The sequence below is a fragment of the Kitasatospora sp. NPDC051702 genome, assembly GCF_040681575.1.
In the GTDB taxonomy this organism is placed as follows: Bacteria; Actinomycetota; Actinomycetes; order Streptomycetales; family Streptomycetaceae; genus Kitasatospora.
In genome coordinates, this window is the sequence record NZ_JBFAZB010000023.1 from 57672 (window position 1) to 113490 (window position 55819).

A 55819-nucleotide genomic window follows, 5' to 3' on the forward strand; every position below is an offset into this window, starting at 1 on the left:
GTTGAGCGCGACGACAGGGTTGGCGTCGAAGCGCAGCAGCAGGTCGTAGAGGGCGAGGATCTGCGGCCAGTCGGTGGCGTCGGCGCTCGCGGCCTCACTGTGCACGGCGGCGATCGCGGCCTGCACCTGGTACGGCCCGGGCCGGCCGCGCGGCAGCGTCGAGGAGATCAACTCCAGCCCCTCGGAGATGAGTTCGCCGTCCCACCGGTCGCGGTCCTGCTCCGCGAGCGGGACCAGCTCGCCGCACGGCCCGGTACGGGCGCCGCGACGGGCGTCGGTGAGCAGCATCAGGGCCAGCAGTCCGGCCGTCTCGGCGTCGTCGGGCACCAGGCGCAGCAGCAGCCTGGTCAGCCGGATCGCCTCGGCGGCGAGCGGCGGCGCGGTCAGCTCCTCGCCGCCGCTCGCCGTGTAGCCCTCGTTGAAGATCAGGTACAGCACGTGCCGGACCTCGCCCAGCCGCTCGCCGTCCGCCCCCGCCCCCGAACCCGCCCCAATCCCCGTCCCCGCCCCCGGCCCCGACCCGGACGGCAGGTCGCCACCGGCCGCCCTGATCCCCTGCTTCGCCCGGCTGATCCGCTGCGCCATCGTCGCCTCGGGCACCAGGAAGGCGGCGGCGATCTGCGCGGTGGTGAGGCCGCCGACGGCGCGCAGCGTCAGCGCGATCCGGCTCGGTGCGGAGAGCACCGGGTGGCAGCAGAGGAACAGGAGGGCGAGCGAGTCGTCCTGCTGGACGGCGTCGTCGTCCGCCGGGGGCGCGAGGAGCGCCGACTGCGGGGTGGCGAGCGCGAGCGCCTCCTCCCTCCGTCGGCGCGCCGAGTCGCTGCGCACCTGGTCGACCAGCTTGCGGGTGGCCACGGTCAGCAGCCAGCCCCGCGGGTTGTCGGGCACCCCGTCCGCGGGCCACTGCAGCGCGGCGGCGAGCAGCGCCTCCTGGACGGCGTCCTCGCAGGCGTCGAACGCCCCGTGGCGCCGGACGAGCGCGCCGAGGACCTGCGGCGCCAGCTCGCGCAGCAGGTCCTCGGCGTCGCGGCCGTTCGGGCTCACTCGTTCCCCGGGGACTCGTGCAGGATCGGCCACAGCTCCACCGGGTCGGTGTCCGCGAACGGCATGTCGGCGGCGATCTGCTGGGCTCGCTCCAGGCTCTCGCAGTCCAGCAGGTAGAAGCTCGCCATGTACTCCTTGGTCTCCAGGTACGGCCCGTCGGTGACGGCGGGCACGCCCTCGGCCCGCCGGACCAGCTGGGCGGCGGCCGCGTCGGCCAGCCCGTAGGCGCCGAGCAGTTCGCCGGTCTCCCGGTACTTGGCGTTGTACGCCTCCTGCCGGGCGATCGCCTCCGGCCACTCCTCGGCCGGGAAGGACTCCCACTTGGCCTGGTTGCCGTAGATCATCGCGAGGTACTTCATGGCGGTGTCTCCATCCGTGTCCCGCGCGCCCCGTCGGCGCGCCGTCACCCTCCGGTCGGAGCCGCGGGCGGGTCCTCGACATCGGTCGGCGACTCCTCCCGAAGATCTTTCCAGCCGCCGCCCCGACACCCGCCCCCCACCACCACCCCTGCGCGCCGCCCCGCCCACCGCTTCGCCTTCAGGCCAGAGCCGAAAAGGGCGTGGCTGCCGCGCAACTCTGCAGAGGGGTGGCGCGGCCCGTCGAGTACGGTCGACGAGCCGCCCCCGACCGTCGAACGGCGCACCACTCACATCCGTCCGGCATTTCCGGACCTTGAATGCCGCGTTCCGCGCGTAGTGGATGTCCAGCCCCCATGGCCGAGCGATCGCGCCCCGATCTCCTGGGCGCCGCCGCTTCACCGGAGGGCGACGAATGACGGATGGGGGCGCCGGGCGGGCGGGGTCACTCGGGTGAGCGGGGGGTGGGGTTCACGGTGCAGAAGTAGACGCGGCTGCTCCTGCGCTCGAAGTAGAAGCTCCCCGGGTACTGGTCGCGGGTCACCGTTCGGTCGAAGGCCTCGCTGTGCAACCACGTGGAGCCGCTGCCCACTTCGGTGGCCAGGGGCCCCGGCACGGGGCAGGCGATGGCGCCCTCCTGCCACGTCCCGCTCGCGGTGATCGACGCGAGGGCCGCCGGCTCGACCCGGGCCACCCCGCCCAGACCCACGTCGCTCGGCCCCGGCACGTCCAGCCGCGCGTCCGCCCCCGAGCCCGCGCCCAGGACGGTCCCCACCCACTTGGCCGCGGACAGCTCGCCCAGCTCGGGGAAGCGGCGGTGCAGGGGCGCGACGTCCTGCCTGACCTCGGCCGAGGCTGAGGAGGAGGCCGGAGGGGACTCCGCGCCCCGGCCGGGCTGGCCGGAGGTGCAGGCCGGAGCGAGCGCGAGCGCGACTCCGGCGAGCAGCAGACGGGTTCGGAATCCTGAAGTGTGCATCGCCGTCGTCACGTTTCTGCCTCCACGGTCAACTCCTCTTCTGGAAGGGCGAGTCGCCCGAATCACGGATGCGGCGGATCCGCACCCGCCCGGAGGGTTGCGGCGGCCGCGGGACGAGGTGGGTGAGGTCGTCGATCGCGGCCACGGGTCGGGCTCCGCCGCGGCTGCTACGGGGAGTGGAGGCCGAGGAGGGTGGCCTGTACCTGCTGGGCCATGGCCGGGGGCAGCGTGCCGTACGTGAGGCCCTCGCCCGTGGCCTGGGCCGGGCCGCTGACGGCGTAGGAGGCGAAGCTCGCCACGATGCCCGCACCGCCGCCGCGCTCGCAGAAGTCGAGGTAGCCGAAGCCGACCACCGGGTAGCCGTACTTGACGGGCTTCCGGTGGTCGAGCTTGACGGAGAGCCTGGTGCCGTCGCTCTCGATCGTGCCCGCCGCGGCCGCCGCGTTGACGCTCAGGGCGGTGGGGGCCGCCACGAAGTCGCCGCCGTCGCCGCTGCGGACCTGGGCCTTCCGGAGGGTGCCGGCGTCCCGCAGCGGGACGAATCCGATCGACCACTGGGTGCCGGCGACGGCCCCGGGCACGCCGGACGCGCTCGTGCCGGGCGTGGCCGGCAGCTCGGACGCCCAGGTGGTGCCCGGTTCGTACGGCCAGTCGGCGGGTGCCGCCTGGGCGAGGTACTGGGTGAGGACGAAGGTGGCCCACGAGGCCTCGGACGGGGCCCGCACGGCGATGGGCGAGTTCGGCAGCGTCGCACCGGGGTTGAGCGCCCTGATCGCCGGGTCGTTCCAGGTCTGGATCCGGCCCCGGAAGATCTTGGCGAGCGTCGGGGCGTCGAGGACGAGGTCGGCCGCACCGGGCACGTTGTAGACCACTGCGACGGGGAGCACGGTGACGGGGAGCTGGGCGATCCGGCCGCCCTCGCAGTGCCGCCCGTACGCGGCCTTCTGACCGTCGGTCATCGCGACGTCCACGGTGGCGGCGTCGAGGCCTCCGTTGGTGAACCGGTCCGCGGCGGTGCCGCCGGTGGACGTGTCGACGGTCAGCTGGCTGGTGGGGCAGGCCTTGCCGAAGTCGGTGACCCACTGCTGGACGAGCGCGCCCTCCATCCCGTCCGAACCGATCGCGGCCTTGCCGGCCGGGTCGCAGGCGAGGCCACCAGCACCGGCGCCGGGCGAGGCGCTGCTCGGTTTGACGTCACCGGTCTTGACGTCACCGCTCGTGGCACCGCCGGTCGCAGCGGCGCCGTTCCTGCCGTCGTCCGCCCGCTGGGCCTGCCAGGCGAGGACGCCCAGCGTGCCCGCGGTGGCGACGACCACGGCGGCCAGCGCCGAGCCGATCAGCAGGGCCTTGCGCCGGCCGGGGCGCGGCGCGACGACAACCGCCGCCGGAGATGACGACGGGTGGGCAACGCCGCCGGGCACCACCGGGCCGGGGACCACCGTCGCCTGGGCGGTCGGCGTGGGCGGAGCAGGCGGCGGGAGCGGTGGGGCCGGAGCGAGCGCCGAGGCCGATGCCGGGGCCGGGGCCACCGGCCCCGTCCGCAGCTGGACCGTCCGTTCCCGCGCCCCCGCCGCGACGAGTGCCAACAGCCCGTCCACGGTGGGCCTCTGCTCCGGGTCCTTCGCCAGGCAGGCGAGGATCAGCGGTCGCAGCTCCGCCGCAGCCCCGGCGAGGTCCGGCTCCTCGTACACCACCCGGAAGCCCACCGCGTGCGAGGAGTCCGCGCCGAACGGGCCGCGCCCGGTGGCCGCGAACGCCAGCACCGAACCGAGCGCGAACACGTCCGTGGCCGCCGTCGCCGCGCCGCTGCGGAACTGCTCGGGCGCCATGAACGGCGGGGTCCCGACGGCGACGCCGGTGCTGGTCAGTTGGGTCTGATCGGCCGCCCTGGCGATGCCGAAGTCGATGACGCGCGGGCCGTCCTCGGCGAGCAGGACGTTCCCGGGCTTGAGGTCGCGGTGCACCAGCCCGACCCGGTGGATCTCCCGCAGCGCCTCGGCCAGCCCGGCCGCCAGCCGGCGCACCTCGGGCGGGGACATCGGGCCCTCGGCGGAGACCCGCGCACCCAGGGACGGGCCGGGGACGAAGAGCGTGACCAGCCAGGGCGCCGGGGCGTCGGGGTCCGCGTCGAGCACGGGTGCGGTGAACGCGCCGCTGACCTTGCGCGCGGCCGTGACCTCCTGCCGGAACCGGGCCCGGAACTCGGCGTCCGCGGCCAGCTCGGGCCGGATCACCTTCACGGCCACCTGGCGCCCGGACACCGACCGGGCGCGGTAGACCACGCCCATCCCGCCCGCACCGAGCCGGCCCTCCAGGAGGTAGCCGCCGATCTCCCGCGGATCGTTCTCCACCAAGGTCACCTGCCGCACCCTCCCCCAAGGCGTGCACGGCCGACCGGCCGCGCGACCGGCCCAGCCTAGTCGGGCCCCCGTGCGGCCTGCCCGGCACCCGCCCCCGGAAAACAGAGCGGCCGGTCGACTGTTGCGTCGACCGGCCGCTCACTGTGTGCGCGAGGGGGGAGTTGAACCCCCACGCCCTTTCGGGCACTGGAACCTGAATCCAGCGCGTCTGCCTATTCCGCCACCCGCGCATCTGGGTGATGGGTTAACCATAGCCCATCCGGAGGGGTGCTTCCGACCACCCCCGGGCAACGGGCAGGGCCCGGACCTGGCGATCGGCGGGCGGGGACGCCTCCCCCACCGGCGAGGCGGCCGGCGGAAACGGCGTCGGGGGGGGGGCGCCGCCCCGGGGCGCGCCACACCCCCCCGGGGGGGGGGGCGGGCCCATGGGGGGTGGGGGGCAGGGCATCCGCGGATGCCCTGCCCCCGACGGTGTGGTGGGTTCGGTGTCAGCCCTCGATCGGGAGGTGCCCCGCGCGGACCGAGGCGACGAAGGCCTGCCAGGAGGCGGCGGGGAAGGTGAGGACCGGACCGTGCGGGTCCTTGGAGTCACGGACCGGGACGGCGCCGGGGAGGGATCCGGGGGCTACCTCGATGCAGTTGCCGCCGTCGTTGCCGCTGTAGCTGCTCTTGCGCCAAGTCCGAGTCATTCCGGGAAGTCACCCGCCTGCACAGCAGCGACGAAGGAGTTCCACGCAGCCGTCGAGAAGACGAGTGCCGGACCCCGGGGGTCCTTGGAGTCACGCACTGGGACGGCGCCGGGAAGGAATCCGGGGGCCACCTCGATGCAGTTGCCGCCGTTGCCGCCGCTGTAGCTGCTCTTCTGCCAGGCGGTCGCGTCGAGCTCGTTCCTCGTCATCCCTGAACCCTTCCAACGCATCGGCGATCAGCGCCAGCGAGTCGGCCACTGACAGTGCCCCCACGTGGAGCAGATCATAGCTGCGTCGATGCATCGCCACGGTCGCCGGCAGATCGCTTGAATGGCCGCGATCGAGGCTCTCGGAGTAGACCCAGGTCCGCCCATCAGGCAGGTCCAACAAGACCATCGACACGTCGATGATGGTCTGCCGATGTGCGAACGGCGCAATCTGGATGACGATGTTCGGGAGCTGTGCAACGGCCAGCAGGTGCTCCATTTGACGTCGCATCACTGACGGCCCGCCATAGACGGTTCGGATGGCGCTCTCATCCAGGATCGCCATCAGCAACGGTCCACCCGGCTCCAAGAAACGCTTCTGCCTTGCCAATCGAGCAGTGGTCCGCTGCTCGATCACCTCGGGATTGCCCGCGGCGTCACTGACCGAGAACACCGCCTCGGCGTATTCGCGGCATTGCAGCAGGCCGTTCATCACCGCGATTTGGAAGATTCTCGCGGCCACCGCCTCGGACTCCATGTCCACGTGGCTCTGAAACCAGTCCGGGTGCTCGACCCCTGCATTCCAGTCCACTCGATCCCAGAGCCGCTTCAGCAATCCCCCCGTGCCAAGCAGCTCGTCGGCCTTCTCGACCATGTCGGGCGGCATGCGTCGCTGACCAGTCTCATAGCGGGTGATGTTCGTCCGGTTGCAGTGCAGGAGCTTGCCGAGCTCCTGCTGGGTGTACCCAGCCATCTCCCGGTAGAACCGGAGCTCTTCTCCGAACATCACAGCCGAACTCGCCGTCAGCTCCCTCTTGAACCGTCGGTGTGCCACGCCAGTCCCCCTCACGTACCACGTACGCCCGGTACCTGATTTCGGCCATCACCGTACCTCCGCCTACCGGATCATTGAGCTCAGAGCGCGATCATCTGCATGCATAGCGTGATTGCGCGCTCCCCTCTCGCTCCCCTCCGCCCCCGAGGTGCCTCGCCATGCCCACAACGTGCCCCCACCCCGACGCCGGCCCCCGCCACCACCACCGCCCCCGGACCTTCGCCGCCCGACTGGACTCCCGTACCGGCTCGGCGCCGGTGGCCCGGCAGTTGCTGCGCGCCTACCTCTCGGCGCTGCCCGCCGGCGACCGCTACGCCGACGTCGCCGAGCTCCTCCTCGGCGAACTCTTCGCCAACGCCGTCCAGCACTCCGACGCCCCGGCCGACCGGCTGATCGAGGTGCGCTTCGCCCTCGTCAACGGCCTCCTCCGCCTGGAGGTCCACGACGCCGGCGGCGGACGCCCCTCGCTCCACTCCCCGGTCCCCGAGGACGAGCGCGGGCGCGGCCTCTTCCTCGTCGAGCAGCTCGCGGAGCGCTGGGGGTGCTGTCCCCGCGCGGGCGGGGTCGGCAAGTTCGTCTGGGCGCTGATCGCCCCGGCCCTCCCCCTCGCCGTCACCGCTGCCGACACCACCCTCACCGCCCTCGCCGTCTGAAAGCCCCCCACCACCATGCGACTCGCCGCCACCGCCCGCCATCTGCTCGACGCCGGCGCCACGCCCGCCGAGGCCTACGCCGAGCTGGCCCGCCGCACCCGGGAGCCGTTGCGCTCCGCCCGCGCGGTCTGCTCCGCCCTCGACATCCCGGCCGTCGAGGTGAACCACCGCCTCGACGACTGCTTCGACGCCCTGCTCGCCGGCGCCCGCCCGGGTGGCGAGGCGGACACCGGTGAACTGCTCGAAGCCCTGGGCGTGTTCGACGTCCCCCAGCCGCTGGACCCGCGCGGCCGGGCCGTCGTCGACCTCTTCCTCGCCGCGATCGACGCGCTGGGCGGGATCCGCGCGGGCCACCAGCACGGGCTGGCCCGCTGGTTCGTCACCGGGAACCTGGCGGCCGCCTACCTCTCCCTCGCGGCCACCGATCCCCACCCCTCCACCGGCGACCCGGCCCACTACTGGGCCTCCCTCGTCACCGCCGGGGAGCTGCTCCGGGCCGCCGACGCCCCGGACCCGCGGGTCGGGCCCGCGCTGGCCCGCTGTCGGGAACGCGCGCGGACCGCCGCCACCGCCACTCCCGCCGGGTGATGGTCTACTGGGCGAACGTCCGTGCACCACCCGACCGTTGGGGGAATCCGTGTTCCGCAGCGACCGCCCGCACGACCGTCACGACCGCCACGTCCCCGCCGACCGCCAGACGGCCGAGGAGTGGGATGGGCGGATCGCAGTCCTCCGTTACCCGCCGCCCGGGTGGTTCGCCCTCCTGGGGCGCCAGAGCAGCGACGGCCACCTCTGCCACCTCGACCTGAACTACCACCTGGGCCGCGAGCTCGTGGCGATCGTGCAGACCTCCCGGCCCGTCCCGGAGCACCACCGGGTGAAGTCCTCCACGACCCCGGAGAGCCAGCTCTCGAACTTCCTCGGCAACTCCGACCGCCTCGACCCGAGCGTCGGCCCGGCCCCGATCGACGCGCCGCCCACTCCCGGGCTGGTCCGACTCGACGGCGAGGCCGTCCCCGTCGAGGTCCAGCACAGCCTGGGCTGCCTGAGCGCCCTGGTCCCCCGACTCCCCGGCCAGCAGGGCTACGTGATCGTCACCGCGCCGGCCGAGCACTGGGCGGCCGTCACCGACCTCGTCCTCCGACGGCCGGCGGCGGGCTGAGTTCACCCCAAGGTGGGGTTTGGCTCAACGAACCACCACCCGGGTGCCGAGAACCCATCGGGGTGGCGGCGCTGAGGGCCGCCACCCCGCTCCTCTCCGGCGGCAGAAGTTTTTTCTCCGGGACCGATGAGTTCGGGCGGTGGCGGCGGTCAAACCTGAGAAAGCCCACGCCAGCCGACCGGGGAGACCTGAGATGTCCAACACCGCCACCGCGACCACCACCGCCACCACCACTGCCACTGCCACTGCCACCGCCACCCGGCCCGGCAAGGCCGTGGTCCGGACGGTCTGGACGCTGCGGATCCTGCTCGCGCTCTTCTTCGCCCTGGCCAGCGCACTGCCCAAGCTGCTCGCGCTGCCCGCCGCCACGACCGTCTTCGACGCCATCGGCGCGGGCCACTGGTTCATGTACCTGACCGGGCTGGTGGAGCTGGCCGGAGCCGTCGGCCTGCTGCTGCGCCGGCTCGCCGGGCCGGCCGCGAGCGCGCTGATCCTCTTCCTGGCCTGCGCGTTCGTCACCCAGCTCACCGCGATGCACGGCGAGAACGCCGGAACCCCGTTCCTGTTCATGGTGCCGCTGGCCGTGATCGCCTGGAACCGGCGCGCCGAGACCGCCGCGCTGCTCGGCCGCCGGCGCTGACCGGGCGGGGCGGCCCGCACCGGCCCGGGGTGCCCCGGCCGGGGCACCCCGACGTCGAACGGGCCCGGAACGGCCGACGGTCAGTCCTCCCGCCCCTCCTCCCGCCCGCGGAAGGCCCGCCGGTAGTCGCGCGGGGCGACGCCGACCCGGGCCGTGAAGACCGGGCGCAGCGAGACCGCGGAGCCGAAGCCGCAGCGGGTGGCGACGGTGTCCACGGGCAGGTCGGTCTCCTCCAGCAGGCGCTGGGCCGTGAGGACGCGCTGGTCGAGCAGCCAGCGCAGCGGGGTGGTGCCGGTGGCGGCGGTGAAGCGGCGCGCGAAGGTGCGTTCGGACATCAGGGCCGTGGCGGCCATCCGGCGGACCGTCCACGGGGTGTCCAGGGCGGCGAGGACCTCGGCGCGGGCCCGGGCGAGCGGATCGTCGGCGGGCTCGTCGGGGACGGGCGTGGGGATGAACTGCGCCTGGCCGCCGGCCCGGAAGGGCGCGGTGACCATGGTGCGGGCGATCGTGGCGGCGGCCCGCTGGCCGTGCGCGGCGCGGACCAGGTGCAGGCAGAGGTCGATGCCCGCCGCGACGCCCGCGGAGGTCCAGAGGCCGTCGCCGCCCGTGAAGAGCACCTCGGGGCGGACGGTCACCGCCGGGTGACGGCGGGCGAGTTCGGGAGCGTGGGCCCAGTGGGTGGTGGCCTCCCGGCCGTCCAGCAGTCCGGCCTCGGCGAGAACGAAGGCGCCCGCGCACAGCGAGGCGATCGGGATGCCGGCGGCGCGGACGGCCCGCAGGGCGGCGTGCACGGCGGGGTCGCGGGTCGCTGCCGGGTCCTCGATGCCGGGGACGACGACCAGGTCGCAGTCCACCAGCGCCGCCAGGCCGGCGTCCGGGACCCGTTCGAGCCCTCCGCCGAGCCGTACCCGGGCGCCGTCCGGGCCGCAGACGCGCAGGTCGAAGGCCGGGAGGCCGGGCCGGGCGGACCGGTTGGCCCACACCTCCCCGATCACCGCGTAGTCGAAGGCCCGCACCCCGTCGAAGATCAGGCAACCCACCGTTCGCATGGCAGGAATCTATCGATGGATGGCATCCGCTCCCCTCACCGGCCCCCGGCACCGGACCGCACGATGGACGCATGACGAACACCGACGCCTTCGACGCCCCGCTCGCCCTCGACCCCGACGCCGTCCTGCTCCTGATCGACGTCCAGAAGGGCTTCGAGGACGAGGCCTTCTGGGGCCCGCGCGACAACCCGCAGGCCGAGCAGCGGATCGCCGACCTCATCGCCGCCTGGCAGGCCACCGGCCGTCCGATCGTCACGGTGCAGCACGGCTCCTCCTCCGGACCGCTGGCACCGGGGACACCCGGCTACGAGCTGAAGGACTTCGTCGCGGAGGTCACGCCCGCACTGCACGTCACCAAGACCGTGAACAGCGCCTTCTACGGCACCCCCGACCTGCACGCCTGGCTGCAGGAGCGCGGCGCCCGCCAGGTGGTGGTCACCGGGATCATCACCAACGTGTGCTGCGAGACCACCGCCCGGATGGCCGGCAACCTCGGCTACGACGCGGTCTTCCCCACCGACGCCATGCACGCCTTCGACCTGACCGGGCCCGACGGCACGACCGTCCCCGCCGCCGAACTCGCCCGCGCCACGGCGACGGTGCTGCACGCGATGCGCTTCGCCAAGGTGGTGACCACGGAGGCCGTCCTCACCGCGGCCAAGGCCTGACGCCGGGACGCACGGCGCCTCGGGCGCACGGCCCCACGGGCGCAGGGTCCGGGGCGCACGATCCCCGGAGCGACCGGGCGGGCTCAGGACCGGAGCGACCAGGAGGCCTCAGGCCCGGAACAGCGGCGCGTAGGCGGTGCCCTCCTCGGCGTTGAGCAGGACGTACCCGCTCCCCAGGCCGGTCGCCACCTCCCGCAGCCGGGCCAACGCCGCCGCCTCCGAGGGGACTTCGAGACCGAGGGCGGCTGCTGCCGCGTCCCGGTCGGCGAGCAGGCCGGGCTCGTCCTCCAGGTACTCCTCGGCGGCCTCCGCGCTCTCCTCCGCGGTCAGCCGCGGGCAGTCCCGCCACCACGGCACGGCCAGCAGCAGCCGGACCAGCTCCGGCAGGCCGACGGCCAGCAGCGCGGCACCGCCCTCGGAGTCGGCGTACAGCACGGGGCGTTCCTCGCCGCCCTCGCCGCAGAGGAAGAAGGTGCCGCCCGCGCCGTCCTTGCCCACCGGCTCCAGGGCCTCGCCCGAGGCGAGCACGACCTCCTCGACGTGCGGGTAGTGCCGGAGGTCGAAGTCGCCCGGCCAGAGCAGGTAGTCGAGGGCGGCCTGGTCGGCTCGGATGGCGTCGAGCAGCGGGGTGGTGGTCGGCATGGCGGCCACCCTACGGGCCGGCGGCGACACTCAGGCGGCCAGCCGGTCGGCCAGGTACGCCTCCCAGGTGCGGTGGCCGAGTTCGGCCCCGGCCAGGGTGAGGTTGTCCCCGGCGCGGTAGGCGCGGCCGAGCCTGCCCGGCACCCGCAGACGCAGGTGGCGGCGGCTGCGGCCCTGCGCCTCCAGGTAGCCGCGGGTCAGCTCGCCCATCTCGTACACCGTCGGACCGGCCAGGTCGGGGACCATCCCGGCGGGCGCGTGCAGTGCCAGCTCGACCAGCCGGGCCGCGACCTCCCGGACGTCCACGGGCTGCCACCGGACGCCGCCGGGGGCCGGGACGAGCGGCAGCTTCGCCATCTTCTCGACCACGGTGAACGCCAGGTCGTGGAACTGCGCCGCCCGCAGGACGGTGTACGGCAGGCCCGAACCGGCCACCGCCTCCTCGGCCGCGTGCTTGGCCCGGAAGTAGCCGAGCGGGATCCGGTCGGCGGCGATCACCGAGATGTACACCAGGTGCCCCACCCCGGCCCGCCGGGCGGCCTCGACCAGGACGCGGGTGGCGGCGTCGTCGCCCTTGGGGCCGCCGGCCAGGTGCAGCACGGTGTGCACGCCGGCCAGCGCCTCGTCCAGGCCGGCCGCGGCGGCGGCCGGATCACCGAGCAGGTCGCAGCGCACGTACGTCACGCCGTCGGCGGGCTCGCGGTCGTGCCGGCTGAGGACCCGGACCTCCCGACCGGCCGCGCGCAGCAGCGGCACGACCCGGCGGCCGAGGGTGCCGGTGCCACCGGTCACCAGGACGGGGGTGCCGTTCGCCGGGGTGCCGTTCGCGGGGGTGCCGCTCGCGGGGGTGCCTGCGTTGGGGTTCTTCGTCACGATCGTCTCCGATTCGTCCCGGGCGGGGAGTTGATCTCCGCGCCGCAGCCGTTGTTTGGTGGCTCCTGCTGTACTGACCCACGGCGACGAAGGAATGTGACACGGGTGGACGGAAAATCTTCCGCACAGGATCCGGCCGGGCTCTTCGAGGCCCACCGGCCCAGACTGCGGGCCGTGGCGTACCGGATGCTCGGCTCGATCAGCGAGGCCGAGGACGCCGTCCAGGAGACCTGGCTGCGGTACGACCGCACCGACACCGGGGACGTCGCGAACCTCGCCGGCTGGCTGACCACCGTCGTGTCCCGGGTGTGTCTGAACCTGCTGCGCGAGCGGGCGCACCGCCGTGAGGAGCCGCTGGAACCCGGCGGCTCCGACCAGGTGCGGATCCCGGACCCGCTGCTGCGGCGCGAGGGCGTGGTCGACCCTGAGCAGGAGGTGATGCTCGCGGACTCGGTCGGGCTGGCGCTGATGGTGGTGATGGAGTCGCTGTCCCCCGCGGAGCGGGTCGCCTTCGTCCTGCACGACATGTTCTCGGTGCCGTTCGAGGAGATCGCCCCGCTGATCGAGCGGACCTCGGCCGCGACCCGCCAGCTGGCCAGCCGGGCCCGCCGCCGGGTGCAGGGGCAGGCGCCGGCGCCCGATCCCGACCTGGGCCGGCAGCGGGTCGCGGTGGACGCGTTCTACGCCGCCGCCCGCAACGGTGACCTGAACGCGCTGCTGGCCGTGCTCGATCCGGACGTGGTGCTGCGCTCGGACGGCGGTGCGGGCGTGCGGGTCCGGCAGACGGTGGTGCTCTCCGGTGCGGCCGAGGTGGCGGGGCAGGCCGTCCTGTGGGGCACGCTGTCGCCGTTCGCGCGTCCCGCGCTGGTCAACGGCGTCGCGGGCGCGGTGGTGATCGACGACGGCGGCCGGACGATCTCCGTCATGGCGTTCACCGTGGTGGACGGCGCGATCGCCGCGATCGACGTGCTCACCGACCCGGACCGGCTGGCGCTGCTGGACGTCACGGCCTTCCGGGGCTGAGGGGCGCGCTTCCGGAGCCGAGGGGGCGCGACGCGGCCGGCGGCGGGGGCTCTCCCCGGCCGCCGGCCGCCCCGGGCCGCGGTCGGCGGGTGTCCACACCTCGGTCGGACCGGCCGGAGGACTTGATCACGACGGGCGGTCCGGGCCAGGATCTCCCCCGGTTGGATCAGAACGGGGGGAGCCGTGATGTCCGAGGACCGGTCGGTCAGTCGTGGGCTGAGACAGCGTCACATCGCCATGATCGCGCTGGGCGGGGCGATCGGAGCCGGGCTGTTCGTCGGCTCCGGCGTCGGCATCGCCGCAGCGGGGCCCGGGATCGTGGTGTCGTACGTCGTGGCCGGGGCGCTCACCGTCCTGGTCATGCGGATGCTCGGCGAGATGTCCGCCGCCCACCCCGGCTCCGGGTCGTTCTCCGCGCACGCCACCCGCGCCTGGGGGCCCTGGGCCGGGCTGCTGGCCGGCTGGATGTACTGGGCGCTGCTGGTGGTGAGCGTGGCCGCGGAGGCGATCGGGGCGTCCCGGATCGTGGCGGGATGGCTGCCCCAGGTGCCGGCCTGGGTGTGGGTGGCGGCGTTCATGGCGCTGTTCACCGGGACGAACCTGGCGGGCGTGCGGCACTTCGGAGAGCTGGAGTTCTGGTTCGCCGGTGTGAAGGCGGCCTCGATCTGCGCGTTCATCCTGCTCGGCGCCGCCGCCGTGCTCACCGGCCGGGCCCCGGCCGCGGAGCACCTGAGCGCCCACGGCGGCCTGCTGCCGCACGGCTGGCACGGGGTCGCGGTGGGCACGATCGCGGCGGTGTTCGCGTACGGCGGGCTGGAGACGGTGACGATCGCCGCCGCCGAGTGCGCGGATCCGGTGGCCGCGGTGCGCCGGGCGGTGCGCACGGTGCTGTGGCGGGTGGCGCTGTTCTACGTCGGCTCGATGGCGGTGATCGTCGCCGTGGTGCCCTGGGACGACCCGGCGGTCGCGGCCGGTCCGTACGCGGCGGCGATCGGCCGGATCGGGGTGCCGGGCGCGGCGCAGCTGATGAACGCCGTGGTGCTGGTGGCCCTGCTGTCCGCGATGAACGCCAACATCTACGGCTCCTCGCGGATGCTGCACGCCCTCGCCGCCCGCGGCGACGCCCCGCGCCTGCTGACCGGCCGCGGCCGGGCGGCCGCCCCCGGCGGTGCCCCGGGCGGTGCCCCGGACGGTGCCCCGGACGGCGTCACCGGTGGCAGCGGCGCCCCGACCGGCACCGGCCGCGCCGTGCTCGCCTCGGCCGCGTTCGGCTTCGCCTCGGTGGTGCTCAGCCTGCTGTGGCCGCGGACCGTCTTCCCGTTCCTGCTGAACTCGATCGGGACGGCGATCCTGGTGGTCTGGATCCTGATCGCCGCCTCCCACCTGCGGCTGCACGGCCGGCGGCGACGCCCCGGGGGGCCCGAGCAGGAGCGCGGGCCCGAGCGGGGCGGGCCCGGGCCGGCGGCCCCGATGCGGGGCTTCCCGTACCTGGGCTACCTGGCGCTGGCGGCGATGGCCGGGGTGCTGGTGTTCATGCTGGTGGACCCGGGCAGCCGCAGCCAGGTGCTGTGCACGGGCGCGTGGACGGCGGTGCTGCTGCTGGTGGCCGGGCTGCGGCGGCGCCGTCGCGGGCCGGGCGCCGCTGCGGACGCCCTTCCGGAGACTGGGCCGGGCGCCGCTCAGGACGCCCGTCCGGAGGCCGGCACGGCCGCCGCTCCGGACGCCCGGACCTCCGCCGTCGCCGCGGTCACCGCTCCCGCGCGTACCGGGCCAGGAACAGGTCGACCCCGGAGCTGATCATCCGGTGCATCCCGGCCTCGTCCAGGTCGGCCTCCGGGCGGAACGTCCGCACCAGCTGCGGCACGCCCACCGTGCAGGCGACCAGCTGCTGCACGGCCAGCACCGGGTCCTCCACGGCGAGCACGCCGCGGCGGTCCAGTTCGGCGAAGGCCTCGATCAGCGGGCCGTTGTTCATGTCGTAGCTGACCCGGTACCAGAGCTGGCCCAGCTGCGGGAAGCGGTCGATCTCGCCGATCACCAGCCGGCGCAGCGACATGATGTCGGGGCGCAGCAGGATGCGGGTCCAGTCGAGGGTGAGCGTGATCAGCGCGGAACGCAGGTCGTCGGCCTCGGCGATGGTGGAGTTCCACGGCTTGAGGTCCTCGTAGGTGGTCGGCAGTATGCCGCCGATCACCGCGAGGAAGAGCCGCTCCTTGTTGCCGAAGTGCTTGTAGATGGTCGCCTTGGAGACGCCGGAGCGCGCGGTGATGGCGTCCATCGAGGCCGCGGAGTAGCCCTCCTTCAGGAACTCGACCAGGGCCGCGTCGATGATCGCCTGCCGCTTGCGCTGGGCGGCGTCGACCGGGCTCGGGATGATCGGGATGCCGAACTCGTCGATCGGCCCGGGGTTGTCGGCGGCCATCGGGGTTCTCCTCGGGGTGCTCGGGGGGAGACGGTACGGGCCAGTATAGGAAACTGAACCGTTCGGTCGGATCGCGTGGCGGCGCCCGGCAGGGTGCCGACGGAGCGCGTTCCGCCTCGCCGGCGCACCCGCCCGCGGCCGGCGCCGCGACCGGTCAGTGCACCAGTGAGGCGAAGTGCGGGCCCAGCCCGGCGATCCGCTCGCCGAACTCCGCCAGGCGCGGGGCGAGTGCCGCCAGCTGCGGGCCGAGCGCCGCGCCGAGCAGGAACACCAGGTTGAACAGCCCGATCGCCTCCGACCGCCGGGGCGGCGCGACGGCCTCGGCCGCGGCGCCGGTCAGGACGCCCTGGCCGCCCGCGTTGACGCAGGCGCTGGCGCCCGCACCCAGCAGCACCAGCGGCGCCCAGGGGCTGGACGCGGCGAGGGCGAGCGCGGCGAACGAGCCGCCGAGCAGCAGGCCGGCGGTGCGCCGCAGGCCCAGCCGGGGCGCGGCGCGCACCAGCGACCAGGAGAGCAGTGCGCCGGTCAGGGTGGCGAGCGAGCCGACGGCCCCGGTCTGGACGGCGCTCCAGCCGGTCAGCGCGGCGGCCCGGCGCGGGGCGCCGTAGACCAGGCCGAAGTTGACGGTCGCCAGGACGAGCATCACGCCGGCGACGGCCCGGAAGCGCGGCACCGCCAGGGCGTCCAGGCCGAGGAAGCCGCGACCCGCGGGCCCGTCGGCCGCTGTGGCACTGCCCCGCGACCCCGGGGCCGGCGCCGGATCCGCCACCCGGTCCGCCACCGCCCCGGCGCACGCGCGCAGCGCGGCCGGCAGCACCGCCAGGGTCAGCACCGGGAGCACCAGGCAGGCCCGCCAGCCCAGCCCGGCCGCCACCGCCGCACCGATGAACAGCCCGGCGGTGCCGCCCGCCGCGCTGCCGATCGCGACGAGCCCGGAGGCCCGCCCGTCCGGCCGGCGCGCGGCCAGCTGGAAGGCGGCCACGTTGAACCCGGCCGCGCCGACCGCCTGCAGTGCGCGCCCCGCGACCAGCGGGCCGAGCTCCGCCCCGGCGGCCAGCGTGACCAGCACGCCGAGCAGCAGCGCCGCCGCGGAGGCGAGCAGCAGCGCCCGCGGGCCGCGCCGACCGGCGGTGCCGGTGAGCAGCGGGGTGCCGAGCATCATGCCGAGGCCGTAGCCGCTCATCAGCCAGGACGCGGAGTCGAGGCCGGTGTGCAGTTCGCGCGCGACGGCGGGCAGGACGAGGCTCGGACTGGAGAGCCCGGCGGCCCCGGGTGCGGCGACCGCCGCGAGCAGCAGGCCGGTCCGGAGCGACCCCCGTACGCCCCGGCCGGCGCTGCCCGCCGACGGCTCCGCCGGGGGCGCGCCCGCCCCGGCCGCCGTGTCCAGCACTCCCGGGCTCATTCCGGGATCCTCCCGAACTTGCCGTTCGAGAAGTCGAGTTGGGCCTGCCGGAGCTCGGCCGCGGTGTTCATCACGAACGGGCCGCCACGGGCCACCGGCTCGCCGATCGGCTCGCCGGCCAGGACCAGCACCTCGGCCGGGCCGCCCGGGGCGGCGACGGCGATCCGCTCGCCGTCGTGCGCCATCACCGCGAGCTGACCGTCCGCCAGCGGCGCGTCGGGCAGTTCGACGGCGCCGGAGAGCACGTAGACGGCGGCGTTGTGGCCCGCCGGCACGGTGAACTCGACCTGCCCGCCGGCGGGCAGCACGGCGTGCGCGAGCAGGACCGGCAGGTGGGTCTCGAACGGCCCGGCCACGCCGTGGCTGCGGCCCGCGATCACCTTGACCGCGCTGCCGTCCCCGGTGCGCACCACCGGGATGGTGTCGGGCCCCTGGTTCTGGCTGCGGGCCGGGAGGTCCTTCAGCCGGGCGGGCAGGTTCACCCAGATCTGGAGCATGTGCTGGCGGCCGCCGCGGGCGAGCAGGTCGGCGGTCGGCTCGTTGGAGTGCACGATGCCGGCGCCGGCGGTGAGCCACTCGACCTCGCCGGCGACGCTGGTGCCGCGCCGGCCGGTCGAGTCGGCCCAGTCCATCGAGCCCTCGATGAGGTAGGAGACCGCCTCGAAGCCGCGGTGCGGGTGGGCGGGGGCGCCCTTGGCCTCGCCGGGGGCGAGCAGCAGCGGGCCGGTCTGGTCGACCATCAGGAACGGGTCCAGCATCGGGAGCTCGGCCACCGGGAACGGGCGGCGGACGGGGAAGCCGGCGCCCTCGAAGGTGTGCACGGGATCGATGACGGTGGTGGTCGAGCGGACGGGGGCGGCCTGGGCCGCGGCGAGCTGAGTCGTCGTCATGCCCAAGACTGAACTACACGATTCAGTTCAGAGTCAAGACTGAACCGTCTGGTTGACGTGCTGAACTGAACCGTTTAGATTTCTCGGCGTCGGAACGACCGCCGGCCCGACTCCCGCCCCGCACCGGGCGGTCCGGCCGGCCGTCCGTGCCACCACCCACATCCACCCGCAAGGAGCACCGCCATGACCGCGTCCAAGGTCTTCGCCCTCTCCGGCTCGCTGCGCGCCGACTCGCACAACACCGCACTCCTGCGCGCCGCCCAGGCGTTCGACCCGGCCGGCATGGAGATCGAGATCTACGACGGCCTGCGCGAGATACCCCCGTACGACTACGACCTGGACCACCCCGGCCTGCGCCCGGCCGTCGTCGAGGAGCTGCGCCGGGCGGTCTCCGCCGCGGACGGCCTGCTCGTCGCCACCCCGGAGTTCAACTACTCCGTCCCCGGCGTCCTCAAGAACGCCCTGGACTGGCTGAGCACCGACTGGAGCCGGACCGAGGGCGTCCCGCTGCGCCACAAGCCCACCGCGATCATGGGCGCCGCGCCGGGCAGCTTCGGCTCCGTCCGCGCCCAGCTGGCGCTGCGCCAGGTCTTCCTCTGCACCGACAGCGACGTGGTGGCCAAGCCCGAACTCGTCGCCTTCCGCTCCCACGAGCGCTTCGACGGCGAGGGCACCCTCGTCGACGAGGGCACCATCGGCATCCTCAAGGACCTGCTGACCGCCCTGCAGGACAAGATCGACGCCGCCCGCGCCTGACGCCCCTCCCCCGGCCCCTCCGGCACCCCGCCCCGGCTCGCCCCGGCCCGGCCCCGCGCCCGCCCCGGCCTGCCCCGGCTCCGAGGACCCGCCCCGCCCCGGCTCGCCCCGGCCCGGCCCTGCGCCCCGCCGCGGCCTGCCCCGGCCCGGCACCCGCAGCCGCGTCCACGGCCTGCACCCGCACCCCGAAACCCACCGCCCCCACGCGGCACGAAGCCCGCCGAGCAAGCGCTCGGCGGGCTTCGTCACGCCTCCCGCACCGGTCCGGTCGGGCGGCCGGGGCGGCGCGGTGTCACCGGTCACCGCGCCACCGCGGATTCCGCACCGGTGGAACGTCACCGCTGGAACGTCACCGGCTGGAACGTCACCAGCCCTGCGCGGCGACCCAGTCGGCGAGGTGGCGGGCGCAGACGTCGACGGACTCGCGCCAGCTGTGCGCCGCGCCCTCGCCGGCCTCGTCACTGACGTGCTTGACCAGGCGCACCGGCAGCCCGGCACGGTGGGCGACCACCGCGACGGCGTAACCCTCCATGTCGACCAGGTCGGCGTGCTCGGCCAGCCGGGCGCGGGCCGCCGGGTCGGAGACGAAGAGGTCGCCGGTGGCCAGCACCGGCCCCTGGCCCCGGCCCACCACCAGCGGGGCGCCGTAGGTGCGCCCGGTGAGCTCGTACAGGGCGGGGGTGTCGAGGTCGTGCTGGATCACCTGGACCACGTGGTGGGTGCCCTCCCAACCGGGGCGCAGCGCGCCGGCGGTGCCCAGGTTGACCACCTCGGACGGCCGCTCGCCCTGCGCGAGGACGGTGGCCAGCGCCGAGGTGGCGTTGATCTTCCCGATGCCGGTGAGCAGGACGGGCAGCCGGCCGTCCAGGTGGGCGGCCTCCTCGCGGACGGCGACGACGAGCAGCGGGCGGTCGGGCGAGATCGTTCCAAGCAGGCGCATGCGCCCATCGTACGGAGAGCGTCCGGCCCGCAGCGGGAGCGCGCACCCGGGCGGACCCCGGCGCTCCGGACCGCCCGGGGAACCGCACGGGGTGCGTCCGGCGTCGGACGGTACGCCGCCCGCCCCGCGCGGCCGCCGAGGCGCCCGGGGCGGCACCGCGGCGAAGCCTCGAACCGTGCACCGGAAACTCAAGATCGGCGCAAGTCGGGTGTGGCCGGGGGGAGTCACGGCCATACTGCTGGCATCGGCCGCGCCCGGATGACGGGCCGGCCCCAGGGGAGGGTGAGGCGGGTGGCGACACCAGGAGGTACCGGCGCACCGGGCGCCGCGGTCCGGACACGGCCGAACGGTCCACCGGGCGCCACGGCGTCCAGACCCGGCGGTGCGCCCGCGCGCCGCCCCGCCGCGGGCCCACCCGCACCGCGCGGGCTGCGGGGGCGGCTCGCGCGGGCCGCCCGGACGGCCCCGGGCCGGCTGCGACTGGCCGGCGCGGTGCTCGCCGCGCTGACGGTGGCCTTCGGCGCGCTGACGGCCTGGCAGCTGGAGACCCGGGCGCAGGCCGCCCAGCGGGTGGTCTCCTACAGCCAGCCGCTGAGCCAGGCCGCCGCCGACATCCACCGCTCGCTGGCCGACGCCGACACCACCGCGGCCACCGGCTTCCTGCTGGCCGGCGCCGAGCCGAAGGCCGTCCGGGACCGCTACGAGCAGGACCTCGCCACGGCCGCCAAGCTGATCGCCGACGCCGCCGCCCGGACCACCGCGACCTCCCCCGCACAGGGCTCGCTCGCCCGGATCAACCAACAACTCCCGCTCTACTCCGGCCTGGTGGAGAGCGCCCGGACGAACAACCGGCAGGGCTTCCCGCTCGGCGGCGCCTACCTGCGGTACGCCTCCGAGCAGATGCAGACCCAGCTGCTGCCGGCCGCCGCCGAACTGACCACCATCGAGAACGGCGAACTGGCCGCCGACTACGCCGAGGCCAAGGCGGTGCCGTGGGGGGCGTACGTCCTGGCGCTGCTCACCCTCGCCGCCCTGGTCTGGGTGCAGCTGACGCTGTTCCGCCGCACCAACCGGGTCTTCAACCCCGGCCTGCTCGGCGCCACCGCCGCCGTCCTGGCCGGCGCGCTCTGGCTCACCGTCACCGGCCTGACCGCCAGCGCGGCGCTCAAGCAGAGCGACCGCGAGGGCGCGACCCCGCTGCGCGCGCTCAACGCCGCCCGGGTGGACGTGCTGACCGCCCGGCTCGCCGAGAACCTGAACTTCGTCGCCCGCGGCTCCACCACCAGGTACACCGACCAGTGGCTCAAGACCACCCAGCACCTGTCCGCCAGTGCGCCCGCCGACACCCCGGTGGACCAGCTGGTCGGCACGCTGCCGGAGGCCTTCCGGCTGGCGCCGCCGCAGGCCCGGTCGCTGGTCGCCGACGCCCGCGCGCAGTACGCCGTCTGGGACGAGCGGCACACCTCCGCGCGGAAGGCGGAGGTCGACCGGGCCGACTACCAGGGCGCCCTGGACGCGACCGTCTCGGCCGTAGGCGCCACCACCACCGCCGACGCCGCCTTCAACGGCACCGACCAGGCGCTCGCCAAGGCGGCCGACGCCGAGCAGGAGCGGTTCCTGGCGTCCGCGAAGGGCGTCGACGGGGACCTGCGCACCACGGCCGTCGCCGTCGCGGTGCTGGGCCTGGTCGCCGCGGCCGCCGCGCTGCGGGGCCTGGGCCGACGACTGGCCGAGTACCGGTAGAGGGGGGACGACAGATGCGCAAGAGGACCCGAACGGGCCGGCCGGCCGCCGTGCTGGCGCTGCTCGCCGCCGGTGCGGCCGTGCTCGGCGGGGGCGGCCCGTCCGGCGCCGCGCCCGTCGCCGCCGGCGCGCCGCAGACCGTGCGGCAGGACCAGCGGACAACGCAGGACCAGGCCGACTGCGACGTGTACAAGAGCGTGCCGCCGAGCACCGAGGACGGCCCGGCGGTGAAGGCGATCAAGGCCCGGCGCAGCCTGGTCATCGGTGTGGACCAGAACAGCTACCGCTGGGGCGCCCGCAACCCGAACACCGGCCAGATCGAGGGCTTCGACATCGACCTCGCGCGGGCGATCGGCACCGCCGTCATGGGCGACGCCGACAAGGTGGTGCTCAAGCCGGTGGCGACCGCGGACCGGGTCGACGCCGTCCAGAAGGGGCGGGTCGACCTGATCGTCCGCACCATGACGATCAACTGCAAGCGGATGGAGGACGTCGCCTTCTCCAAGCCGTACTTCAGCATCACCCAGCGGGTGCTGGTGCCGAAGGCCTCCCCGGCGAAGAACGTCGACGACGCGGTCAAGGACCGGACGGTCTGCGCCGCCAAGGGCTCGACGGCCTGGAACGTCCTGGACGGCAAGAAGACCGCCAGGCAGGTCGTCACCGTCGAGAACCAGCTGGACTGCCTGGTCCTGATGCAGCTCGGCAAGGTCGACGCCACCATGACCGACGACGGCCTGGCGGCCGGCCAGGCCGCCCAGGACCAGACCGTGCGGATCGTGGACGGCGAGGCGCAGCCCGAGGTGATCGGCGTCGCGATGCTCAAGACCAGCCCCGACCTGACCGCCCGGGTCAACCAGGTGCTGGCCGACTACTACGCGAGCGGCGCCTGGCGCAGCTCGTACGACCGCTGGCTCAAGCCCTACATGGTCAACGACGCCGACCACTACTGGCCGGTGGCACACTGACCGGCCCGCGGGCGGGCGGCGGGCGGGGCGGGGCCGGCACCACCGACGCCCCGCGCCCGCACCCGCCGCGGGGCCACCGGCTAGGGTTCGGGACGATCACCGCGGGGAGACCGCCGGTGGGCACGGGGGCTGTCGTGGGATCGCAGGACGGGATCGCACGCGAGGAAGGAAGGACACCGCGGTGGCGGCATCGGCTGGCCCGGTACTGAGCCGGGAGGAGGTGGACCGCGCGCTGGCGCGCCTCGGCGCGGAGCGCGACGCGGTCGAGTCCGCGCTGCTCGCCCTGCAGGACCACCCGGGCCTGCGGCTGCTCGACGGCGCCGACCTGGCCGGGCGCACCCTGGAGCAGTGGTCCGTCGCCGGCAAGGGCCTGCCGCTGCTCTGGGCGCTGTTCGACCGCTACTCGGAGGCGCTGGCCTCGGCGCGCGCCGTGCGGGCCCGCAAGGCCAAACCCGGTGCGCCCGAACTCGCCGAGCTGAGCGAGCTGTTGACCGGCGACGCGGTGACCGTCCCGGGCGGCGCGCTGCCCGACGGCCCGCAACTGCTCGGCGCGCCCGCCCGCCTGGTCGAGCGGATCAGCCTGGACGCGCTGATGGCCCGGATGAACTCCTGGTACGCCACCGTGCTGGAGGTGGTCAGCGCCGCCGACGCGGTCTGGTCGGCGCTGCCGGCCCGGATCGACCTGCTGCTGGCCGAACTCCACCGGGTGCGCACGCTAGCCGCCTCGCTCGGCGTGCGGGCCGGCGGCCACCCGCTGGGCGACGACCTCGCCGGGCTGGAGGCCGACCTCACCGCGCTGCGCACCGAGGTCCGCGGCGACCCGCTGGCGCTGTGGCGCCCGGCCCGGGTGCCCGCCCAGCGCGGCACCGTCCCGGAGGGCACCGCCTTCGCCACGCCCGCCGGCGTGGTGGACACCGAGCGCTTCGACCGGGCCGGGCGGGCCCTGGACGGCGTGCGGCTGGAGCTGGAGGACCTGCTGCGGCTGCGCGACGACGCCGAGGAGCGCCTGCAGGGCGTCGGGGACCTCCTCCAGCGGGCCGACGCCACCCTGGCCGAGGCCCGCCGGGCGCGCGGCGAGGTGCTGGCGAAGATCGCCGCCAGCGACGTCCCGGCGGTGCCCGGCCCGGCCTCGGCCCTGCGCGAACGGATCGTGACGGCCCTGGAGCTGCGCCAGGCCGGGCAGTGGGGCCGGCTGGCGCCGCTGCTGGACGCGCTGGAGGACGCCGCGGCCAAGGAGCTCGGCCGCGCCCGGCAGGCGCTCACCGAGGTGACCCAGCCGCTGGCCGTCCGCGCCGAACTGCGCGGCCGGCTGGACGCCTACAAGGCGATGGCGGCCCGGCTGCGGGTCTCCGAGGACCCGGAAGTGATCGAGCACTACGAGAAGGCGCGCTGGCTGCTCTGGAGCGCGCCCTGCGACCTGCGGGCGGCGGCCGCCGCGGTGGCCCGCTTCCAGCAGTCGCTGCGGCCGGCACAGGCCGGGGCCGCACCGGAGACGGCCGGCCCGACGCCGGTCGACGGACAGGTACAGGGGGGCTGAGGTTGATGGGCGGGACGTGCGTACGGCCGGAGTGCTCCGGCGACGGCAGGATCGACGAGGACGGCTACTGCGACGAGTGCGGGCTCGCCCCGGCGGGCGGCGGCACCCTGCCCCCGGTGGCGGCCCCGGCCGCCCCGGCCGTGGCGGGCCCCGGCTCGCCCTGCCCGCGGGACTGCCCCGGCGGCATCGACGCCGACGGCTACTGCGACGAGTGCGGCCTGACCCCGCCCGCCGGCGACACCGGCGCCACCCGGCCCCACCTGCCCTCCGCCCGGGTCTCCGCCGACTCGGGGCGCAGCGGCTCGGTCCGCTCGGTCTCCTCCCGCACCGGATCGGCCCGTTCGATGTCCGGCCGCTCCCGCTCGCACCGCTCGACCCGCACCGGCAGCAGCCGCTCGGTCTCGGTGCGCAGCACCCGCGCCAGCGGCAGCGCCGGCACCCGCAACCGGCTGGGCGCCGGCCTGGTCACCGTGCCGACGGTGGAGACGGCCGACCCGTCGCAGGCGGTGCTGGAGAACCCGCAGGTGCCGGAGCGCAAGCGGTTCTGCTCCAAGTGCGAGTCCCCGGTGGGCCGGGAGAAGGGCGGCCGGCCGGGCCGGCCGGACGGCTTCTGCACCAAGTGCGGCACCCCGTACTCGTTCACGCCCAAGCTGCGCCGGGGGGACCTGGTCGGCGGGCAGTACGAGGTGGTGGGCTGCCTGGCGCACGGCGGGCTCGGCTGGATCTACCTGGCGGTGGACCGGCGGGTCAACGACAAGTGGGTGGTGCTGAAGGGCCTGCTGGACACCGGGGACGAGGACGCGCTGGCCGCGGCCGTCGCCGAGCGGCGCTTCCTGGCCGAGGTGGACCACCCGAACATCGTCCGGATCATCAACTTCGCCGAGCACCCGGACCTGCGCACCGGCTCCACCGACGGCTACATCGTGATGGAGTACGTCGGCGGCAAGTCGCTCAAGGACATCGCCAACGACCGCCGCACCGCGGACGACCGGCGCGAGCCGCTGCCCGTCGAGCAGGCGATCGCGTACGCCCTGGAGGCGCTGCCGGCGCTCGGCTACCTGCACGGCCGGGGCCTGGTCTACTGCGACTTCAAGATCGACAACGTGATCCAGAGCGGCGACACGCTGAAGATCATCGACATGGGCGCCGTCCGCCGCTTCGACGACGAGGGCCCGATCTACGGCACCGTCGGCTACCAGGCCCCGGAGATCGCCGCCGACGGCCCCTCCCCCGCCTCCGACCTCTACACCGTCGCCCGCACCCTCGCGGTGCTCACCTTCGACTTCCAGGGCTACACCGGGCGGTTCCGCGACACCCTGCCCGGCCCCGAGGACGTCGAGGTCTTCGCCCGCTACGAGTCCTACTACCGCTTCCTGGTCCGCGCCACCGACCCGGACCCGGCCCGCCGGTTCTCCTCCGCCGAGGAGATGGCCGACCAGCTCACCGGCGTGCTGCGCGAGATCCTGGCCCTCCAGGACGAGCGCCCCCGACCGGCCCAGTCCACCCTCTTCGGGCCCGAACTGCGCGTCGTCGACACCGAACTGGTGATGCCCACCGAGCAGGCCGGGCAACTCCTGGTGACCGCCCTCGACCCGGCCGCCGCCGCCCTCGCCCTGCCCGTCCCCCGGGTCGACCCGGACGACCCCAACGCCGGCTTCCTCGCCACCCTCCTGGCCACCGACCCCGAGGAGGCGCTCACCGCCCTGGCCGGCGCGCCCGCCTTCTCCGTCGAGAGCCGACTGCGCGAACTGCGCGCCCAGCTCGAACTCGGCCGCCACCGCGAGGCCACCGCCGCACTCGGCGCCCTGGAGAACGACCACCCCGACGACTGGCGGGTGGTCTGGTACCGCGGGCTGGTCGCCCTGGTCGCCTCGGTCGACGGGGACGGCGACGGCACGCGCGGGAACCCCGCGGACCTACGGGCCGCCGCGGAGGCCTTCGACGCGGTGTACGACGCCTTCCCCGGCGAGGCCGCACCCAAGCTGGCCCTGGCCGTCTGCGCCGAACTGCTCGGCGACGGTGGCGACGCGGCCGAGTTCTACCGGCTGGTGTGGACCACCGACCAGGCCTACCTGAGCGCCGCGTTCGGGCTCGCCCGGGTCCGCCTGGCCGAGGACGACCGCCCCGGCGCCGTCCGGGCCCTGGAGTCCGTCCCCGCCACCTCCAGCCAGTACACCGCCGCCCGGATCGCCGCCGTCCGCGCCCGCCTGCGCGAACGGCCCGCCACCGACCCGCTGGCCACCGACCTCGGCGCCAGCTCCGCGCAGCTCACCGCGCTGCGGCTGGACGACCGGCGCCGCGAGGAGCTCTCCGTCGAACTGTTCGGGGCGGCCCTCGGCTGGGTCACCGCGGGCTCGACCGGTGCCGCCCAGGCCGGCGCCCCCACGGTGCTCGGACGTCCCGCGGTGGAGCGGGAACTGCGGTTCGCCCTGGAACAGTCATACCGGGTACTCGCCCGGTTGGCCGACCGGACCGAGACCAGGATCGAGATGGTGGAGCGGGCCAACCGCGCCCGCCCCAGGACGTGGGTGTAGCCGATGCCACAGCAGACCGTGTGCCCGAGCTGTTCCGAGCCGATGGAGCCGGAGGACGCCTTCTGCGGCGCCTGCGGGGCCGGCCGGGACGGCCGGCCCGCCCCGGGCGCACTGCCCGCGAGCTGGACCGCCGCCCCGGGCGAGACCGTCCCGCCGCAGCACGGGCCGGGCTGCGCGCACTGCGGCAGGCCGCAGGTCACCCCCGACGGCTACTGCGAGGCCTGCGGCCGGGCCCAGCCGCGCCCGCGCGACCACATGGAGAAGTCGCTGGGCGGCGTCGCCGGGGTCAGCGACCGCGGCGTGCGCCACCACCGCAACGAGGACTCCTTCACCGTCGCCGCGACGTCGCTGCCCGGCGGCGAGCCCGTCGTGGTCGCCGTGGTGTGCGACGGCGTGTCCTCCTCCGACCGCCCCGACGAGGCCTCCGAGACCGCCGTCGACGCCGCCTCCGAATCGCTGCTGACCTCCCTGGAGGCCGGCCGCGAACCCACCGCCGCGATGCGCCAGGCCATCGCCGACGCCGCCCGGGCCGTCGCCGACCTCGCCGCGGACGGCGCCGGGCCCGCCCGGCCCGACCTCAACGCGCCGGCCTGCACCTACGTCAGCGCGATAGCGTCCGGCGGCCGGATCACCATCGGCTGGGTCGGCGACACCCGGGCCTACTGGATCCCGGACGACCGCGCCGCCGCCGAGCCGTTCCGGCTCACCCAGGACGACTCCTGGGCGGCCCGGATGGTCGAGGCCGGGCTGATGGGCGAGGCCGAGGCCTACGCCGACCCGCGCGCCCACGCCATCACCGGCTGGCTCGGCGCGGACGCCGAGGAGGTCGTCCCGCACACCCTCGACTTCACCCCGCACGTCCCCGGGGTGCTGCTGATCTGCACCGACGGCCTGTGGAACTACGCCGAGGCCGCCACCGACCTGGCGTACTACGTCCGACCGGACGCCCGCACCGAACCCCTCGCGGCGGCCCAGACCCTGGTGAAGTTCGCGGTCGCCGCCGGCGGCCACGACAACATCACCGTCGCCGTCCTGCCGATCGACCCGCCGGCCCGCGCGGTCGGCGACGACGAGGACGAGCGGACGGCCACCGCCCTCGACCTGCCCGTGGTCGTCCCGCGGGGCGCCCCGGCCGGCGAGGACGAGGAGGACCACGATCCGACCCTGCCCGACCTCCCGGTGATCGGCTCCCCCGCCGCCCCGCTGCCACCGACCCCGCCCGCACCCCCGGCGGTCCCCCCGGCCGCACCCGCCGCCCCGGCGGCCCCGGTCGTCCCGCCCCAGCCGCCGCACCCGCCGACGGCCTGACGGAACGCCGCGTCGCCGCAGCGGGCCCGCCCCACCGGGGGCGGGCCCGCTGCGGCCGACCGCACGGACCGGTCCGCACCGCCCCGCACTGCACTGCACCGCCCCGCACTGCACCGCCCCGCACCAAGGCGCACCAAGCCGCACGGACCTGCACCGACCTGCACCGACCTGCACCGACCACCTGACGGGAGCCACCGGCCCATGGCAACACTGGCGAAGCCGAACCTGCCCAGGTTCGACGTGGACATCTTCCAGAACGAGTACCTCGCCGACGGCGCCCGCGAGGTCAACGCCATCGTCACCGTCACCGCGACCGGCGGCGGCACCTCCGGCGGCCGCCCGCTCGGCCTCTCGGACGCGGCCCAGCAGGGCGCCGACGCCGCCGCGGCCGTGGTGATCCTGGTCGACTGCTCGGGCTCGATGGACTACCCCAAGACCAAGATCAACGGGGCCCGGGAGGCCACCGCCGCCGCCATCGACGCGCTGCGCGACGGCACCGCCTTCGCGGTGGTCGCCGGCACCCACGAGGCCCGCGACATCTACCCGGGCGACGGCACCCTCGCGACCGCCTCCGCCGACACCCGGGGCCGCGCCAAGGAGGCCCTGCGCCGCCTCACCGCGGCCGGCGGCACCGCCATGGGCAGCTGGCTCGCCAAGGCCGACCAGCTCTTCCTGACCCGCCGCGACATCACCATCCGGCACGCCGTCCTGCTCACCGACGGCAACAACGAGCACGAGTCCGCGGCCGACCTGGAGCGCACCATCGAGCGGGTCGGCGGCCACTTCACCGCCGACTGCCGCGGCGTCGGCACCGACTGGCGGATCGACGAGCTGCGCAAGATCTCCTCCGCGCTGCTGGGCACCGTCGACATCGTCGCCGAACCGTCCGGCCTGGCCGAGGACTTCCGCTCGATGATGGCCGGCGCCATGGGCAAGCAGGTCGCCGACGTCGCGCTGCGGATCTGGACCCCGGCCAACGCCACCGTCAGGTTCGTCAAGCAGGTCGCCCCCAGCGTCGAGGACCTCACCGCCCGGCGCGCCGAGGCCGGCCCCCGGGCCGGCGACTACCCCACCGGCTCCTGGGGCGACGAGAGCCGCGACTACCACGTCTGCGTCGAGGTCCCGGCCGCCTCGGTCGGCAACGAGATGCTCGCCGCGCGGATCAGCCTGGTGCTGCCCCCGCAGGTCGGCGGCGGCACCCCCGAGGTGCTCTCGCAGGGGCTCGTCAAGGCGGTCTGGACGGACGACCTGGCCTCCTCCACCCGGATCAGCCCGCAGGTCGCCCACTACACCGGGCAGGCCGAGCTCGCCTCCTCCATCCAGGAGGGCCTGGAGGCCCACCGGGCCGGGGACGTCGACACCGCGACCGCCAAGCTGGGCGCCGCCGTCCGGATCGCGCACGCGACCGGGAACGACGGCACCTACAAACTGCTGCAGAAGGTGGTCGACGTGGTCGACCCGAAGGAGGGTACCGTTCGGTTCCGTAAGAACGTGAGCGAGGCCGACTCGATGACCCTTGAGACCCGGTCGACCAAGACGGTGCGTGTGAAGAAGTGACCGCTGAAGACGTGACCGGGCCGACGACCCGGTGCGACGCCGCCCCAAGCCGGCTCGATGTGAGGGGGAACTGATGCCGATCTGCCCGAGGGGCCATGAGTCGCAGGCCGAGGACTGGTGCGACTTCTGCGGCTTTCCGATGACTCCGCCCGCCCCGGCGCCCGGGGCCCATCCGGGGGCGCACGGGGCCCACCCCGCGCCCGGAGCACCCGCCGGGCACCCGGAGCACGGCGGGACGCCCTACGGCGCCCCGCTGCCGCCCCCGCCCGCACCGCCGGGGGCCCACCCGCAGCCCGGCGCCTACCCGCCGCCGCCCGCGCAGGGCTTCCCGGACCTCACCGAGGGCCTGGTGGTCTGCCCGATCTGCCGCAGCCCGCAGACCGGGCGGTTCTGCGAGGAGTGCGGGTACGACTACGAGCTCTCCACGCCCTCGCGCCGCCAGCCCCCGGCGGCCGGCGTCCCCGCGCCGGGCCCGGCCCAGCCCCCGCCGCTGAACATCCCGGCGGCGTACGGCGGCGCCCCGCAGCCGGGCGCGCCCCAGCACGCCCAGCCCCAGCACGGCGCACCACAGCACGGCCAGCCCCAGCACGGTGTCCCTCAGCCCGGGGTCCCCCAGCACGCCCAGCCCCAGCACGGCGCACCGCAGCACGGCCAGCCGCAGCCGGCGCCCCTCCCGCAGCAGCTCCAGCCGCAGCAGCCGCAGGCCCCCGTGCCCGCGCACACCTACGGCTACCCGCCGCCCGAGGGCGCGTTCCCCGAGGCCCCGGCCCGCGAGGACTCCGGCCCGGTCTACGCCCAGCCGCCCGGCCAGAACGGGCAGGCCGGCGGGGACTTCCGCACCTCGTTCCACCTCGCCCCGCCGCAGCCCCAGCCGGAGGCCGCCCCGGCGGAGCCGGTCCGAGCCAACTGGATCGCGGTGGTCTCGGCCGACCGCGACTACTTCACCGACATGATGGCCCGCAGCGGTCCCGAGGCGGCCGGCCTGTTCTTCCCCCCGTACTGCCCGGAGCGCCGCGTCCCGCTGACCGGCCGCGGCCAGCTGCGGATCGGCCGGCGCAGCCAGCACCGCGGGACGGTCCCGGAGATCGACCTGTCGGTGCCGCCGGAGGACCCGGGCGCCTCGCACCAGCACGCGCTGCTGGCCGAACAGGCGGACGGCAGCTGGGTGCTGGTGGACCAGGACTCCACCAACGGCACCACCGTCAACGGCGGTGCGGAGCCGATCACCCCGCACACCGCCGTCCCGCTCAACGACGGCGACCGGATCCACGTCGGCGCCTGGACGACCATCACGGTGCACCGCGCCTGACGCCGGGCCCGACCGGGCCGGACGGACCACCGCGTCCGTCCGGCCCGACGCGTTTCCCGGCCTCGGCAAAATGATCTTCAAATCACTTGCGCCACGCCTGCACAGCCCCACCGGATGCCCCTACGCTCTGGGCACATGACTGCAGCTATATCCGCCGACGGAATCCGTCAGCGGTACGGGGATGTGCAGGCCGTCGACGGGGTGTCCCTCACCGTCGAGGCCGGCGAGTTCTACGGGATCCTGGGGCCCAACGGCGCCGGGAAGACCACCACCATGGAGATCCTGGAAGGAGTCCGCGAACCGGACGAGGGCCGGGTCGAGCTGCTGGGGATGGCACCCTGGCCGCGCAACCCGCAACTGCTGCCGCGCATCGGCGTGCAGTTCCAGGCCTCCGCCTTCTTCCGGAAACTGACGGCCCGGGAGACCATCCGCACCTTCGCCTCGTTCTACGGGGTCGGCCCCCGACGGGCCGACGCGATGCTGGAGCGGGTCGGTCTGGCCGACAAGGCGGAGACCCTCACCGAGAAGATGTCGGGCGGCCAGGCCCAGCGCCTGTCGATCGCCTGCGCCCTGGCCCACGACCCGGAGCTCGTCTTCCTGGACGAGCCCACCACCGGCCTCGACCCGCAGGCCCGGCGCAACCTCTGGGACCTCCTGCGGGACATCAACTCCGAGGGCCGCACGGTCGTGCTGACCACCCACTACCTGGACGAGGCCGAGGTCCTCTGCGACCGGGTCTCGATCATGGACCACGGGAAGATCCTGCACACCGGCGCCCCCGCCGCGCTGATCCGCGAGATCGACGACACCGTCCGGATCAGCGTCGCCTCCGGCCAGCTCACCGCCGACCGGGCCCGCGAACTGCTCACCGCGGCCGGCGCCGAGATCGCCGCCCTGGACGACGACACCGTCACGCTGGCCGTCTCCACCCGCCTCCCGGCCCCGGTCCTGAGCGTCCTGGCCGAGCAGAACGCGCTGCGCGGCCTCGAGGTGCGCGGCGCCACCCTGGAGGACGTCTTCCTCCAGCTGACCGGACGGGAGTACCGGGCATGACCGCCAGCACGTCCACCGGCACCAAGGTGCCCGCCCAGCGCGGCGGTCCGACCGGCGAGGCGGGCGCCGGCCGGGAGCGCGTCAGCGCGTTCTGGAGCCTGTCCCGCGCCATGCTGCTCGGCATGAAGCGCGACCGCACCGCGACCTTCTTCATCCTGCTCTTCCCGCTGGTGTTCCTGGTCTTCTTCGGCACCGTCAGCAAGGGCACCGGCAGCCCGCACGCCAAGGTCGCGCAGGTCGGGGCGGTCCAGCTGTTCGACTCGATGCAGGGCGACGCCCGCACCGGGCTGAACGCGGTCCTCACCATCACCCGGACCGACGACGAGGCCGGCACCCTGGAGAAGGTCCGCAAGGGCGACTTCGACGCGATGATCGAGCAGGGGCCCGACGGCAGGGTCGAGCTGCGGTACAGCGCCGCCGACGCCGTCCGGGCCGGCGCCCTCCGGGGCATCCTCGACTCCGTGGTCCAGAGCGCCAACCAGGCCGCCACCGGAAAGCCCCCGGCCTACGTGCTGGACGCCCAGCAGGTCGAGGACAAGTCGCTCAAGCCGATCCAGTTCCTCACCCCCGGCCTGCTCGGCTGGGCCGTCGCCACCGGCGCGGTCTTCGGCGCCGCCCTGACCCTGGTCAACTGGCGCAAGACCAAGGTGCTGCGCCGCCTGCGGCTGGCCCCGATCAGCGCCGGCACCGTCGTCAGCTCCCGGATCGTGGTCTCGCTGCTGACGGCGCTCCTGCAGAGCGCCGTCTTCCTGGTGGTCGCCACGGGCTTCTTCGGGCTCAAGCTCACCGGTGACTGGTGGCTGGTCATCCCGCTGGTGGCCTGCGCGACCCTCGCCTTCATGTCGATCGGGCTGCTGGCCGGTTCGGTCGCCAAGACCGAGGAGGCCGCCAACGGCATCTCCCAGGTCATCGTCCTGCCGATGTCCTTCCTGTCCGGCTCGTTCTTCCCGCTGGACGGCGCGCCGGGCTGGCTGCAGACCATCTCCAAGGTGATGCCGCTGCACTACCTGGTCACCTCCGCCCAGTCGGTGCTCACCCGCGGCGGCGGCGTCATGGACGCCCTGCCCACCATGGGCGGGCTGCTGGCCTTCGCGGCGGTGCTGACCGGCGTCGCCTGGAAGCTGTTCAAGTGGGAGGACGCGTAGCCACCGCGTCCGGATGAGCCCGCCGCACGGGGTCGTACGCCGATGGTCCCGGTGTACGGCCCCGCCGGCGTCTGCGACCATGGTCGGGTGACAGAGATCGGGCGAGGCACGTTGAGCGAGGAGACCTTCTTCGAGCGGGTCGGCGGAGAGCCGACCTTCCGGCGGCTGGTCCACCGGTTCTACCAGGGCGTCGCCGAGGACGAGTTGCTCCGGCCGATGTACCCCGAGGAGGACCTCGGCCCGGCCGAGGAGCGACTGACCCTCTTCCTGATGCAGTACTGGGGCGGCCCCCGCACCTACGGCGAGCAGCGCGGCCACCCGCGGCTGCGGATGCGGCACGTGCCGTTCAAGGTCGACCGCGCCGCGCACGACGCCTGGTTGAAGCACATGCGGGCCGGGGTGGACGAGCTGGCCCTGCCGGCCGAGGACGAGCAGCAGCTCTGGGACTACCTCACCTACGCCGCCGCCTCGATGATCAACACCCCGGGCTGATCCGGCCGGATCCGGCCCTTCCGGCCCGCGCCGCAGCGGCGGCCCCGCGCGGCTGGGGCTTGTCGGACGAGCCCTAGCGGAGCGGGCTCAGCCCCAGGCCCGCGCCGGGCGCGGCCGCCGTCCGCACCGCCACCGAGCCGGCCGGCGCGCTCAACCGCAGCCAGCCGCCCGCCCGGTGCACGGTGAGCGGCGAACCGGGCTTCAGGAAGCCGATCACGTGCGCCGCGTGCACCGCGCGCAGCGGCAGCTCCGGCAGCGCGCCGACCGGGCGCGACCAGATCTCGTCGGCCAGCGCGTCCAGCACCGCACGGCTGCGGTGGTGCTCCGGGACGGCCTCACTGCGCTCGCGGAACTCCCGCACCCCGGCCATCAGTTCGGGGTACACCTCGGCGGCCGGCGGCGACCCGACCGGGCGCCAGCCGGTGCGCGGCGGCAACAGCCCCGCCCAGGCCGGGCCGGTCACCGGCGCCGGCAGCGCGACGGTGCCCGCCCCGTCGTCCACGCCGTCCAGCAGCCGGCCGGCCGAGACGGTCAGGTCGACCGGCTCGCCCAGCCCGGTCAGCCGGGAGGTGCGGATCGCGAGCGCGCCCGAACCGCCCAGCGGCAGCCGCCCGAACACCGCCAGCACCCCGTCCTCCGCGGCCGGGGCCACGGCCTGCAACCGGACGGCGGCCGCCCGGTCGAAGCGCAGCAGCCGCTGCAGGAAGGCGGCGAGGTCGGCGGCCCCGCCGGCATCGGTGAGGGCGAGACGGGCGGTGATGGTCAACGCTGGTCAGCTCGAATCGGTAGGGGTCGGTGCTCAGGCGGCGGCCGCGGCCACGCCCGCCTTCTCGTCCAGAGCGGGTTCGTCCATGAAGCGCGACAGGAACGCCCGCTCCACGGGCGAGATCCGGCGCGGCCGGCCCTCGGCCAGGTCGTAGGGGACGACCACCGTGGAGGCCCGGACGTACACCGTCTCGGTGCCGTCCGCGGCGACGTCCTTGATCTCGTAGGACACCGTCAGCGAGGCGCCGCCGATGTGGGTCACCCTGGTCTCCACGGTGACCGGCTCCGGCCGGTGCACCAGCGGACGCTTGTAGTCGATCTCGTGGCGGGCCACCACCGAGCCGCCCGCGAACTCCCCGGCGCCGGCCTCGGCGGCCTGGGTGAACATGAAGTCGATCCGGGCCTCCTCCAGGTAGCGCAGGAAGACCACGTTGTTGACGTGTCCGAAGGCGTCCATGTCGGACCAGCGCAGCGGGCAGGCGTAGATGTGGCGGGCCACAGGTGTTCTCCTCGACGTCCGGTCGCCCGCCGCCGGGTGGCGGCGGCGGGGCCGCGGTCCGGCGGACCGCCCCTCGCGGGGCAGTCTGCCGGACCGCCGTGACGGCTGGGTGTCAGCCGCGGGTCAGCTTCTTGTACGTGGCCCGGTGCGGGCGGGCGGCGTCGGCGCCGAGCCGCTCGATCTTGTTCTTCTCGTACGACTCGAAGTTGCCCTCGAACCAGAACCACTTGCTCTCGCCCTCGTAGGCGAGGATGTGGGTGGCCACCCGGTCCAGGAACCAGCGGTCGTGGGAGATGACCACGGCGCAGCCGGGGAACTCCAGCAGCGCGTTCTCCAGCGAGGAGAGCGTCTCGACGTCCAGGTCGTTGGTGGGCTCGTCGAGGAGCAGCAGGTTGCCGCCCTGCTTGAGGGTGAGCGCCAGGTTCAGGCGGTTGCGCTCACCACCGGACAGCACGCCGGCCGGCTTCTGCTGGTCCGGGCCCTTGAAGCCGAAGGCCGACACGTAGGCGCGGGACGGCATCTCGACCTGGCCGACGTTGATCCAGTCCAGACCGTCGGAGACGACCTCCCAGAGGGTCTTCTTCGGGTCGATGTTGGCGCGCGACTGGTCGACGTAGCTGATCTTGACCGTCTCGCCGACCTTGACCTTGCCGGAGTCCGGGGTCTCCAGGTCCTGCAGCATCTTGAACAGCGTGGTCTTGCCGGCGCCGTTCGGGCCGATGATGCCGACGATGCCGTTGCGCGGCAGGGTGAAGCTGAGGTCGTCGATCAGGACCTTCTCACCGAAGGCCTTGTTGAGGTTCTCGACCTCGATGACGACGCTGCCCAGACGCGGGCCCGGCGGGATCTGGATCTCCTCGAAGTCCAGCTTCCGCATCTTGTCCGCCTCGGCCGCCATCTCCTCGTAGCGGGCCAGACGGGCCTTGGACTTCGCCTGGCGGCCCTTGGCGTTGGAGCGGACCCACTCCAGCTCCTCCTTGAGGCGCTTGGCGCGCTTGGCGTCCTTCTGCCCCTCGACCTTGAGACGCGACTGCTTCGTCTCCAGGTAGGTGGAGTAGTTGCCCTCGTACGGGTAGGCGCGGCCGCGGTCGAGCTCGAGGATCCACTCGGCGACGTTGTCCAGGAAGTACCGGTCGTGGGTGACGGCGACGACGGTGCCCTTGTACTTCTCCAGGTGCTGCTCCAGCCAGTTCACCGACTCGGCGTCCAGGTGGTTGGTGGGCTCGTCGAGCAGCAGCAGGTCGGGCGCCTCCAGCAGCAGCTTGCAGAGCGCGACGCGGCGCTTCTCGCCACCGGAGAGCTTGGTGACCGGCCAGTCGCCGGGCGGGCAGCCCAGGGCGTCCATGGCCTGCTCCAGCTGGGCGTCCAGGTCCCAGGCCTCGGCGTGGTCCAGGTCCTCCTGGAGCTTGCCCATCTCGTCGAGCAGCGCGTCCGAGTAGTCGGTGGCCATCAGCTCGGCGATCTCGTTGAAGCGGTTGAGCTTCCCCTTGATCTCCTTGACGCCGTCCTCGACGTTCTCCAGGACGGTCTTGGACTCGTCCAGCGGCGGCTCCTGGAGGAGCATGCCGACGGTGAAGCCGGGCGAGAGGAAGGCGTCGCCGTTGGAGGGCTGCTCCAGGCCGGCCATCATCTTCAGCACCGTGGACTTACCGGCGCCGTTGGGGCCCACGACGCCGATCTTCGCTCCGGGGAGGAAGCTGAGCGTCACGTCGTCAAGGATGACCTTGTCTCCGTGAGCCTTGCGCACCTTGCGCATCGTGTAGATGTATTCCGCCACGTGAGATCGCTCCGGCGTCGTCGGGAGTATTCGGCTTGCAGCGTTCCATTGTGCCGCACCCGGCCGGGAGGCCCGAACGGCCGGGTGACCCCACCGGGGTATCCGGATCGGGCCCGTGACGGCGAAGGCCCGGCCCCCCGCAGCGGGTGCGGGGAGCCGGGCCGGGTGTCGCCTCAGGGCCTCAGGAGGTCAGTGCCTCCGGGCCCGCGGAGCGGGTCAGGCGGTGTTGCGACCGTGGCGGCCGCGGCGGCGCAGGACGAAGACCGCGGCGCCACCGGCCACGACCAGGCCACCGGCGACGGCGGCGAGGATCGGGGTCGAGTCATTGGCACCGGTCTGGGCCAGGCCACCGGTGCCCGGGGCCGGGCTGGTGGAGGCGGGGGACGGGTGGCCGGCGGCCGGGGTGCTGGCGCTGGCGGACGGGGTGCCGGCCGGGCTCGGGGTGCCGGTGGTGCCCGGGGTGGTCGGCGTGGCCGAGGTGCCCGGGGTCGACGGACCCGAGGTCGGGGTCGGGCCGGTGCCGGTCTTGCAGTCCAGGACGCCCTGGAACTGGCGGCTGTAGCCGTTCGGGCCGGAGACGGTGATGTTGTAGGCCGTCTTCTCGGCGACCGGGACGAGAACGCTCTCGGTCTTGCCCGGCTGGACGGTCAGCTGCTGCTTGCCGACCGTGACGGTGCCGGCCTCGTCACCACCGTTGGAGACGGAGACGCGCACGCCGTTGTTGGCGCACTCGACCTTGGCGGTGCTGTCGACCAGCGCGCCCTTGCCCTGCTTCCAGGTGGCCTTGGCCGCGTCGGCGACGTTGAGCTTGCTGGAGCCGGCCAGGATCATGGTCTGGCTGTGCTCCTCGCGGGTGTACCCCTTGCTGAGGAAGACGCGGCCGCTGGGCACCACGGTGGAGGCGCTGGCGTTCACGGTCACCGAGCCGTCCGGGGTGCCGGCCGGCACGTCCAGGAACAGCTGGGTGTCCTTGGCGATCGGGCCGGTCACGGTGGCGCCGACCGGCTTGTTGTCCTTGTCCAGCAGCTTGACCTTGTCGGCGGAGTCGCCGCTGACGGCCAGCTTCACCTCGGAGGCGCTGGAGTTGAGGGTGAACGGGCCGAGCTTCGCGCCGGACTTGCCGGACACCGAGTCCGGGCTGAGGGTCAGCGAGGGCTTGGGCTCGGCGGCGATGCCCTTGTTGGCGGCACCGGTCAGGTAGTCGCGGAGCTTCTTGGCGTCGGCGCTGCGCGGGACGGCGTTCTTGTTGTCCGAGAACTTCCAGATCGCGGCCTGGGTGCCCGCGGCGGCGTCCTCCGGGCTCAGGTTGCCCGCGCCGGCGGCCTTGGCGAGCGCCCCGAGGTCCTTGACCTGCGGGTAGGAGTTCTCCAGGATCCAGCGGATCTTGGCGGCCGCCTCGACCTTGTTCTTGTCACCGAGCGAGCTGGAGGCCCAGTCCGACTCCTGGTACTTGATCTTCTTGGAGATGTCCACCGGGAAGCCGAAGTCGATGCAGTAGGTCTGCAGCTCACCGTCGGCGGTCTTGAGCGTGAACAGGCCGCCGTCGACGGTGCCCTCGCCCTCGACGTCGATCTTCTCGCCGAGCATGGTGTTCTGCACCACCGCGGTCACGCCCGACCCCGGGGTGTCGGCCGCGGCCGCCGTACCGGCTGCGAACAGGCCTCCACCCAGCGCAAGGCTGGTCGCGAGCATGACAGTGGTTATGCGGGGGAGACTCCGCGTCTGCCTCTGGAACATCTGGGATCCCTCCGGGCCGGGCCGCACCGATCGGCAGCCCGCCGACTTGCCTGCCGCGGGGCGCCCCCTGTGGCGCCCGCTGCGGGTATGAACCAGACGAATCCTATTGAGCCCCGCAGGCCCCGAAACCCCCATGCGAAATCAGGACGATTCCGTATCTGTATCGTTATCAACCCTCCCAGTTTCCACACAAGCTGACGATCAGCCAGAATCTCTTCGCCACTTTCTGTTATCCGGACGAGATTGCGCGTACGGGCGCAACAACAGTCTCGATCAACATATTTGTCGACAGTCCAGGTCGCCGACCGGTCAGATCGGCGACCCCTGACCGCCACCCTCCGGCTCCCCCTCGGACACCAGCACCTGCGTTCCCGTCACTGCCCGCACAGGGGGTGCCGAATCCGGCGGGCCCGGCGCCGGGGCCGCCACCGAGGCCTTCCGCGCCTCCAGTGCGTCCGCGATCCACCCCGGCACGCCCCCTCCCCGGACCGCCGCCCCGGCCGGCTCCGCACCGGCCGGGGGCTGCCCGCGCGCACCCGAGGCCCAACGGAACGCCGAGGTACCGCGGGTGAGGTCGTGTCCGACCGATCGGGCGTCGATCTCCGCCCTGGTCCGCCGCGCCTCCCCCTCCCCCCACTCGCGGACCCTCAACCGGCCGCTCACCAGCACCGGATCCCCCTTGGCCAGCGAGCCGATCAGGTTCACCGCCAGCGCCCGCCAGGCCGTCACCGTCAGCCACTGCGTCTCGCCGTCGACCCAGCACGCGCGCTCCCGGTCGTAGCGGCGCTCGGTGCAGCCCAGCCGGAAGTTCGCCATCGGCACCCCGGCGCCCGTTTCGCCGTAGCTCACCTCCGTCGCGACATTGCCCGTCACCGTCACGTACGCCTCGCTCACGGCACACTCTCCGTTCTCGCCGATGCACCGTACGGAATCGACCGGCGCGCTTTGAGAGTGCGCCAGGAGGGAAATCTCCGCGAGGGAGTTCCGAAATCCTGTGGACAACTCGCGCCTGTGGAAAACTGATGTCACCCGCAGGGGTGAATTTCGGCCTTTCGGCAGCGCTTCGCCCCCGACTCATCGCGGCCATGACAACAAACCGGCTGCTCGCCGCCCCCACCCGCGGCCTCCGGAACGCCCCGCGCCCGACCGTCCGCGCACGTCATCCGACCGGAGGAAGCCGAATGTCGGCCCCCACCCGCACCGGAGGCGGCACATTCTCCGTGTCAAATCCATAACGGGTGGGGCGGCAGCCCCGTAACGACTGCACAACGTCCGGCGCGGAAGTCTGCCAGACCGCTGCACACACGGGCTTCACCTGCGATTATCGGACCGCTCCACCGAACCGACACACCAACGGCGGTGTCGTCACACCCGGCCGAGGAACTGGGCACCCTTATCCTGTCCCCGGCAGGGCGAGGACCCACCCAACCCCCACCCCCACCCTCAGGCACGGGGCCGGACCCGCGCGCCCCGGCGCACGTCGCCCGAACCCGGCCACGGTCCCGCCCACCCGGGCACGGTCCGTCCCGCCCCCATAGCTCAGCGGATAGAGCACCCGCCTTCTAAGCGGTAGGTCGCAGGTTCGAATCCTGCTGGGGGCACCACGCCCTGCCATTCCCGCAGGCCGCCGGGCCGGCGCCCGCATTGCCGGCCGCGGCATTGCCCGGCCGGCGCCCGGCGGGAAATCCGCGCGTCCACCGCCGATTTCCGACCACCCACCGCGCATATGTCGTGACCATGCGTGTCATGGCCGCTCCGAAAAAGCGCGTCGGGGTGCATTTCCGGCACCGCCGGACCGCGCCCGGACCGCACCCGGAGAGCGTCGCCGGGGGCTCTCCCGGAGGCTCTCGCGGCGGACGGATCCCGGCCGCCCGCGCGCCCGGACCGGTGTCCTCGACCCCCGACGCCCCCTCAGCCCCCGGTGCCACCCGCGGCCGGGCCGGCCAGCCCGGCCAGGTAGGCGTCCAGCAGGGCGGTCTGCCGCTCGGCCGGGAACTCCCCCGGGGCGAACAGCGCCTGCACCACCAGTCCGAGCACGAAGGCCTGCGCGGCGGTCGCCACGGCGACGGCGTCGGAGCCCGCCGGGAGCTCCCCGCGCCGCTGGGCGTCCACCACGTGCACCGCGAGGGCCTCCCGCGAGCGGGCGTAGCGGCCGGCGTGCGCCGCAGCGAGCTCCGGATCGGCCAGCGCGACGTCCCAGGAGCCGACCCAGATCCGGTTGCCGGCCGCGGCCGCCGCGTCCAGCGGCAGGACGTCCAGCAGGGCGGCCCGCAGCCGGGGCAGGCCGGCGGGCGGCGGCGGGGTGCCGTCGACGGGGGCGGTGCGCCGGGGCCGGGAGCCGGAACGCCGGTCGAGCTCCTCCAGGGCGTGGCTCAGCAGGGCCCGCTTGTTCGGGAAGTAGTGCGTCAACAAGCCGGTGGAGGCGCCCAGTTCGGCGGCCACCGCGCGCAGGGTCAGGCCTTCGAAGCCGCGCGTGGAGAGCACCCGCCACACCCCCTCGGAGACCTCCAGGCGGCGGGCGTCGTGGTCTCCACGGGCGGGCGTCATGCCGGCCATCGTACATACCAAACGTTTGTTATGTATCGTTCCCAGCACACCGCGCATCCCGTGAAAGGCCCGCCCATGTTTGCCGTACCGCTCGCCGAGAACGCCGAACTGCGCCCGCTGGAGCCGTGGCAGGCGGCCGAGTTCCTGACCCACGTCGACCGCGCGCGGGCCCACACCGACCCGTGGATCCCGTGGGCCACCCGCTCCACCGACCCGGCCTCCGCCCGCGCCACCCTGCAGCGCTACGCCGACCAGCAAGCCGCCGACCACGGCCGGATCTACGGCATCTGGCTGGACGGCACGCTGGTCGGCGGCGTGATGTTCGTGGCCTTCGACACCGAGACCGGCAACTGCGAGATCGGCGTCTGGACCGAGCCCGCCGGCGAGGGGCACGGCCTGGTCACCGCCGCCGTCCGCCGGCTGCTCGACTACGCCTTCGTCACCCGCGGCCTGCACCGCGCCGAGTGGTGGACCAGCACGGACAACACCCGCAGCCGGGCCGCCGCCCAGCGGCTCGGCATGACGCTGGACGGCGTGCTGCGCGAGCAGTCGCTGTACCGGGGTGTCCGCCGCGACATGGAGATCTGGTCGCTGCTGGCCTCGGAGTGGGCGGCCCGGGCCTGAGACCGGCGGCGGGCCCCGGCCCGTCCGGCCACGGAGTGGACCGCCGCCCGGGCGCGGGCCCGGCCCGGCCCCGAACGCGGCGGGGCCCGGTGGACTCCTCGTCCACCGGGCCCCGGCACCGCCCCTCCCCCCGGCTCACCGCACCCCGTCCGGCGCACCCCGACCGGCGCGCTCAGGCCGCCAGGGCCTGCTCCGCCGCCTCCGCCGCCCCGACCGGCTCCGGCTCGGCCGCCGGCAGCCGCAGCGCGAGCACCAGGACCAGCGCCATCACCCCGCCCGCCGACAGGAACACCACGTCGACGGCGTCCGTGAAGCTGCGCAGCGCGTGCTCGCGGGCCGCACCGGTGAGCGTCCGGAGCGAACCGAGCGGCCGGCCGGGCTCGCCCGCCGCGAAGGCCCGGGCCAGCACGGTGCCGAACAGCGCCGCGCCGAGCGCACTGCCGAGCGTCTGGAAGAAGCGGATCCCGGTGGTCGCGACGCCGAGCTGGTGCCGGGGCGCGGCCTCCTGCACGACCGTGATCAGCTGGCCGACCAGCTGGCCCAGGCCGCAGCCCAGCAGCGCGAGTTCGGCGCACACCGCCCACAGGCCGGTGGCCGGCCCGCTGAGGCCGAGCAGCGCCAGGGCGAGCGTCGCGCAGCCGCCGCCGACCACCAGGAAGGTGCGGTGCGCGTGGCCGCGGGCGGCCAGCCGGCCGACCAGCACGCCGACCGCGGTCATCCCGGCCGCCATCGGGATCAGGTACAGGCTGGCGGAGGTCGGCGCGATGCCGCGGGCGATCTGCAGGTAGAGCATCACGTAGACGATGGAGCCGGTCATGCCCATCCCGAGCAGTCCCTGGATGGCGAAGCCGAGCCGCACCTCGGGGATCCGGAACAGCGACAGCGGCAGCACCGGCTCGGCCGCGGTGGCCTGGCGCCACAGGAAGAGGCCGAGCGCGGCCAGGGTGGCGGCGGCCAGGCCGAGGATCTGCGGGGACGTCCAGGCGTAGTCCTTGCCGCCCCACTCGGTGACCAGCAGCAGCCCGGTGGCGAAGGCGGCGGCGAGGGCCGCTCCGGCGAAGTCCAGGCCGCGGCGCCCGGCCGCCGGCGGCAGCTTGATGACCAGGGCGGCGCCGACCAGGACGAGCAGGCCGAGCGGCAGGTTGACGTAGAAGACCCAGCGCCAGCCGAGGTGGTCGGTGAACAGCGCGCCGACCAGCGGGCCGACCGCCATCCCGAGCCCCCCGACGATCCCTCCCATCGCACCGCCCTTGCCGGCGGAGCGCTCGGCCGGGTCCTTGAGGTGGGCGATGACCACCATGGTGACGCTCATCAGTCCACCGCCGCCGACGCCCTGGAGGGCCCGGAACGCGATCAGCTCGGTCATCGACTGCGCGGCGCCGCACAGCGCCGAGCCGAGCAGGAAGGTGCCGACGGCCCCGAGCAGCACGCGCTTGGCGCCGTACAGGTCGCAGAGCTTGCCGTAGAGCGGCAGGAGGGCGGTCGCGGCCAGGGCGAAGGAGCTGACCAGCCAGGGCAGTCGGTCGACGCCGTGGACGGGGTCGAGGTCCCGGACGATCGGCACGGTGGCCGCGGACACGATGTTCATGTCGAGGACGGCCAGCACGATCGTGACCAGGCAGATGAGCATGCCCAGGTTCCGCCGGGCCGGGGTCATCAGGGCCGGTGGCGCGGCGGTCGGTGCGGCCTGTGCCGTCGCGGCCTGTGCGGCCTGTGCCGTCGGGGTCGGTGCGGTCGGTTCCGGTGTCGGTGCGGCGGTGCGCGCCATGGTTCGAGCCCCCCTGGGTCGGTGGAGTTCCGGCCGGACCGGTGCGGCCGGCGGCGTGCCCTCACCATGGCAGCATTTTTATACCGGGTCAATTCTTCATCCGAACACAATTTTCATCCCGGAACATCTTTGATCCTGGTACAGTCATGCCATGGCGACACGCACCGACTTCGGCCTCGGCTCCGACCAGGACCTCGACACGCTCCCGCTGCGCGAGCGCAAGAAGATCCAGACCGGCATCCGGATCTGGCGCACCGCCGTCGGGCTGTTCGCCGCCCGGGACTTCGACCAGGTCTCGGTGGCCGAGATCGCGGCCGCCTCCGACGTCTCCAAGATGACCGTCTTCAACTACTTCCCGACCAAGGAAGACCTGGTCATGGCCCCCATGGAGCAGCACCTGGACGAGCCCGCCCGGGTGGTGCGCGAACGCGCCCCGGGCAGCTCCGCCGTGGTGGCGCTGCGCGACCAGTACCTGGCCGCGCTCGAGCAGCTCGACCCCGCCACCGGCCTCAACGACGACCAGGTGGTGCTGGACGTGGTCCGGCTGATCCACCGCACCCCGGCGCTCGCGATGCGCGCCACGGCCGTCTTCTCCCACCAGGCGCGGGACCTGCTCACCGCCGAACTGCTCGCCCAGGACCCGGCCCACGACGAGCTGACCGCGCAGATCGCCGCGGCCCAGCTGATCGCCACCAGGCTGACGCTGACCACCGCGAACCAGCGGCTGATGCTGACCGGCGCGCGCGCCGCGGACGCCCTGCCCGCCGCCCTCGACCGGGCCCGCCGCGCCTACGCGCTGGTCGAACGGGGCCTCGGCGGCTACTGCACGGCGGCGCCCTGAGAGGGTGTGCGCACCACGACCCTCCGGAGGTACGCATGGACCAGCCGCTGCTCACCCGGGACCGCACCCCGCTGCCCACGCACGTCGACGGCCTGCGCGCCCACGTCGGTGAGGACGGCGTCGCCGTGCTGGAGTTCGCCCGACCGCACCGCCGCAACGCCGTCACACTGGCCATCTGGCAGGCGCTGCCCGACGTGCTGGCCCGGATCGCCGGGCAGCCGGGCGTGCGCGTCCTGCTGGTCACCGGCGCGGACGGGACGTTCAGCGCCGGCGCGGACATCGACGAGCTCGCCGGGGTCTACGGCGACCCGGACAGCGCCGACCGGTACCACGCGGTCAACGTCGCCGCCGAGGAGGCGCTGGCCGCCTTCCCGCACCCGACGATCGCGGTGGTGCACGGCGCCTGCGTCGGCGGCGGCTGCCAGCTGGCCGTCGCCTGCGACCTGCGGTTCGTCGCGGACGACGCCCGGATGGGCATCACCCCGGCCAAGCTCGGGGTGGTCTACCCGGCGGTGCCGACCCTGCGGCTGGCCCGGCTGGTCGGCCCCTCCCGGGCCAAGTACCTGCTGTTCTCCGGCGAGTTGGTGCAGGGCCCGCGCACCGCGGTGATCGGTCTGGCCGACCGGGTGCTGCCGGCCGACCAGTTGGACGAGAACGCGCTGGCGTTCGCCCGGCTGCTGACCCGCCGCTCGCCGCAGACCATCGGCGCCGTCAAGGCCGCGCTGGCCGTCCCGCCGGAGCAGGCGGCGCAGGCCCTGGCACCGTGGGAGCGCCGCTCCCGGGAGGCCTCCGACGTGCACGAGGGGCTCGCCGCGTTCCTGGAGGGCCGTCCGCCCCGCTTCTGAGGGGGCCGTGCCCGCCCCGGGGGTCCGGGGAGGCCGGGGGCGGTCCGGGAGCGCGGCGCCCGGGCCCCGTACGATCGTCCGACCGGCCCCGTGCCGTCGACCAGCCCCCGCCACCGCCCGGAGCCGCACCCCCATGACCGAGGCCATGACCGCCCCCGCCAGCCGCACGGTGTGGGCCCGCCGGATCACGGACGGCGTCGAGCCGAAGAACGTGATCATCGCGATGCTCCCGCTGCTCGGCGGCGTCCGCCACGGCTGGACGGGCCTCGCCTGGGCGGCCTTCGCGGCGCTGTTCGCGGCCGTCATCCCGACGATGTTCATCCGGCGCGGCATCCGCAGGGGCACCCTGGAGGACCGCCACGTCGGCCACCGGCAGCGCCGGCTGACCGTCATCCCGTTCATCATGGGCTCGGTGCTGACCAGCTTCGCGGTGATGCTGTGGCTGGACGCCCCGGCCGACCTGACCGCGGTGGTGCTGGCGATGTTCGCCTCGCTGGTCCCGATCCTGGTGATCACCGTCTGGTGGAAGGTCTCCGTGCACACCGCGGTCGCCAGCGGCGCGGTGGTCTGCCTCGGGATCGGACTCGGCCCGCTGTGGCTGCTGCTCTACCCGCTGGTGGTGCTGATCGGGTGGTCCCGGGTGGTGCTGCGGGACCACACCACCGCGCAGACGATCGTCGGCGCGGTGGTCGGCGCGCTCACCGCGGGGCTCACCTTCTGGGCCGCCCGCTAGGGCTTGTCTGACACTCCCCGGGGCGCGCCCACCCCGTCCGCCGGGATCAGCGGATCGGCATCCCGGAGATCGCCCGGGCGATGACCAGGCGCTGGATCTCGCTGGTCCCCTCGAAGATCGAGTAGATCGCGCTGTCCCGGTGCATCCGCTCCACCGGGTACTCCCGGGTGAAGCCGTTGCCGCCGAGGATCTGCATCGCCTGCGCGGTGACCCACTTGGCCGTCTCGCCCGCGTACAGCTTGGACATCGAGCCCTCCGCCGCGGTGAACGGCTGGTTGGTCGCCGCCATCCAGGAGGCCCGCCACACCAGCATGCGGGCGGCGTCGATGCGGGTCCTCATGTCGGCGAGCTGGAAGGCCACGCCCTGGTTGTCGATGATCGGGCGGCCGAACTGCTCGCGGGTCCTCGCGTAGTCCAGCGCCACCTCGTACGCGGCCCGGGCGATGCCGATCGCCTGCGCGCCGACGGCCGGGCGGGAGGCCTCGAAGGTGGCCATCGCCGCGTTGCCCCGGGCGCCGGAGCGCTTGACGCCCTCGCGGGCCCGGGCCAGCCGCTCGTCCAGCTTCTCCTTGCCGCCGAGCAGGCAGCCGCCCGGCACCCGGACGCCGTCCAGCACGACCTCGGCGGTGTGCGAGGCGCGGATGCCGTGCTTCTTGAACTTCTGGCCCTGGCTCAGTCCCGGGGTGCCCGGCGGGACGACGAAGGAGGCCTGCCCCTTGGCGCCGAGCGCCGGGTCGACGGTGGCGACCACGACGTGGACGGCGGCGATCCCGCCGTTGGTGGCCCAGGTCTTGGTGCCGTTCAGCACCCACTCGTCCTTGGCCTCGTCGTACACCGCCCGGGTGCGCAGCGCCGAGACGTCCGAGCCGGCGTCCGGCTCGGAGGAGCAGAACGCGGCGACCTTGAGGTCGTCCGGGGTGCCGAACATCTGCGGGGTCCAGGTGCCGATCTGCTCGTCGGTGCCGTTCGCGAGCACCGCGACGGCGGCGAGGGTGGTACCGACGATGGAGAGCCCGATGCCGGCGTCGCCCCAGAAGAGCTCCTCCATGGCGATCGGGATGCCGACGCCGGAGGGGTCGAAGTACTGCTGGGCGTAGAAGTCCAGGGAGTAGATGCCCAGCTTGGCGGCCTCCTGGATGACCGGCCAGGGGGTCTCCTCGCGCTCGTCCCACTCGGCCGCGGCGGGTCGGATGACGTCGGCGGCGAAGCCGTGCAGCCAGTCGCGTACGGCGAGCTGGTCCGCGCCCGGGTCCAGTGAGAACGTGCTGCTCATGGTGCTTGCCTCCGAAGAAGGGGTGCGGCCGACCGGGGTGTTACCTGGGGTAACATCGTCGGAGTCTGCTACTGATTGGTAACCGGTGTCAACGCCCAGGCCGACCCCAACCCGAGGAGCAGCGCATGTCCCGAGAGCCCCGCCGCGAGCAACTGCTCAACGCCGCCGACCGGGTCGTCCAGCGCGAGGGGCCGAGCGCCAGCATGAACGCCATCGCCGCCGAGGCCGGCATCACCAAGCCGATCCTCTACCGCCACTTCGGCGACCGGAACGGCCTGATCCGGGCCCTGACCGAACGCCACACCGGCGGACTGCTCGCCGCCGTCCGGGCCGCCCTCGCCGAACCGCTCGAACGCCGCGACCGCGTCGAACACGTCCTGGACACCTACCTGGCCGGCATCGAGGCCCGCCCGCAGGTCTACCGGCTGCTCACCCACCCCGAACCCGGCGACCCGAGCGGCGCCGGCAACGCCCTCGCCCCCGCGCTGCGGCAGATCGCCGAGGAGATCACCCGCGCCGTGCAGAACCAGGTCGACCTCGGCGCCGACCGCGACCTGCTCGCCGAGGCCTGGGGGCGCGGCATCACCGGCATGGTGCTGGCCGCCGGCGACTGGTGGCTGGAGACCAGACCCTGCAGCCGCACCCGCATGGTGCAGGCCCTCGCCGACCTGCTCTGGGGCCGCCTCGCCGCCGCCGCCGACCTGCCCACCGCCGTCCTGCCGGCCGCCCCCGCCGAGCCGGCCGCGCCGGACACCGACTGAACTCCCGCACCGCGCAAGCCCCTTCCGCGGCACGACCGATGCGCGCACGACCCTTGTGCGGCGCGCGCCGCCCCGGGCATCATCGGGCCCCCAGCCCCCCGCCGTGCGAGGTCCCCGATGCGCCTGCGCCGCACCGCCGCCGCCCTGCTGCTCGCCGCCACCGCCGTCCTCACCACCACCCCGGCCCACGCCACCCCGGCCCTCGGCGACCGGTCCCTCGGCGGCCCGTCCCTCGGCACGCCGGCGCGCCACCCCGTCGGGACGGCGACCGGCCCCGACGGCCGCACCTCGCTCACCGACTCCCGGGGCCGCCGGCTCCAGCTGCGCGGCTTCAACCTGGACAAGTACGCCGAGGCCACCGAGGCCGACGTGCGCGACGTCGCCGCCCAGGGCTTCACGCTGATCCGGGTCGCGGTCTCCTGGACGCGGTTGGAGCCCACCCGCGGCCGCCTCGACCCGGGCGAGCTGCGCCGCCTGGACCGGCTCCTCGGCTGGGCCGACCGGTACGGACTGCTCGCCCTGGTCGACTTCCACCAGGACGTCTACGGGCCGAAGTTCGGCGGCGGCGACCGCGGCATCCCGGTCTGGGCCACCCGGGACGACGGACTGCCCTTCACCCCCGACCCCGACGACTGGTTCGCCGGCTACTTCCAGCCCGCCGTCCAGGCCGCCTTCCGGCACCTCTACGACGACCCCGACCTGCGCGCCTGGCAGGCCGACTTCTACACCCGGCTCGCCCGTGAACTGCGCGGCCACCGCTCGCTGCTGGGCTACGACCTGTTCAACGAGCCGTTCGGCCCGGTGGACGGCGACCCGACCGATCCGGCGGTGCTCGCCGCCGCCTCCGCCGCCCTCGAACAGGGACGGCTCGCCGACATGTACCGCCGCCTGATCACCGCCGTCCGCCGGGTCGACACCCGTGCCTGGCTGTTCGTCGAACCGACCGTCCTGGTCGGCCAGGGCGTGCCCACCCGCCTGCCCGGCTTCGACGACCCGCGCCCCGGCCCGCCCAGGCTCGGCTACGCACCGCACTTCTACGACACCGCGGTCGAGTCCGGCGCCGACTGGGACCCGTCCGGCGGCTTCGTCGAGCGCTACACCGCGGCGATCACCGACTACCCCGCCGCCCACCGCCTGCCCGTCCTGGTCGGCGAGTGGGGCCCGCCGGACTCCCGCCGGCCCGGAAACACCGAGCTGGTCCGCCGGCAGGTCGCCGCCATGGACGGCTTCGCCGAGGGCTGGACCATGTGGTACTGGTGCCGCGGCACCGGCGGCTACTGCGCGCTCGACCCGGCCGGCCGCCCCGCCCCCGGCGACGAGCCCGCCTTCGGCCCCTACCCGGCCGCCGTCGCCGGCACCGACGTGCGCACCACCGGCGGCACCCTGCGCTGGCGCGCCGACGGCAGCCGCACCAGCAGCGAACTCGTGCTCCCCCCGGCGGCGTTCCCGCACGGCGCCGCCGTCACCGCCACCCCCGCCGGCGCCCGCGTCGAGGTCGAGCAGCCGGCCGGCGGGCGGGCCGGCACCGTCCGGGTCCGCCTGCCGCACGCCTCCCCGGGCACCCCGGTGACGGTGACGGTCACACCGCGCTGACCGCCACCGGGGCCGTCCGGCCGGCGGTCAGGCCAGGCCCCGCCGGGCCAGCAGCGGGCCGGTCTCCGGCGCCCGGCCGACCACCGCGCGGAAGGACTCCAGCGGGTCCCGGCTGAAGCCGCGCGCCAGCAGCTCGCGGCGGAACAGCTCGCCGCTCTCGCGCACCGGGCGGCCGTTGTCCTCGAACCACTGCACGGTGTCGGCGTCCAGCACCTCGGACCAGATGTAGGCGTAGTAGCCGGCGCTGTAGCCGCTGGAGAAGATGTGCTGGAAGTACGCCGTCCGGTAGCGCGGCGGGATCGCCGGCACCGCGATGCCGGCCTCGGCCAGCACCCGTGCCTCGAACTCCTCGGCGTCCGCGATCTCCACGCCCTGCGGCACGGTGTGCCAGGCCCAGTCCAGCAGGGTCGCCGCCAGGTACTCCACCGTCCGGAAGCCCTGACCGAAGCCCTCGGCGGCCGCCATCCGCTCGACCAGCTCGGCCGGCAGCGGCTCCCCGGTCTCGTGGTGGCGCGCGTAGGCGGCCAGCACCTCCGGCCGGACCATCCACATCTCGTTGACCTGCGAGGGGAACTCGACGAAGTCCCGGGGCACCGAGGTGCCCGAGAACAGCGGGTAGCGCACGTCCGAGAACAGCCCGTGCAGGGCGTGGCCGAACTCGTGGAAGAGCGTGCGCACCTCGTCCCAGCTCAGCAGCACCGGCTCGCCCGGCGCCGGGCTCGGGATGTTCAGGTTGTTGAGCACCACCGGGCGCCGGCCGGTCAGGCCGGCCTGCGCCACCAGGTCGTCCATCCAGGCGCCGCCGCGCTTGGACGCCCGGGCGTGGAAGTCGCCGATGAACAGGCCCAGCGGGGCGCCGTCCTCCTCGAACACCTCGAAGACCCGGGCCTCGGGGTGGTGCGCCGTCAGGTCCGACCGCTCGGTGAAGGTCAGCCCGTACGCCAGCCGCGCCGCGTGGAACACGCCGTCCCGCAGCACCCGCTCCAGCTCGAAGTAGGGGCGCAGCGCCGCCGCGTCCACCTGGTAGGCGCCCTGCCGGACCTTCTCCGAGTAGTACGCCCAGTCGTGCGCGGCGATCTCCTCGACGCCGTCCGCGGCCGCCACCTTGGCCAGCTCGGCGGCCTCCCGGCGCGCGTTGGCCACCGCCGGCTCCACCAGCCGGGCCAGCAGCCCGGAGACCGCCTCCACCGTGCCCGCCGTCTCGTCCTCGACCACGTACGCGGCGTGGCTCGGGTGGCCCAGCAGCGCGGCCCGCTCGGCGCGCAGCGCGGACATCCGGATCGCCAGCGGCCCGTTCGCCTCGACGCCCCGGCCGACCGAGGCTGCCAGCAGCCGCTCGCGCACCGAGCGGTCCGTGAGCACGGCCAGTTCGGGCTGACCCGAGGTGTTCTTCAGGCTCAGCACGAAACGGCCCTCGTGGCCCAGCACCCGGGCGTTCTCCGCGGCGGCGGCGACCGCGTCCGCGGACAGCCCGTCCAGCTCCTCGGCGGAGTCCACCACCAGCGCGGCGGCCCTGGTCGCCGCGTTCACGTTCTGCTGGAACGTCGTTGCGAGCGCGGCCAGTTCGGCGTTCAGCTCGCGCAGCCGGTCCTGCTCGGCCCCGCCCAGCCGGGCGCCGGAGCGGACGAAGCGGGTGTGCCGGCGCTCCAGCAGCCGCAGCGACTCCGGGTCCAGGCCCAGCTCGGCGCGGCGCCCGTACAGCTCCTCGATCCGGGCGAACAGCGCCCGGTCCAGGTGGATCGCGTCGTGGTGGGCGGCCAGCAGCGGGCTGACCTCGGCGTCCACCGCGTCGACCAGGTCGGTGGTGTCGGAGGCCGACTGGTTGCGGAACACGGCGTCCACCCGGCGCAGCACGTCCCCGGAGCGCTCCAGCGCGACCAGCGTGTTGTCGAAGGTCGGCGGCTGCGGATCGGCGGTGATCGCGGCGATCTCTGCCAACTGCTCGGCCATCCCCCGCCGGTAGGCGGGCAGGTAGTGCTCCTCGCGGATCTCGGCGAAGGGCGGCAGCTCGTAGACCAGGGTGCTGGCCTCGAAGAACGGGTTCACGGTCATTTCGCCGACCCTACGCCGTGTCACCCACCCTGCCTATGCGGCCCGGCCCCGGTTGTCCGACCCACCCGTTAACGTCGAGGTCGCGCACCCGTAGACCCGCACACCCGTGCCCGTACCCGCACGCCCGACCAGCGCGCCGGAGAGGAGACCCCCGTGGCACCCAGGACCGCCCTCGCCCCCGATCCGCACGGCCCCGGCGGCCGACTCCAGCCGCTCGACGACTCCGGCGCCCCGCTCGGCCCGCCCGAGGCCGTCCCCGACCTCGCCGCCGCCGTCGCCGACCGCGAGGCCGACGGGCACCCGCGGTGGGTCTGGGCCGCCACCGACGCCGCCTACGCCCCGCTGCTGCCGCGGCTGGAGTCTCGCCTCGCCCGCTGCCACGACCTGCGGCTCACCGAGGCGCTGCTGCTCGGCCACGAGGGCCGGTTCGGCGCGCCCCGCTCGCTCGGCGCCGCCTGGTCCCGGCTGCGCGGCCTGCCCGTCCCGGACGACCTGCCCGAGCCCGGCTCCGCCGAGTCCGACGGCGGCCAGGACACCCTGTTCGCCCCCGACCGGCTGCAACTGCCGCCCGGCGCCGACCCACTGGCCGCCGTGGTGGCCGTCCACGCGGAGCAGCAGCGCCGGCTCGCCGCGATCGCCGACCCGGCCGCCCGGCAGCGGTTCCGGCTGCTGGTCGCCGCCGAGTCGGCCGGCGCGCTGGTGGCCGCCGAGATGGCCCACGACGGGCTGCCCTGGCGCGGCGACGTCCACGACCGGCTGCTCACCGAACTGCTCGGCCCCCGCCCGGCCGTCCCGGGCACCCAGCCGAAACTGCTCGCCGACCTCGGCGCCCGGCTCCAACAGGCCCTCGGCGGGCGCCCGTTCAACCCCGACTCGCACACCCAGGTGCTGCGCGCCTTCGCCGACCAGGGCGTCCAGCTCGGCTCCACCCGCTCCTGGGAGCTCAAGGGCGTCGACCACCCGGCCGCCGCGCTGCTGATCCGGTACAAGGAGCTGTCCCGGATCCACGCCGCGCACGGCTGGGCCTGGCAGGACACCTGGGCCCGCGGCGGCCGCTTCCGGCCCGAGTACGTGGTCGGCGGCGTGGTCTCCGGGCGCTGGGCCAGCCGCGGCGGCGGCGCCCTGCAGATCCCGCGCATCCTGCGGCGCGCCGTCGTCGCCGACCCCGGCTGGCTGCTGGTCGTCGCCGACGCCGCCCAACTGGAGCCCCGGGTCCTCGCCGCCCTCTCCCGGGACGCCGGGCTGGCCCGCACCGCGGCCGGCGGCGACCTGTACGAGGCACTCGCCGCCAACGCCTTCCAGGGCGACCGCGACAAGGCCAAACTCGGCCTGCTCGGTGCCATGTACGGCCAGACCAGCGGCGACATCGGCCCGCTGCTGAACACCCTGCGCCGCCGCTACCCCGCCGCGATGGGCTACGTCGAGGCCGCCGCCCGCACCGGCGAGGACGGCGGCGTGGTCGCCTCCCGGCTCGGCCGGGTCTGCCCGCCCGCCTCGGCCGCCTTCCTCGACCTCACCGAGGCCGACACGGCCGGCGAGGCCGGCGGCCGGACGGCCCGCGCCCGCGGCCGCTTCACCCGCAACTTCGTCATCCAGGCCAGCGCCGCCGACTGGGCGCTCGCCCTGCTCGCGGCGCTGCGCCGCCGGCTCCACGACCTGCCCGCGACCGGCCCGGCCGACCAGCCGCACCTGGTGTTCTTCCAGCACGACGAGGTGATCGTGCACACCCCGGCCAACCTCGCCGACGAGGTCGTCTCCGCCGTCACCGAGGCCGCCGACGAGGCCCGTCGGCTCGTCTTCGGCGACACCCCGGTGCGGTTCCCGCTCACCACCGCGGTGGTGGACTGCTACGCCGACGCCAAGTAGCGGCGGGCCGGTGCCTCCGGTGGGCGGCCACCGCACCCCGCGGGGTGGCGGCCGCCACCCCGCGGCGGGCCGCTACAGCTTCCGGAAGGCCCGCGCGTCCTCCGCCGCCGCGACCACCTCGGACAGCGCCGCGCCGGTCGAGGCGGTGACGACGGCCGCCACCGCGCCCTCCACGAACGGCGCGTCCACCAGGCGCACCCCCGGGCGCGGTTCGTCCTCCAGCACGGTGACGGCGGTCAGCACCGAACTGCCGAGGTCCGGCAGCACGACCACGCCCGCCCCGCCGTCGGCCTCGACGACGGCCCGCGCGATCAGGTCGTAGCTGGTGCCCAGGCCGCCGTCCTCCGTCCCGGCCGCGACCGCCACGCGCACGCCCTCCGGGGCGAGTTCGGCGAGCAGCTCGCGCAGCCCGGCGGCCAGCCGGGGGCTGTGCGAGACCAGGACGACGCCCACGTTTCCGCTCATGCCCGCGACCTTACGGCGGATCCCGCTGCTCCGGGAGGGTGACCGACACCCTGCGTGTCGCACCCCGTGCCGGGCACCCCCGTCTGGCGTAGCGTCGGGGCAGCAGCGTCCGCCGCACACGGCCCGTCGAAGCGTCCTGTCGGACACGCCCAAGGGAGCGAAGAGCGTTGAAGAAGCTGATCAACACCCCGGAGAGCGTCCTGGAGGACGCACTGGCCGGAGTCGCCGCGGCGCACCCCGAGCTGGCGGTGGACCTCGTCAACCGGGTGATCACCCGGGCCGCCCGCCCGGCCGGCCCCAAGGTCGCGCTGGTCTCCGGCGGGGGCTCCGGCCACGAGCCGCTGCACGGCGGCTTCGTCGGCCCCGGCATGCTGGACGCGGCCTGCCCCGGCGAGGTCTTCACCTCCCCCGTCCCGGACCAGGTGCTGGCCGCGGCGAAGGCGGTGGAGAACGGCGGCGGCGTGGTCCTCGTCGTGAAGAACTACACCGGCGACGTGATGAACTTCGAGCTGGCCGCCGAACTCGCCGCCGAGGAGGGTCTGGAGGTCCGCACCGTCCTGGTCGACGACGACGTCGCGGTCGAGGACTCCACCTGGACGGCCGGGCGCCGCGGCACCGGGGCCACCGTGCTGGTCGAGAAGACCGCGGGCGCGCTGGCCGAGCGGGGCGCCCCGCTCGACGAGGTGGCCGCCCTGGGCCAGCGGGTCAACGCCGCCTCCCGCTCCTTCGCCGTCGCGCTCACCGCGGCGACCGTCCCGGCGGCCGGCAAGCCCGGGTTCGACCTGCCCGAGGACGAGATCGAGGTCGGCGTCGGCATCCACGGCGAGCCCGGCCGCCGCCGCGAACGGCTCCGCCCGGTCCGCGAGCTGGCCGCCGAGGTGGTCGACACCATCCTCGCCGACCACCACCTGGCACCGGGGGACGAGGTGATCGCCCTGCTCAACGGCCTCGGCGGCACCCCGCTGCTGGAGCTGTACATCACCTACGGCGAGGTCGCCGCCCGGCTCGCCGAGCAGGGCATCACGGTGGCCCGCAGCCTGGTCGGCAACTACGTCACCAGCCTGGACATGGCCGGCTTCTCGCTCACCCTCACCAAGGCGGACCGGCAGCTGCTGGAGCTGTGGGACGCGCCCGTCGACACCCCCGCCCTCAAGCGGGCCTGACCGGAGGAGCAGGCATGGCCGCCATCGACCCGCCGTCCCCCGCACCGGACGCTCCGCACGCAGCACCGCCGGAAGCACCGCTGCCGGACACCGAGGCGCCCGGCACCCGGCTCCTCGACGCCCGGCTGGCCGAGGCCTGGATCCGCGCCGCCGCCGCGGCCGTCGAGGAGGAGCAGGCCCGGCTCACCGAGCTGGACTCCGCGATCGGCGACGGCGACCACGGCAGCAACCTCCGGCGGGGCTTCGCCGCCGCCCTGACCGCCCTCGACGGCCTCGCGCCGGCCGGCCCCGGCGCCGTCCTCACGAAGACCGGCAGCACGCTGATCTCCAAGGTCGGCGGTGCCTCCGGCCCGCTCTACGGCAAGGCCCTCCGGGCCGTCGGCGCCGCCCTGCCCGGGCCGGCCGGCCCGGCGGACGTGGCCGAGGCGCTGGCCGCCGGACTGGACGCCGTCCGCGCGCTCGGCAAGGCCGACCCCGGGGACAAGACCATCGTGGACGCCTACACCCCGGCGGTCGCCGCGTTCCGCGCCGCGGCCGCGGCCGGCGCCGCCCTCCCCGAGGCCGCCGAGGCCGCCGCGGTCGCCGCCGAACAGGGCGCCCGCGACACCGTTCCGTTGCGGGCCCGCAAGGGCCGCGCCTCCTACCTGGGCGAGCGCAGCATCGGCCACCAGGACCCGGGCGCCACCTCCACCGCCCTGCTGTTCCGGGCCCTCGCCGCCGTCAGCGCCGGCTGAGGGCCCCGACGGGCCTCCGGGGCCGGGCCCTCCAGGCTCGGCCCCGACCGCGAGGCCCAGCCCGCAAAGACCCGACCGCGAGGCCCAGCCCGGGCGCGTCCGGAACGCCGGGCCCCCGGCGTCAGCCGTCCGTCCGAGCGATCAACAGCAGCAGGGCGTCGTCCCGCAGGTCCCCGCCGGTGTGCGCCAGCAGGTCCGCGTACACCCGCCCGACCGCCGCCTCCAGCTCCCCGGCCGAGCCGCAGGCACCCCGCACCAGCGGCCCGACCCGCTCCGCCAGCGGGTAGAACGCCCCGTCCTCGCGGTGCCGCGCCTCGACCACCCCGTCCGTGCAGAGCACCAGGACGTCCGCGGTCCCGAAGGGCTGTCCCCAGCTGGCCGGCTCCCCCGCGGCCAGCCGGCCGAGGCCGAGCGGCACCCACGGGTCCGGGGCGTCCAGCACGTGCGCCCGCCCGTCCCCGTCGACCCGGATGGGCGGGACGTGACCGTACTGCAGCAGCTCCATCACCCCGGGCGTGCGGAACTCCGCGAACAGCGCGGTGGTGAA

Annotated in this window: 52 protein-coding genes and 2 tRNA genes (2 of these 54 only partly in view); 28 read left to right on the forward strand and 26 right to left on the reverse strand. The window is 74.7% G+C overall.

What is annotated here, in order from left to right:
- From AB0N04_RS20230 to AB0N04_RS20265, 8 genes are all read right to left on the reverse strand, one after another.
- Window positions 1–1044: the 5' portion of a DUF6596 domain-containing protein gene (locus tag AB0N04_RS20230; RefSeq protein WP_360215924.1), read on the reverse strand. The gene continues 261 nt to the left of window position 1, outside the view; the window shows 1044 of its 1305 coding nt (coding positions 1–1044); its start codon is at window positions 1042–1044; its stop codon lies beyond the left edge, outside the window.
- Entirely contained in the window at window positions 1041–1403 is a 363-nt protein-coding gene (locus AB0N04_RS20235) for a YciI family protein (RefSeq protein WP_360215927.1), read from the reverse strand. The genes AB0N04_RS20230 and AB0N04_RS20235 overlap by 4 nt, the downstream gene beginning before the upstream one ends.
- A gap of 442 nt (window positions 1404–1845) precedes the next feature.
- On the reverse strand, window positions 1846–2376 hold the full coding sequence (locus tag AB0N04_RS20240; RefSeq protein WP_360215930.1) for a hypothetical protein: 531 nt from the start codon (window positions 2374–2376) through the stop codon (window positions 1846–1848).
- A 167-nt stretch (window positions 2377–2543) separates the two neighbouring features.
- Window positions 2544–4727: a serine/threonine-protein kinase gene (locus tag AB0N04_RS20245; RefSeq protein WP_360215933.1), complete on the reverse strand. Its 2184-nt coding sequence runs from the start codon at window positions 4725–4727 to the stop codon at window positions 2544–2546.
- A 155-nt stretch (window positions 4728–4882) separates the two neighbouring features.
- A tRNA-Leu gene (locus tag AB0N04_RS20250) sits at window positions 4883–4966 on the reverse strand.
- A gap of 258 nt (window positions 4967–5224) precedes the next feature.
- Window positions 5225–5425 carry a DUF397 domain-containing protein gene (locus tag AB0N04_RS20255; RefSeq protein WP_360216920.1) on the reverse strand — a complete coding sequence of 67 codons (201 nt, stop codon included), beginning with the start codon at window positions 5423–5425 and terminating at the stop codon, window positions 5225–5227.
- Complete coding sequence (locus tag AB0N04_RS20260; protein ID WP_360216923.1) at window positions 5422–5556, reverse strand: DUF397 domain-containing protein; 135 nt, start codon at window positions 5554–5556, stop codon at window positions 5422–5424. Before AB0N04_RS20260 ends, AB0N04_RS20255 begins: the two co-directional genes overlap by 4 nt.
- Window positions 5516–6466: a helix-turn-helix transcriptional regulator gene (locus tag AB0N04_RS20265; protein ID WP_360216925.1), complete on the reverse strand. Its 951-nt coding sequence runs from the start codon at window positions 6464–6466 to the stop codon at window positions 5516–5518. The genes AB0N04_RS20260 and AB0N04_RS20265 overlap by 41 nt, the downstream gene beginning before the upstream one ends.
- A 158-nt stretch (window positions 6467–6624) precedes the next feature.
- Here AB0N04_RS20265 and AB0N04_RS20270 point away from each other — a divergent pair, with 158 nt between their 5' ends.
- The 4 genes from AB0N04_RS20270 to AB0N04_RS20285 all read left to right on the forward strand — a co-directional run bounded on the left by AB0N04_RS20270 (window position 6625) and on the right by AB0N04_RS20285 (window position 8921).
- A complete protein-coding gene (locus tag AB0N04_RS20270; protein ID WP_360216928.1) occupies window positions 6625–7119 on the forward strand; it encodes an ATP-binding protein in 495 nt (164 codons plus the stop codon).
- Between the two features lie 15 nt (window positions 7120–7134).
- Window positions 7135–7707 (forward strand): hypothetical protein, encoded by a 573-nt coding sequence (locus tag AB0N04_RS20275; protein ID WP_360216931.1) that lies wholly within the window; start codon window positions 7135–7137, stop codon window positions 7705–7707.
- 49 nt (window positions 7708–7756) lie between these two features.
- Window positions 7757–8281 carry a hypothetical protein gene (locus AB0N04_RS20280; protein WP_360216934.1) on the forward strand — a complete coding sequence of 175 codons (525 nt, stop codon included), beginning with the start codon at window positions 7757–7759 and terminating at the stop codon, window positions 8279–8281.
- A 193-nt stretch (window positions 8282–8474) separates the two neighbouring features.
- Window positions 8475–8921, forward strand: a complete 447-nt coding sequence (locus AB0N04_RS20285; protein ID WP_360216937.1) for a DoxX family protein — start codon at window positions 8475–8477, stop codon at window positions 8919–8921.
- Window positions 8922–9001: 80 nt separating this feature from the next.
- On the opposite strand, the gene AB0N04_RS20290 is transcribed toward AB0N04_RS20285, so the two are convergent.
- Complete coding sequence (locus AB0N04_RS20290) at window positions 9002–9970, reverse strand: helix-turn-helix domain-containing protein (protein WP_360216940.1); 969 nt, start codon at window positions 9968–9970, stop codon at window positions 9002–9004.
- A 71-nt stretch (window positions 9971–10041) separates the two neighbouring features.
- Here AB0N04_RS20290 and AB0N04_RS20295 point away from each other — a divergent pair, with 71 nt between their 5' ends.
- On the forward strand, window positions 10042–10638 hold the full coding sequence (locus AB0N04_RS20295) for a cysteine hydrolase family protein (RefSeq protein ID WP_360216943.1): 597 nt from the start codon (window positions 10042–10044) through the stop codon (window positions 10636–10638).
- A 108-nt stretch (window positions 10639–10746) separates the two neighbouring features.
- On the opposite strand, the gene AB0N04_RS20300 is transcribed toward AB0N04_RS20295, so the two are convergent.
- Both AB0N04_RS20300 and AB0N04_RS20305 read right to left on the reverse strand, forming a co-directional pair.
- On the reverse strand, window positions 10747–11280 hold the full coding sequence (locus AB0N04_RS20300) for a hypothetical protein (RefSeq protein ID WP_360216946.1): 534 nt from the start codon (window positions 11278–11280) through the stop codon (window positions 10747–10749).
- A gap of 30 nt (window positions 11281–11310) precedes the next feature.
- Entirely contained in the window at window positions 11311–12075 is a 765-nt protein-coding gene (locus AB0N04_RS20305; protein ID WP_360217057.1) for an NAD(P)H-binding protein, read from the reverse strand.
- Between the two features lie 183 nt (window positions 12076–12258).
- Between AB0N04_RS20305 and AB0N04_RS20310 the strand changes: the two genes are divergently transcribed.
- Together AB0N04_RS20310 and AB0N04_RS20315 are read left to right on the forward strand one after the other, a co-directional pair.
- A complete protein-coding gene (locus tag AB0N04_RS20310) occupies window positions 12259–13176 on the forward strand; it encodes a sigma-70 family RNA polymerase sigma factor (protein ID WP_360216949.1) in 918 nt (305 codons plus the stop codon).
- 186 nt (window positions 13177–13362) lie between these two features.
- Entirely contained in the window at window positions 13363–14973 is a 1611-nt protein-coding gene (locus AB0N04_RS20315) for an amino acid permease (protein ID WP_360216952.1), read from the forward strand.
- Here AB0N04_RS20315 and AB0N04_RS20320 read toward each other — a convergent pair.
- The 3 genes from AB0N04_RS20320 to AB0N04_RS20330 form a co-directional block, all read right to left on the reverse strand.
- The gene (locus AB0N04_RS20320; RefSeq protein WP_360216955.1) at window positions 14924–15598 is read right to left on the reverse strand and encodes a TetR/AcrR family transcriptional regulator; all 675 of its coding nucleotides are present in this window, start codon (window positions 15596–15598) and stop codon (window positions 14924–14926) included. The two genes, AB0N04_RS20315 and AB0N04_RS20320, sit on opposite strands and share 50 nt — an antisense overlap.
- Before the next feature lie 154 nt (window positions 15599–15752).
- A complete protein-coding gene (locus AB0N04_RS20325) occupies window positions 15753–17000 on the reverse strand; it encodes an MFS transporter (RefSeq protein WP_360216958.1) in 1248 nt (415 codons plus the stop codon).
- On the reverse strand, window positions 16997–17890 hold the full coding sequence (locus tag AB0N04_RS20330; RefSeq protein WP_360216961.1) for a pirin family protein: 894 nt from the start codon (window positions 17888–17890) through the stop codon (window positions 16997–16999). The genes AB0N04_RS20325 and AB0N04_RS20330 overlap by 4 nt, the downstream gene beginning before the upstream one ends.
- Window positions 17891–18073: 183 nt before the next feature.
- Between AB0N04_RS20330 and AB0N04_RS20335 the strand changes: the two genes are divergently transcribed.
- Window positions 18074–18646 carry an NADPH-dependent FMN reductase gene (locus tag AB0N04_RS20335; protein WP_360216963.1) on the forward strand — a complete coding sequence of 191 codons (573 nt, stop codon included), beginning with the start codon at window positions 18074–18076 and terminating at the stop codon, window positions 18644–18646.
- Between the two features lie 364 nt (window positions 18647–19010).
- On the opposite strand, the gene AB0N04_RS20340 is transcribed toward AB0N04_RS20335, so the two are convergent.
- Entirely contained in the window at window positions 19011–19586 is a 576-nt protein-coding gene (locus AB0N04_RS20340) for a nucleosidase (protein ID WP_360216966.1), read from the reverse strand.
- A 492-nt stretch (window positions 19587–20078) separates the two neighbouring features.
- On the opposite strand from AB0N04_RS20340, the gene AB0N04_RS20345 reads away from it, so the two are divergent.
- The 10 genes from AB0N04_RS20345 to AB0N04_RS20390 all read left to right on the forward strand — a co-directional run bounded on the left by AB0N04_RS20345 (window position 20079) and on the right by AB0N04_RS20390 (window position 33229).
- Window positions 20079–21329: a hypothetical protein gene (locus tag AB0N04_RS20345; RefSeq protein ID WP_360216969.1), complete on the forward strand. Its 1251-nt coding sequence runs from the start codon at window positions 20079–20081 to the stop codon at window positions 21327–21329.
- 14 nt (window positions 21330–21343) lie between these two features.
- Window positions 21344–22294, forward strand: coding sequence for a glutamate ABC transporter substrate-binding protein (locus tag AB0N04_RS20350; RefSeq protein ID WP_360216972.1), 951 nt, complete (start codon window positions 21344–21346; stop codon window positions 22292–22294).
- 181 nt (window positions 22295–22475) lie between these two features.
- On the forward strand, window positions 22476–23831 hold the full coding sequence (locus AB0N04_RS20355) for a hypothetical protein (RefSeq protein ID WP_360216975.1): 1356 nt from the start codon (window positions 22476–22478) through the stop codon (window positions 23829–23831).
- Window positions 23832–23836: 5 nt separating this feature from the next.
- On the forward strand, window positions 23837–26365 hold the full coding sequence (locus AB0N04_RS20360; protein ID WP_360216977.1) for a tetratricopeptide repeat protein: 2529 nt from the start codon (window positions 23837–23839) through the stop codon (window positions 26363–26365).
- Window positions 26366–26368: 3 nt separating this feature from the next.
- On the forward strand, window positions 26369–27673 hold the full coding sequence (locus tag AB0N04_RS20365) for a protein phosphatase 2C domain-containing protein (protein ID WP_360216980.1): 1305 nt from the start codon (window positions 26369–26371) through the stop codon (window positions 27671–27673).
- Between the two features lie 201 nt (window positions 27674–27874).
- Window positions 27875–29230, forward strand: a complete 1356-nt coding sequence (locus AB0N04_RS20370) for a VWA domain-containing protein (RefSeq protein WP_360216983.1) — start codon at window positions 27875–27877, stop codon at window positions 29228–29230.
- 73 nt (window positions 29231–29303) lie between these two features.
- Complete coding sequence (locus tag AB0N04_RS20375; RefSeq protein WP_360216985.1) at window positions 29304–30539, forward strand: FHA domain-containing protein; 1236 nt, start codon at window positions 29304–29306, stop codon at window positions 30537–30539.
- A gap of 135 nt (window positions 30540–30674) precedes the next feature.
- Window positions 30675–31592 (forward strand): ABC transporter ATP-binding protein, encoded by a 918-nt coding sequence (locus tag AB0N04_RS20380; protein ID WP_360216988.1) that lies wholly within the window; start codon window positions 30675–30677, stop codon window positions 31590–31592.
- Window positions 31589–32737 (forward strand): ABC transporter permease, encoded by a 1149-nt coding sequence (locus AB0N04_RS20385; protein WP_360216991.1) that lies wholly within the window; start codon window positions 31589–31591, stop codon window positions 32735–32737. Before AB0N04_RS20380 ends, AB0N04_RS20385 begins: the two co-directional genes overlap by 4 nt.
- A gap of 42 nt (window positions 32738–32779) precedes the next feature.
- Entirely contained in the window at window positions 32780–33229 is a 450-nt protein-coding gene (locus tag AB0N04_RS20390) for a globin (RefSeq protein WP_360216994.1), read from the forward strand.
- Window positions 33230–33302: 73 nt separating this feature from the next.
- Here the strand turns inward: AB0N04_RS20390 and AB0N04_RS20395 are convergent, their stop codons facing one another.
- The 5 genes from AB0N04_RS20395 to AB0N04_RS20415 form a co-directional block, all read right to left on the reverse strand.
- Window positions 33303–33995: a hypothetical protein gene (locus AB0N04_RS20395; RefSeq protein WP_360216997.1), complete on the reverse strand. Its 693-nt coding sequence runs from the start codon at window positions 33993–33995 to the stop codon at window positions 33303–33305.
- Window positions 33996–34028: 33 nt separating this feature from the next.
- Window positions 34029–34493 carry a thioesterase family protein gene (locus AB0N04_RS20400; protein ID WP_360217000.1) on the reverse strand — a complete coding sequence of 155 codons (465 nt, stop codon included), beginning with the start codon at window positions 34491–34493 and terminating at the stop codon, window positions 34029–34031.
- Window positions 34494–34605: 112 nt separating this feature from the next.
- On the reverse strand, window positions 34606–36270 hold the full coding sequence (ettA, locus tag AB0N04_RS20405; protein WP_078881697.1) for an energy-dependent translational throttle protein EttA: 1665 nt from the start codon (window positions 36268–36270) through the stop codon (window positions 34606–34608).
- A 216-nt stretch (window positions 36271–36486) separates the two neighbouring features.
- The gene (locus AB0N04_RS20410; protein ID WP_360217003.1) at window positions 36487–37962 is read right to left on the reverse strand and encodes a Cys-Gln thioester bond-forming surface protein; all 1476 of its coding nucleotides are present in this window, start codon (window positions 37960–37962) and stop codon (window positions 36487–36489) included.
- A 354-nt stretch (window positions 37963–38316) separates the two neighbouring features.
- Window positions 38317–38901, reverse strand: a complete 585-nt coding sequence (locus AB0N04_RS20415; protein ID WP_360217006.1) for a single-stranded DNA-binding protein — start codon at window positions 38899–38901, stop codon at window positions 38317–38319.
- A 634-nt stretch (window positions 38902–39535) separates the two neighbouring features.
- On the opposite strand from AB0N04_RS20415, the gene AB0N04_RS20420 reads away from it, so the two are divergent.
- Window positions 39536–39611 (forward strand) — tRNA-Arg (locus AB0N04_RS20420).
- Window positions 39612–39918: 307 nt separating this feature from the next.
- Here the strand turns inward: AB0N04_RS20420 and AB0N04_RS20425 are convergent.
- Window positions 39919–40554 (reverse strand): TetR/AcrR family transcriptional regulator, encoded by a 636-nt coding sequence (locus AB0N04_RS20425; protein ID WP_360217009.1) that lies wholly within the window; start codon window positions 40552–40554, stop codon window positions 39919–39921.
- Window positions 40555–40629: 75 nt separating this feature from the next.
- Here AB0N04_RS20425 and AB0N04_RS20430 point away from each other — a divergent pair, with 75 nt between their 5' ends.
- The gene (locus AB0N04_RS20430) at window positions 40630–41178 is read left to right on the forward strand and encodes a GNAT family protein (RefSeq protein ID WP_360217012.1); all 549 of its coding nucleotides are present in this window, start codon (window positions 40630–40632) and stop codon (window positions 41176–41178) included.
- 172 nt (window positions 41179–41350) lie between these two features.
- Here the strand turns inward: AB0N04_RS20430 and AB0N04_RS20435 are convergent, their stop codons facing one another.
- Complete coding sequence (locus AB0N04_RS20435) at window positions 41351–42835, reverse strand: MFS transporter (protein WP_360217060.1); 1485 nt, start codon at window positions 42833–42835, stop codon at window positions 41351–41353.
- A gap of 262 nt (window positions 42836–43097) precedes the next feature.
- On the opposite strand from AB0N04_RS20435, the gene AB0N04_RS20440 reads away from it, so the two are divergent.
- From AB0N04_RS20440 to AB0N04_RS20450, 3 genes are all read left to right on the forward strand, one after another.
- Window positions 43098–43787: a helix-turn-helix domain-containing protein gene (locus AB0N04_RS20440; RefSeq protein ID WP_360217015.1), complete on the forward strand. Its 690-nt coding sequence runs from the start codon at window positions 43098–43100 to the stop codon at window positions 43785–43787.
- Between the two features lie 35 nt (window positions 43788–43822).
- Complete coding sequence (locus AB0N04_RS20445; RefSeq protein WP_360217018.1) at window positions 43823–44632, forward strand: enoyl-CoA hydratase/isomerase family protein; 810 nt, start codon at window positions 43823–43825, stop codon at window positions 44630–44632.
- 133 nt (window positions 44633–44765) lie between these two features.
- Window positions 44766–45365 (forward strand): hypothetical protein, encoded by a 600-nt coding sequence (locus AB0N04_RS20450; RefSeq protein ID WP_360217021.1) that lies wholly within the window; start codon window positions 44766–44768, stop codon window positions 45363–45365.
- Window positions 45366–45411: 46 nt separating this feature from the next.
- Here the strand turns inward: AB0N04_RS20450 and AB0N04_RS20455 are convergent, their stop codons facing one another.
- Window positions 45412–46638, reverse strand: a complete 1227-nt coding sequence (locus AB0N04_RS20455; RefSeq protein ID WP_360217024.1) for an acyl-CoA dehydrogenase family protein — start codon at window positions 46636–46638, stop codon at window positions 45412–45414.
- Between the two features lie 125 nt (window positions 46639–46763).
- Between AB0N04_RS20455 and AB0N04_RS20460 the strand changes: the two genes are divergently transcribed.
- Window positions 46764–47399, forward strand: coding sequence for a TetR family transcriptional regulator (locus AB0N04_RS20460; RefSeq protein WP_360217027.1), 636 nt, complete (start codon window positions 46764–46766; stop codon window positions 47397–47399).
- 117 nt (window positions 47400–47516) lie between these two features.
- Window positions 47517–48992 carry a cellulase family glycosylhydrolase gene (locus tag AB0N04_RS20465; RefSeq protein WP_360217030.1) on the forward strand — a complete coding sequence of 492 codons (1476 nt, stop codon included), beginning with the start codon at window positions 47517–47519 and terminating at the stop codon, window positions 48990–48992.
- A 27-nt stretch (window positions 48993–49019) separates the two neighbouring features.
- Here AB0N04_RS20465 and AB0N04_RS20470 read toward each other — a convergent pair whose 3' ends face one another.
- Window positions 49020–51044, reverse strand: a complete 2025-nt coding sequence (locus tag AB0N04_RS20470) for a M3 family metallopeptidase (protein ID WP_360217033.1) — start codon at window positions 51042–51044, stop codon at window positions 49020–49022.
- 153 nt (window positions 51045–51197) lie between these two features.
- Between AB0N04_RS20470 and AB0N04_RS20475 the strand changes: the two genes are divergently transcribed.
- On the forward strand, window positions 51198–52910 hold the full coding sequence (locus AB0N04_RS20475; RefSeq protein ID WP_360217036.1) for a bifunctional 3'-5' exonuclease/DNA polymerase: 1713 nt from the start codon (window positions 51198–51200) through the stop codon (window positions 52908–52910).
- 72 nt (window positions 52911–52982) lie between these two features.
- Here the strand turns inward: AB0N04_RS20475 and dhaM are convergent, their stop codons facing one another.
- Complete coding sequence (gene dhaM / locus AB0N04_RS20480; RefSeq protein WP_360217039.1) at window positions 52983–53375, reverse strand: dihydroxyacetone kinase phosphoryl donor subunit DhaM; 393 nt, start codon at window positions 53373–53375, stop codon at window positions 52983–52985.
- Between the two features lie 167 nt (window positions 53376–53542).
- Here dhaM and dhaK point away from each other — a divergent pair, with 167 nt between their 5' ends.
- Both dhaK and dhaL read left to right on the forward strand, forming a co-directional pair.
- Window positions 53543–54538: a dihydroxyacetone kinase subunit DhaK gene (dhaK, locus tag AB0N04_RS20485; RefSeq protein ID WP_360217042.1), complete on the forward strand. Its 996-nt coding sequence runs from the start codon at window positions 53543–53545 to the stop codon at window positions 54536–54538.
- Window positions 54539–54552: 14 nt separating this feature from the next.
- Window positions 54553–55272: a dihydroxyacetone kinase subunit DhaL gene (gene dhaL, locus AB0N04_RS20490; protein ID WP_360217045.1), complete on the forward strand. Its 720-nt coding sequence runs from the start codon at window positions 54553–54555 to the stop codon at window positions 55270–55272.
- A gap of 121 nt (window positions 55273–55393) precedes the next feature.
- On the opposite strand, the gene AB0N04_RS20495 is transcribed toward dhaL, so the two are convergent.
- A protein-coding gene (locus AB0N04_RS20495; RefSeq protein ID WP_363364982.1) for a PP2C family protein-serine/threonine phosphatase crosses the window boundary here: on the reverse strand, window positions 55394–55819 show its 3' end. Its footprint extends 780 nt past the window's final position; 426 of the gene's 1206 nt are visible here — the last part of the coding sequence; its start codon lies beyond the right edge, outside the window; its stop codon occupies window positions 55394–55396.

Excerpts from the sequence above, each read along its gene's own strand:
- AB0N04_RS20370 (WP_360216983.1), top strand. The coding sequence starts at position 27,875 with ATGGCAACACTGGCGAAGCCGAACCTGCCCAGGTTCGACGTGGACATC.
- AB0N04_RS20240 (WP_360215930.1), bottom strand. The coding sequence starts at position 2,376 with ATGCACACTTCAGGATTCCGAACCCGTCTGCTGCTCGCCGGAGTCGCG.
- AB0N04_RS20430 (WP_360217012.1), top strand. The coding sequence starts at position 40,630 with ATGTTTGCCGTACCGCTCGCCGAGAACGCCGAACTGCGCCCGCTGGAG.
- AB0N04_RS20315 (WP_360216952.1), top strand. The coding sequence starts at position 13,363 with ATGTCCGAGGACCGGTCGGTCAGTCGTGGGCTGAGACAGCGTCACATC.
- AB0N04_RS20380 (WP_360216988.1), top strand. The coding sequence starts at position 30,675 with ATGACTGCAGCTATATCCGCCGACGGAATCCGTCAGCGGTACGGGGAT.
- AB0N04_RS20275 (WP_360216931.1), top strand. The coding sequence starts at position 7,135 with ATGCGACTCGCCGCCACCGCCCGCCATCTGCTCGACGCCGGCGCCACG.
- AB0N04_RS20460 (WP_360217027.1), top strand. The coding sequence starts at position 46,764 with ATGTCCCGAGAGCCCCGCCGCGAGCAACTGCTCAACGCCGCCGACCGG.
- AB0N04_RS20425 (WP_360217009.1), bottom strand. The coding sequence starts at position 40,554 with ATGACGCCCGCCCGTGGAGACCACGACGCCCGCCGCCTGGAGGTCTCC.
- AB0N04_RS20270 (WP_360216928.1), top strand. The coding sequence starts at position 6,625 with ATGCCCACAACGTGCCCCCACCCCGACGCCGGCCCCCGCCACCACCAC.
- AB0N04_RS20335 (WP_360216963.1), top strand. The coding sequence starts at position 18,074 with ATGACCGCGTCCAAGGTCTTCGCCCTCTCCGGCTCGCTGCGCGCCGAC.
- AB0N04_RS20235 (WP_360215927.1), bottom strand. The coding sequence starts at position 1,403 with ATGAAGTACCTCGCGATGATCTACGGCAACCAGGCCAAGTGGGAGTCC.
- AB0N04_RS20340 (WP_360216966.1), bottom strand. The coding sequence starts at position 19,586 with ATGCGCCTGCTTGGAACGATCTCGCCCGACCGCCCGCTGCTCGTCGTC.
- dhaL (WP_360217045.1), top strand. The coding sequence starts at position 54,553 with ATGGCCGCCATCGACCCGCCGTCCCCCGCACCGGACGCTCCGCACGCA.
- AB0N04_RS20290 (WP_360216940.1), bottom strand. The coding sequence starts at position 9,970 with ATGCGAACGGTGGGTTGCCTGATCTTCGACGGGGTGCGGGCCTTCGAC.
- AB0N04_RS20295 (WP_360216943.1), top strand. The coding sequence starts at position 10,042 with ATGACGAACACCGACGCCTTCGACGCCCCGCTCGCCCTCGACCCCGAC.
- AB0N04_RS20390 (WP_360216994.1), top strand. The coding sequence starts at position 32,780 with ATGGTCCCGGTGTACGGCCCCGCCGGCGTCTGCGACCATGGTCGGGTG.
- AB0N04_RS20470 (WP_360217033.1), bottom strand. The coding sequence starts at position 51,044 with ATGACCGTGAACCCGTTCTTCGAGGCCAGCACCCTGGTCTACGAGCTG.
- AB0N04_RS20350 (WP_360216972.1), top strand. The coding sequence starts at position 21,344 with ATGCGCAAGAGGACCCGAACGGGCCGGCCGGCCGCCGTGCTGGCGCTG.
- AB0N04_RS20410 (WP_360217003.1), bottom strand. The coding sequence starts at position 37,962 with ATGCTCGCGACCAGCCTTGCGCTGGGTGGAGGCCTGTTCGCAGCCGGT.
- AB0N04_RS20450 (WP_360217021.1), top strand. The coding sequence starts at position 44,766 with ATGACCGAGGCCATGACCGCCCCCGCCAGCCGCACGGTGTGGGCCCGC.
- AB0N04_RS20440 (WP_360217015.1), top strand. The coding sequence starts at position 43,098 with ATGGCGACACGCACCGACTTCGGCCTCGGCTCCGACCAGGACCTCGAC.
- AB0N04_RS20285 (WP_360216937.1), top strand. The coding sequence starts at position 8,475 with ATGTCCAACACCGCCACCGCGACCACCACCGCCACCACCACTGCCACT.
- AB0N04_RS20360 (WP_360216977.1), top strand. The coding sequence starts at position 23,837 with ATGGGCGGGACGTGCGTACGGCCGGAGTGCTCCGGCGACGGCAGGATC.
- AB0N04_RS20465 (WP_360217030.1), top strand. The coding sequence starts at position 47,517 with ATGCGCCTGCGCCGCACCGCCGCCGCCCTGCTGCTCGCCGCCACCGCC.
- AB0N04_RS20255 (WP_360216920.1), bottom strand. The coding sequence starts at position 5,425 with ATGACTCGGACTTGGCGCAAGAGCAGCTACAGCGGCAACGACGGCGGC.
- AB0N04_RS20455 (WP_360217024.1), bottom strand. The coding sequence starts at position 46,638 with ATGAGCAGCACGTTCTCACTGGACCCGGGCGCGGACCAGCTCGCCGTA.
- AB0N04_RS20375 (WP_360216985.1), top strand. The coding sequence starts at position 29,304 with ATGCCGATCTGCCCGAGGGGCCATGAGTCGCAGGCCGAGGACTGGTGC.
- AB0N04_RS20365 (WP_360216980.1), top strand. The coding sequence starts at position 26,369 with ATGCCACAGCAGACCGTGTGCCCGAGCTGTTCCGAGCCGATGGAGCCG.
- AB0N04_RS20445 (WP_360217018.1), top strand. The coding sequence starts at position 43,823 with ATGGACCAGCCGCTGCTCACCCGGGACCGCACCCCGCTGCCCACGCAC.
- dhaM (WP_360217039.1), bottom strand. The coding sequence starts at position 53,375 with ATGAGCGGAAACGTGGGCGTCGTCCTGGTCTCGCACAGCCCCCGGCTG.
- AB0N04_RS20320 (WP_360216955.1), bottom strand. The coding sequence starts at position 15,598 with ATGGCCGCCGACAACCCCGGGCCGATCGACGAGTTCGGCATCCCGATC.
- AB0N04_RS20435 (WP_360217060.1), bottom strand. The coding sequence starts at position 42,835 with ATGACCCCGGCCCGGCGGAACCTGGGCATGCTCATCTGCCTGGTCACG.
- AB0N04_RS20300 (WP_360216946.1), bottom strand. The coding sequence starts at position 11,280 with ATGCCGACCACCACCCCGCTGCTCGACGCCATCCGAGCCGACCAGGCC.
- AB0N04_RS20385 (WP_360216991.1), top strand. The coding sequence starts at position 31,589 with ATGACCGCCAGCACGTCCACCGGCACCAAGGTGCCCGCCCAGCGCGGC.
- AB0N04_RS20325 (WP_360216958.1), bottom strand. The coding sequence starts at position 17,000 with ATGAGCCCGGGAGTGCTGGACACGGCGGCCGGGGCGGGCGCGCCCCCG.
- AB0N04_RS20330 (WP_360216961.1), bottom strand. The coding sequence starts at position 17,890 with ATGACGACGACTCAGCTCGCCGCGGCCCAGGCCGCCCCCGTCCGCTCG.